This is a genomic window from Mesorhizobium sp. M1342, from assembly GCF_040317955.1.
GTDB lineage: Bacteria > Pseudomonadota > Alphaproteobacteria > Rhizobiales > Rhizobiaceae > Mesorhizobium.
The window spans coordinates 55,900-111,556 of the sequence record NZ_JAMYLI010000021.1; the positions used below are offsets into that span (position 1 = coordinate 55,900).

Annotated in this window: 62 protein-coding genes and 2 tRNA genes (2 of these 64 running past the window's edge); 40 read left to right on the forward strand and 24 right to left on the reverse strand. The window is 60.0% G+C overall.

The annotated features are described in order from the left end of the window. The 6 genes from NKH06_RS21705 to NKH06_RS21730 all read left to right on the forward strand — a co-directional run. A protein-coding gene (locus tag NKH06_RS21705; RefSeq protein WP_352893920.1) for a hypothetical protein crosses the window boundary here: on the forward strand, positions 1-46 show its 3' end. The gene continues 110 nt to the left of window position 1, outside the view; only the last 46 of its 156 coding nucleotides appear in the window; the start codon falls outside the window, past its left edge; it ends in the stop codon at positions 44-46. 20 nt (positions 47-66) lie between these two features. After that, a complete protein-coding gene (locus tag NKH06_RS21710) occupies positions 67-723 on the forward strand; it encodes a hypothetical protein (protein ID WP_352893921.1) in 657 nt (218 codons plus the stop codon). Between the two features lie 45 nt (positions 724-768). Beyond that, positions 769-1,695, forward strand: coding sequence for a DMT family transporter (locus NKH06_RS21715; protein WP_023812618.1), 927 nt, complete (start codon positions 769-771; stop codon positions 1,693-1,695). After that, positions 1,688-1,891: a hypothetical protein gene (locus NKH06_RS21720; protein ID WP_023812617.1), complete on the forward strand. Its 204-nt coding sequence runs from the start codon at positions 1,688-1,690 to the stop codon at positions 1,889-1,891. The genes NKH06_RS21715 and NKH06_RS21720 overlap by 8 nt, the downstream gene beginning before the upstream one ends. A 162-nt stretch (positions 1,892-2,053) precedes the next feature. Then, a complete protein-coding gene (locus NKH06_RS21725; protein WP_023812616.1) occupies positions 2,054-2,503 on the forward strand; it encodes a Ros/MucR family transcriptional regulator in 450 nt (149 codons plus the stop codon). Positions 2,504-2,627: 124 nt separating this feature from the next. After that, positions 2,628-4,505 carry an ABC-F family ATP-binding cassette domain-containing protein gene (locus NKH06_RS21730; RefSeq protein WP_023812615.1) on the forward strand — a complete coding sequence of 626 codons (1,878 nt, stop codon included), beginning with the start codon at positions 2,628-2,630 and terminating at the stop codon, positions 4,503-4,505. Between the two features lie 244 nt (positions 4,506-4,749). Here NKH06_RS21730 and NKH06_RS21735 read toward each other — a convergent pair whose 3' ends face one another. Beyond that, positions 4,750-5,088 carry a winged helix-turn-helix transcriptional regulator gene (locus tag NKH06_RS21735; protein WP_023812614.1) on the reverse strand — a complete coding sequence of 113 codons (339 nt, stop codon included), beginning with the start codon at positions 5,086-5,088 and terminating at the stop codon, positions 4,750-4,752. Between the two features lie 135 nt (positions 5,089-5,223). Between NKH06_RS21735 and NKH06_RS21740 the strand changes: the two genes are divergently transcribed. The 3 genes from NKH06_RS21740 (at position 5,224) to NKH06_RS21750 (ending at position 8,789) form a co-directional block, all read left to right on the forward strand. Beyond that, positions 5,224-6,297: an NAD(P)-dependent oxidoreductase gene (locus NKH06_RS21740; protein WP_352893923.1), complete on the forward strand. Its 1,074-nt coding sequence runs from the start codon at positions 5,224-5,226 to the stop codon at positions 6,295-6,297. Beyond that, a complete protein-coding gene (locus tag NKH06_RS21745; protein WP_502914504.1) occupies positions 6,186-6,545 on the forward strand; it encodes a GFA family protein in 360 nt (119 codons plus the stop codon). The genes NKH06_RS21740 and NKH06_RS21745 overlap by 112 nt, the downstream gene beginning before the upstream one ends. Positions 6,546-6,680: 135 nt before the next feature. Then, on the forward strand, positions 6,681-8,789 hold the full coding sequence (locus NKH06_RS21750) for a molybdopterin-containing oxidoreductase family protein (protein WP_023812610.1): 2,109 nt from the start codon (positions 6,681-6,683) through the stop codon (positions 8,787-8,789). Between the two features lie 137 nt (positions 8,790-8,926). Here NKH06_RS21750 and NKH06_RS21755 read toward each other — a convergent pair whose 3' ends face one another. From NKH06_RS21755 to NKH06_RS21765, 3 genes are all read right to left on the reverse strand, one after another. Further along, positions 8,927-9,430, reverse strand: coding sequence for a hypothetical protein (locus tag NKH06_RS21755; protein ID WP_128305355.1), 504 nt, complete (start codon positions 9,428-9,430; stop codon positions 8,927-8,929). 313 nt (positions 9,431-9,743) lie between these two features. Further along, entirely contained in the window at positions 9,744-10,886 is a 1,143-nt protein-coding gene (locus NKH06_RS21760; RefSeq protein WP_023812609.1) for a flavin-containing monooxygenase, read from the reverse strand. 76 nt (positions 10,887-10,962) lie between these two features. Continuing rightward, complete coding sequence (locus NKH06_RS21765) at positions 10,963-11,472, reverse strand: Lrp/AsnC family transcriptional regulator (protein WP_196815338.1); 510 nt, start codon at positions 11,470-11,472, stop codon at positions 10,963-10,965. A gap of 75 nt (positions 11,473-11,547) precedes the next feature. Here NKH06_RS21765 and NKH06_RS21770 point away from each other — a divergent pair, with 75 nt between their 5' ends. The 10 genes from NKH06_RS21770 (at position 11,548) to NKH06_RS21815 (ending at position 20,579) form a co-directional block, all read left to right on the forward strand. Continuing rightward, a complete protein-coding gene (locus NKH06_RS21770; protein WP_023812607.1) occupies positions 11,548-12,756 on the forward strand; it encodes a diaminopropionate ammonia-lyase in 1,209 nt (402 codons plus the stop codon). Beyond that, the gene (locus NKH06_RS21775; RefSeq protein WP_352773935.1) at positions 12,753-13,979 is read left to right on the forward strand and encodes a Zn-dependent hydrolase; all 1,227 of its coding nucleotides are present in this window, start codon (positions 12,753-12,755) and stop codon (positions 13,977-13,979) included. Before NKH06_RS21770 ends, NKH06_RS21775 begins: the two co-directional genes overlap by 4 nt. Before the next feature lie 11 nt (positions 13,980-13,990). Continuing rightward, on the forward strand, positions 13,991-15,163 hold the full coding sequence (locus tag NKH06_RS21780) for a M20 aminoacylase family protein (protein WP_352893926.1): 1,173 nt from the start codon (positions 13,991-13,993) through the stop codon (positions 15,161-15,163). A gap of 488 nt (positions 15,164-15,651) precedes the next feature. Beyond that, positions 15,652-15,825 carry a hypothetical protein gene (locus NKH06_RS21785; RefSeq protein WP_023812604.1) on the forward strand — a complete coding sequence of 58 codons (174 nt, stop codon included), beginning with the start codon at positions 15,652-15,654 and terminating at the stop codon, positions 15,823-15,825. An 89-nt stretch (positions 15,826-15,914) separates the two neighbouring features. Next, positions 15,915-18,008 carry an ATP-dependent helicase gene (locus NKH06_RS21790; RefSeq protein ID WP_352893928.1) on the forward strand — a complete coding sequence of 698 codons (2,094 nt, stop codon included), beginning with the start codon at positions 15,915-15,917 and terminating at the stop codon, positions 18,006-18,008. A 19-nt stretch (positions 18,009-18,027) separates the two neighbouring features. Further along, positions 18,028-18,807: a 4-hydroxy-tetrahydrodipicolinate reductase gene (gene dapB / locus NKH06_RS21795; protein ID WP_352723352.1), complete on the forward strand. Its 780-nt coding sequence runs from the start codon at positions 18,028-18,030 to the stop codon at positions 18,805-18,807. 397 nt (positions 18,808-19,204) lie between these two features. Continuing rightward, a complete protein-coding gene (locus tag NKH06_RS21800; protein ID WP_128305363.1) occupies positions 19,205-19,408 on the forward strand; it encodes a DUF680 domain-containing protein in 204 nt (67 codons plus the stop codon). 47 nt (positions 19,409-19,455) lie between these two features. Beyond that, entirely contained in the window at positions 19,456-19,659 is a 204-nt protein-coding gene (locus NKH06_RS21805; RefSeq protein WP_128305364.1) for a DUF680 domain-containing protein, read from the forward strand. Between the two features lie 47 nt (positions 19,660-19,706). Continuing rightward, complete coding sequence (locus tag NKH06_RS21810) at positions 19,707-19,934, forward strand: DUF680 domain-containing protein (protein WP_023812599.1); 228 nt, start codon at positions 19,707-19,709, stop codon at positions 19,932-19,934. 411 nt (positions 19,935-20,345) lie between these two features. Then, positions 20,346-20,579: a DUF680 domain-containing protein gene (locus tag NKH06_RS21815; protein ID WP_023812598.1), complete on the forward strand. Its 234-nt coding sequence runs from the start codon at positions 20,346-20,348 to the stop codon at positions 20,577-20,579. 51 nt (positions 20,580-20,630) lie between these two features. On the opposite strand, the gene NKH06_RS21820 is transcribed toward NKH06_RS21815, so the two are convergent. The 3 genes from NKH06_RS21820 to purM all read right to left on the reverse strand — a co-directional run bounded on the left by NKH06_RS21820 (position 20,631) and on the right by purM (position 23,122). Further along, entirely contained in the window at positions 20,631-21,137 is a 507-nt protein-coding gene (locus NKH06_RS21820; RefSeq protein ID WP_023812597.1) for a SixA phosphatase family protein, read from the reverse strand. A 195-nt stretch (positions 21,138-21,332) separates the two neighbouring features. Next, positions 21,333-22,046 (reverse strand): phosphoribosylglycinamide formyltransferase, encoded by a 714-nt coding sequence (purN, locus tag NKH06_RS21825; protein WP_023812596.1) that lies wholly within the window; start codon positions 22,044-22,046, stop codon positions 21,333-21,335. Further along, positions 22,043-23,122: a phosphoribosylformylglycinamidine cyclo-ligase gene (gene purM / locus NKH06_RS21830; protein WP_023812595.1), complete on the reverse strand. Its 1,080-nt coding sequence runs from the start codon at positions 23,120-23,122 to the stop codon at positions 22,043-22,045. The genes purN and purM overlap by 4 nt, the downstream gene beginning before the upstream one ends. Before the next feature lie 239 nt (positions 23,123-23,361). Between purM and NKH06_RS21835 the strand changes: the two genes are divergently transcribed. From NKH06_RS21835 to hdaA, 3 genes are read left to right on the forward strand one after another with little or no spacing between them, the layout of a single operon-like run. Then, on the forward strand, positions 23,362-23,919 hold the full coding sequence (locus NKH06_RS21835; RefSeq protein ID WP_023812594.1) for a CDP-alcohol phosphatidyltransferase family protein: 558 nt from the start codon (positions 23,362-23,364) through the stop codon (positions 23,917-23,919). Next, positions 23,891-25,093 carry an AI-2E family transporter gene (locus NKH06_RS21840; protein ID WP_352723385.1) on the forward strand — a complete coding sequence of 401 codons (1,203 nt, stop codon included), beginning with the start codon at positions 23,891-23,893 and terminating at the stop codon, positions 25,091-25,093. The genes NKH06_RS21835 and NKH06_RS21840 overlap by 29 nt, the downstream gene beginning before the upstream one ends. A gap of 1 nt (position 25,094) precedes the next feature. Beyond that, a complete protein-coding gene (hdaA, locus tag NKH06_RS21845) occupies positions 25,095-25,799 on the forward strand; it encodes a DnaA regulatory inactivator HdaA (protein ID WP_023812592.1) in 705 nt (234 codons plus the stop codon). Positions 25,800-25,814: 15 nt separating this feature from the next. On the opposite strand, the gene NKH06_RS21850 is transcribed toward hdaA, so the two are convergent. Continuing rightward, the gene (locus NKH06_RS21850) at positions 25,815-26,096 is read right to left on the reverse strand and encodes a hypothetical protein (protein WP_023812591.1); all 282 of its coding nucleotides are present in this window, start codon (positions 26,094-26,096) and stop codon (positions 25,815-25,817) included. Positions 26,097-26,197: 101 nt separating this feature from the next. Further along, positions 26,198-26,274: transfer RNA gene (locus NKH06_RS21855), tRNA-Pro, on the reverse strand. Positions 26,275-26,414: 140 nt separating this feature from the next. On the opposite strand from NKH06_RS21855, the gene NKH06_RS21860 reads away from it, so the two are divergent. Both NKH06_RS21860 and NKH06_RS21865 read left to right on the forward strand, forming a co-directional pair. After that, positions 26,415-26,720 (forward strand): ETC complex I subunit, encoded by a 306-nt coding sequence (locus NKH06_RS21860; protein ID WP_023812590.1) that lies wholly within the window; start codon positions 26,415-26,417, stop codon positions 26,718-26,720. 47 nt (positions 26,721-26,767) lie between these two features. Beyond that, positions 26,768-26,844, forward strand: a tRNA-Arg gene (locus NKH06_RS21865). A 76-nt stretch (positions 26,845-26,920) separates the two neighbouring features. Here the strand turns inward: NKH06_RS21865 and NKH06_RS21870 are convergent. The 3 genes from NKH06_RS21870 to NKH06_RS21880 all read right to left on the reverse strand — a co-directional run bounded on the left by NKH06_RS21870 (position 26,921) and on the right by NKH06_RS21880 (position 30,943). Then, positions 26,921-27,964, reverse strand: a complete 1,044-nt coding sequence (locus tag NKH06_RS21870) for a tyrosine-type recombinase/integrase (protein ID WP_352893931.1) — start codon at positions 27,962-27,964, stop codon at positions 26,921-26,923. A 583-nt stretch (positions 27,965-28,547) separates the two neighbouring features. After that, positions 28,548-29,366, reverse strand: coding sequence for a plasmid partitioning protein RepB C-terminal domain-containing protein (locus NKH06_RS21875; protein ID WP_352893932.1), 819 nt, complete (start codon positions 29,364-29,366; stop codon positions 28,548-28,550). Then, positions 29,363-30,943, reverse strand: a complete 1,581-nt coding sequence (locus NKH06_RS21880) for a recombinase family protein (RefSeq protein WP_352893933.1) — start codon at positions 30,941-30,943, stop codon at positions 29,363-29,365. The genes NKH06_RS21875 and NKH06_RS21880 overlap by 4 nt, the downstream gene beginning before the upstream one ends. A 245-nt stretch (positions 30,944-31,188) precedes the next feature. Between NKH06_RS21880 and NKH06_RS21885 the strand changes: the two genes are divergently transcribed. From NKH06_RS21885 to NKH06_RS21895, 3 genes are all read left to right on the forward strand, one after another. Further along, entirely contained in the window at positions 31,189-31,503 is a 315-nt protein-coding gene (locus NKH06_RS21885) for a YMGG-like glycine zipper-containing protein (RefSeq protein WP_352893935.1), read from the forward strand. Between the two features lie 130 nt (positions 31,504-31,633). Beyond that, positions 31,634-32,245 (forward strand): class I SAM-dependent methyltransferase, encoded by a 612-nt coding sequence (locus tag NKH06_RS21890; RefSeq protein WP_352893937.1) that lies wholly within the window; start codon positions 31,634-31,636, stop codon positions 32,243-32,245. Between the two features lie 112 nt (positions 32,246-32,357). Further along, positions 32,358-32,729, forward strand: coding sequence for a nuclear transport factor 2 family protein (locus NKH06_RS21895; protein ID WP_352893939.1), 372 nt, complete (start codon positions 32,358-32,360; stop codon positions 32,727-32,729). 331 nt (positions 32,730-33,060) lie between these two features. Here the strand turns inward: NKH06_RS21895 and NKH06_RS21900 are convergent, their stop codons facing one another. From NKH06_RS21900 to NKH06_RS21915, 4 genes are all read right to left on the reverse strand, one after another. Further along, a complete protein-coding gene (locus NKH06_RS21900; protein ID WP_352893940.1) occupies positions 33,061-33,378 on the reverse strand; it encodes a hypothetical protein in 318 nt (105 codons plus the stop codon). Between the two features lie 15 nt (positions 33,379-33,393). Continuing rightward, a complete protein-coding gene (locus NKH06_RS21905) occupies positions 33,394-33,603 on the reverse strand; it encodes a hypothetical protein (protein ID WP_069090389.1) in 210 nt (69 codons plus the stop codon). Positions 33,604-33,944: 341 nt separating this feature from the next. Next, on the reverse strand, positions 33,945-34,151 hold the full coding sequence (locus NKH06_RS21910; protein WP_352893941.1) for a CBS domain-containing protein: 207 nt from the start codon (positions 34,149-34,151) through the stop codon (positions 33,945-33,947). 584 nt (positions 34,152-34,735) lie between these two features. After that, complete coding sequence (locus NKH06_RS21915; protein WP_352893942.1) at positions 34,736-35,053, reverse strand: hypothetical protein; 318 nt, start codon at positions 35,051-35,053, stop codon at positions 34,736-34,738. A 99-nt stretch (positions 35,054-35,152) separates the two neighbouring features. On the opposite strand from NKH06_RS21915, the gene NKH06_RS21920 reads away from it, so the two are divergent. The 4 genes from NKH06_RS21920 (at position 35,153) to NKH06_RS21935 (ending at position 37,466) form a co-directional block, all read left to right on the forward strand. Then, positions 35,153-35,899: a hypothetical protein gene (locus tag NKH06_RS21920; RefSeq protein WP_352893944.1), complete on the forward strand. Its 747-nt coding sequence runs from the start codon at positions 35,153-35,155 to the stop codon at positions 35,897-35,899. 95 nt (positions 35,900-35,994) lie between these two features. Next, positions 35,995-36,270, forward strand: a complete 276-nt coding sequence (locus NKH06_RS21925) for a hypothetical protein (RefSeq protein WP_352893946.1) — start codon at positions 35,995-35,997, stop codon at positions 36,268-36,270. A gap of 10 nt (positions 36,271-36,280) precedes the next feature. After that, entirely contained in the window at positions 36,281-36,973 is a 693-nt protein-coding gene (locus NKH06_RS21930; protein ID WP_352893948.1) for an SOS response-associated peptidase, read from the forward strand. A 199-nt stretch (positions 36,974-37,172) separates the two neighbouring features. Then, positions 37,173-37,466, forward strand: coding sequence for a hypothetical protein (locus tag NKH06_RS21935; protein ID WP_352893949.1), 294 nt, complete (start codon positions 37,173-37,175; stop codon positions 37,464-37,466). 162 nt (positions 37,467-37,628) lie between these two features. Here NKH06_RS21935 and NKH06_RS21940 read toward each other — a convergent pair whose 3' ends face one another. Continuing rightward, the gene (locus NKH06_RS21940) at positions 37,629-38,258 is read right to left on the reverse strand and encodes a hypothetical protein (protein ID WP_352893951.1); all 630 of its coding nucleotides are present in this window, start codon (positions 38,256-38,258) and stop codon (positions 37,629-37,631) included. Between the two features lie 63 nt (positions 38,259-38,321). Next, positions 38,322-39,182, reverse strand: a complete 861-nt coding sequence (locus NKH06_RS21945; RefSeq protein ID WP_352893952.1) for an ATP-dependent DNA ligase — start codon at positions 39,180-39,182, stop codon at positions 38,322-38,324. A gap of 84 nt (positions 39,183-39,266) precedes the next feature. On the opposite strand from NKH06_RS21945, the gene NKH06_RS21950 reads away from it, so the two are divergent. The 4 genes from NKH06_RS21950 (at position 39,267) to NKH06_RS21965 (ending at position 41,056) form a co-directional block, all read left to right on the forward strand. After that, complete coding sequence (locus NKH06_RS21950; protein ID WP_352893954.1) at positions 39,267-39,452, forward strand: hypothetical protein; 186 nt, start codon at positions 39,267-39,269, stop codon at positions 39,450-39,452. Between the two features lie 144 nt (positions 39,453-39,596). After that, the gene (locus tag NKH06_RS21955; protein WP_352893955.1) at positions 39,597-40,427 is read left to right on the forward strand and encodes an excalibur calcium-binding domain-containing protein; all 831 of its coding nucleotides are present in this window, start codon (positions 39,597-39,599) and stop codon (positions 40,425-40,427) included. 24 nt (positions 40,428-40,451) lie between these two features. Then, positions 40,452-40,712, forward strand: a complete 261-nt coding sequence (locus tag NKH06_RS21960; protein WP_352893957.1) for a hypothetical protein — start codon at positions 40,452-40,454, stop codon at positions 40,710-40,712. Beyond that, positions 40,700-41,056, forward strand: coding sequence for a BRCT domain-containing protein (locus NKH06_RS21965; RefSeq protein ID WP_352893959.1), 357 nt, complete (start codon positions 40,700-40,702; stop codon positions 41,054-41,056). Before NKH06_RS21960 ends, NKH06_RS21965 begins: the two co-directional genes overlap by 13 nt. Before the next feature lie 391 nt (positions 41,057-41,447). On the opposite strand, the gene NKH06_RS21970 is transcribed toward NKH06_RS21965, so the two are convergent. Next, positions 41,448-41,876: a hypothetical protein gene (locus NKH06_RS21970; protein WP_352893961.1), complete on the reverse strand. Its 429-nt coding sequence runs from the start codon at positions 41,874-41,876 to the stop codon at positions 41,448-41,450. After that, positions 41,860-42,210 carry a hypothetical protein gene (locus tag NKH06_RS21975; RefSeq protein WP_352893962.1) on the reverse strand — a complete coding sequence of 117 codons (351 nt, stop codon included), beginning with the start codon at positions 42,208-42,210 and terminating at the stop codon, positions 41,860-41,862. Before NKH06_RS21975 ends, NKH06_RS21970 begins: the two co-directional genes overlap by 17 nt. A 3,172-nt stretch (positions 42,211-45,382) precedes the next feature. Between NKH06_RS21975 and NKH06_RS21980 the strand changes: the two genes are divergently transcribed. Then, complete coding sequence (locus NKH06_RS21980; protein WP_352893964.1) at positions 45,383-47,290, forward strand: GmrSD restriction endonuclease domain-containing protein; 1,908 nt, start codon at positions 45,383-45,385, stop codon at positions 47,288-47,290. A gap of 3 nt (positions 47,291-47,293) precedes the next feature. After that, positions 47,294-48,052, forward strand: a complete 759-nt coding sequence (locus NKH06_RS21985; protein ID WP_352893965.1) for an AlbA family DNA-binding domain-containing protein — start codon at positions 47,294-47,296, stop codon at positions 48,050-48,052. Between the two features lie 58 nt (positions 48,053-48,110). On the opposite strand, the gene NKH06_RS21990 is transcribed toward NKH06_RS21985, so the two are convergent. The 4 genes from NKH06_RS21990 to NKH06_RS22005 are packed head-to-tail and all read right to left on the reverse strand — an operon-like array spanning position 48,111 to position 50,856. Further along, on the reverse strand, positions 48,111-48,611 hold the full coding sequence (locus NKH06_RS21990; protein ID WP_352893967.1) for a very short patch repair endonuclease: 501 nt from the start codon (positions 48,609-48,611) through the stop codon (positions 48,111-48,113). Between the two features lies 1 nt (position 48,612). After that, positions 48,613-49,161, reverse strand: a complete 549-nt coding sequence (locus NKH06_RS21995) for a hypothetical protein (protein ID WP_352893969.1) — start codon at positions 49,159-49,161, stop codon at positions 48,613-48,615. Then, positions 49,158-50,642 carry a DNA cytosine methyltransferase gene (locus NKH06_RS22000; RefSeq protein WP_352893970.1) on the reverse strand — a complete coding sequence of 495 codons (1,485 nt, stop codon included), beginning with the start codon at positions 50,640-50,642 and terminating at the stop codon, positions 49,158-49,160. Before NKH06_RS22000 ends, NKH06_RS21995 begins: the two co-directional genes overlap by 4 nt. Before the next feature lie 16 nt (positions 50,643-50,658). Continuing rightward, entirely contained in the window at positions 50,659-50,856 is a 198-nt protein-coding gene (locus NKH06_RS22005) for a ribbon-helix-helix protein, CopG family (protein WP_206073768.1), read from the reverse strand. A gap of 292 nt (positions 50,857-51,148) precedes the next feature. On the opposite strand from NKH06_RS22005, the gene NKH06_RS22010 reads away from it, so the two are divergent. The 3 genes in view from NKH06_RS22010 to NKH06_RS22020 are tightly spaced (at most 1 nt apart) and all read left to right on the forward strand, a layout consistent with a single transcriptional unit that may run on beyond the window. Continuing rightward, entirely contained in the window at positions 51,149-52,624 is a 1,476-nt protein-coding gene (locus NKH06_RS22010; protein WP_352893972.1) for an ATP-binding protein, read from the forward strand. Then, positions 52,611-55,310 (forward strand): Z1 domain-containing protein, encoded by a 2,700-nt coding sequence (locus tag NKH06_RS22015; protein WP_352893974.1) that lies wholly within the window; start codon positions 52,611-52,613, stop codon positions 55,308-55,310. Before NKH06_RS22010 ends, NKH06_RS22015 begins: the two co-directional genes overlap by 14 nt. A gap of 1 nt (position 55,311) precedes the next feature. Further along, positions 55,312-55,657, forward strand: partial view of a PD-(D/E)XK motif protein gene (locus NKH06_RS22020; protein ID WP_352893975.1) — the beginning only. Its footprint extends 641 nt past the window's final position; only the first 346 of its 987 coding nucleotides appear in the window; its start codon is at positions 55,312-55,314; its stop codon lies off the right edge, out of view.

Consider the following 55,657-nt stretch of genomic DNA (forward strand, 5'->3'; position numbering starts at 1 on the left):
CGGCTATGACCCGGCACTGCTTGCCGGATCGAGGAGGCTGCCCTGAAGCTCAAGGCCAGCCATGCCGTGCACAAGCACCTCGATCTGACCTTCATCACCGGGGCCGACCGTTTCATCCCCGAGATCAAGGAATTGCTGCATGACAAGCTGCGCCTGGAGCGGCTGTCCGACATGATGGGCACCAAGCTGGAGCCCTATCCGCTGTCGATCGTCGGCTCGACGGTCACCTTCATGAATCCCAAGGACGGCGCCGTGGAGTGGCATTGCGATGGCGTTCCGGTCACCGAGCTCATTCCATTGTCGATCAGCAATCCGCTGGTCGGCGGCCACCTCGAAATCTACTGCGACGACTCCGAAACCGGCCGCGCCATTCTCGAAGCCGGCCGCGAGATCCCGCGCAACAGTGTCATGCGCATCGATCACAAGATGAACTACGCGACGCTCGGGCAATTCCTGGGCGTCCTGCATCGCACCGCTCCGATCCGGTTCGGCGAGCGCGTCACGCTGGTGCTCAACCAGCGCTCGGTGGCCAAGCCCTATGTCGACGACAACAGAATGTTCTATCTCGCCGCCGACAATAACCACGACCGTGAGTGGGTCAGCGAACTGGCCGAAGATGTCTGGACCAACCAGTTGCCGGCCTATCGTCGGTTCGAGGCAGAGCATCCCGTGCCCGCGGCCGTCGATGCACCGGTTCCGGGCGGCGCCAGGGAATCATGGTAATGAACCAAGATCCCGAAAAGTCGGAACCGGTTTTCGGACAGGATCATGGTCGAACAGCAAAATAGAATCCCATGCCGATTGTTTCGGCAGGGATCCGGCTCGATATCCGCGTTGGTCTTCGCTGCCGGTGCGGTGGCGTTGTGGTCCACCAATGCGCTGGTCGGCAAATCCCTGCTGGCCAGCCACCCGGCGTCGCAGGTCCAGTTCCTGCAATTTGCAGGCGCTGCACTCGTCTTCGCCGCCATCCGATTGATGAGCCGGGAAAGAGTAGCACCGGTCACGGCCGGGGCGGCGCTCATCTCTGTCGCAGTCGGATTCATCGGTCTGGTCGGCACCATGGTGCTGCAATACATCGCCTTCGCTTCGATGCCGGTCATCGAGGCCAATCTGATGGCCTACACCTGGCCGTTGATGGTCGCGGTGGCAGTCATCGCCTTGGAAAATCCGCGGCATCCGGCCCTGTTGGGTCTCGCCACGGTGGTAGGCTTCATCGGCGTCGCACTGGTGATTTCGGGAGGGCGCAGCCAATCCTGGTTCCAGGGCGATCTGGTCGGCTATCTCGCCGCATTCGGGTCGGCGCTGTGCATGGCCTTCTACTCGATCATGGTGGGACGGGTCGCCACCCCAGCGGATCGCCTGTTGCTGCCATCGTCTTTGATTGGCGTCGCTTTGACGTTTCTATGGTGCGCTCGCGACGGTTTCACCTGGCCCGTCGGCGCGGACCTGGCTCTCGGCCTTTATCTCGGCGCCGGTCCGATGGGCTTGGGCTACTATTTCTGGTCGCGCGCCTTGAAGCTTGAAGGCAGCGGCAGGGTCGCGGTGGTCGCCTATCTCACGCCGATCGCCTCGACCCTGCTTTTGACCTTGTCCGGCGAGCGGCTGACGGTGACGGCCATTGTCGGAGCTATCCTCGTCATCGGCAGTTGTGTCGCGGTCGGTGTGGAACGTTCGGAGGCCGAAAACCATGTTTGACGAGAATGAGCGTCTGGCTATTCAGGAAGCGAATTGGCTGATCGATGAATTCGGCGCCGAGGCACCGCTTTACGCCGCGATGAGGGCCGAAAAGGCGATAGAACAAAAGGATTTCGCGCGTTGCGCCCGCTGGAAGCGTATTCTGGAGATATTGGACGAAAGTCCTGCCTCTAAGTCTGCTGGTTCCAAGTATTAGATTTTCTAATTTGCACAGCGTCGATTTTGCATGAATGCTATTTTTGCTGATTCTTGATTCTTTTATGAGGCTTGGCGGTCCGTTGGGGGACGCGGTTAAAGAGATACATCGACACAAGTCTTCGCTGGGGTGGATGATTTTGTCGCAAATAAGGTGAAAGAATTGTCAAATATCGATGATAAGACCGTTATCGAGCTGACGGCCGATATTGTCTCGGCCTATGTAGGCAACAATCCGCTTCCGGCTGCCGGCCTGCCCGAGCTGATTGCCAGCGTCAGCGCCTCGGTTCGCAAGCTCGCCGGCGCGGCTGTCGCGGAAGTCCCAAACCTGGTTCCGGCCGTCAATCCGAAGAAGTCGGTGTTTCCCGACTACATCATCTGCCTTGAGGACGGAAAGAAGTTCAAGTCGCTCAAGCGGCATCTGCGGACCGACTACGGCCTGAGCCCGGACGACTATCGGGCCAAATGGGGCTTGCCACCGGACTATCCGATGGTTGCACCAAACTACTCGGCGACGCGATCGGCGCTGGCAAAGTCGACGGGACTTGGCCGCAAGCCGGCAGCAGCGCCGGCCGCTGTCGCCAAGGCAACGAAGCGCAAGGCGACTGCCTGAGAGCAGGCAAGCCACTGTTCGGCTGCTTTGACGGCGCCCTAGCGGGCGTCGTTTCGAGGCCTTGTGCGGCCAACTGGCCCGCAAGGCCTTGCGAAGCGTTGATGTCCGGTGCAAAAGCGCGGCCATGCTGATCATCAACGACCTATCGCTCCGCATGGCCGGACGCTTGCTTCTCGACCATGCCTCGCTGACCTTGCCGGCCGGCACCAAGGCCGGCCTTGTCGGCCGCAACGGCACCGGCAAGACGACACTGTTCAAGGCCATCACCGGCGATTTCCCGTCCGAGACAGGATCGATCAGCCTGCCGAAGAGCACCCGCATCGGCCAGGTGGCGCAGGAAGCGCCGGGCACCGAGGATGCGCTGATCGAGATCGTGCTCAAGGCCGATCTCGAACGCACGGCGCTGCTCGAAGAAGAAAAGACGGCGACCGATCCGCACCGCATCGCCGACATCCATATGCGGCTGGCCGATATCGACGCGCACTCAGCCGAATCCCGCGCCGCCACCATTCTCGCCGGCCTCGGCTTCGACGACGCTGCCCAGAGGCGTCCGGCATCGTCCTTCTCCGGCGGCTGGCGCATGCGCGTGGCGCTCGCTGCGGTGCTGTTTGCCGAGCCCGACCTTCTGCTGCTCGACGAGCCGACCAACTATCTCGATCTCGAAGGCACGCTGTGGCTGGAAAACTATGTGTCGAAATACCCGCACACAGTGCTCTTGATCTCGCATGACCGCGACCTGCTCAACCGCGCCGTCAACTCGATCGTCCATCTCGACCAGAAAAAGCTGACCTTCTGGCGCGGCGGCTACGACCAGTTCGAGCGTCAATATACAGAGCAGAAGGAATTGCAGGAGAAGGGCCGGGTCAAGCAGGAGGCCGCCCGCAAGCACATGGAATCCTTCGTCGAGCGGTTCCGCGCCAAGGCCTCCAAGGCGAGACAGGCGCAGTCGCGCATCAAGGCGCTGGAAAAGATGAAGCCGATCGCGGCCCTCGTGAACGATTCGGTGCGGCCGTTCTCCTTCCCCGAGCCGGTGAAGACGGTGGCCTCGCCGATCGTGGCGCTGAACAACGTCAATGTCGGCTACACCGAGGGTCAGCCGATCCTCAAGAAGATGACGCTGCGCATCGACGCCGACGACCGCATCGCGCTGCTCGGCGCCAACGGCAACGGCAAGTCGACCTTCGCCAAATTGCTGTCGGGCCGGCTGAAGCAGGAGAGCGGCACCATGACGGTGGCGCCCGGGTTGAAGGTGGCGATCTTTGCCCAGCATCAGCTCGACGATCTCCGGCCGGACGAAAACGCCTACGAGCATGTCCGCCGGCTGATGCCGGAGGCCCCGGAATCGAAGGTACGCGGCCGCGTCGCCCAGTTCGGCCTCACGACCGAGAAGATGAACACCGCCGCCAAGGATCTGTCGGGCGGCGAGAAGGCGCGGCTGCTGATGGGGCTGTCGGCCTTCGAGGGCCCAAACCTGTTCATCCTCGACGAACCGACAAACCATCTCGACATCGACAGCCGCGAATCGCTGATCCATGCGCTGAACGAATTTCCCGGCGCCGTCATCCTGATCTCGCATGATCGCCATCTGCTGGAGGCAACCGCCGACCGGCTGTGGCTGGTCAAGGACGGCGCGGTCAACCCGTATGACGGCGACTTGGAAGACTACAAGTCGCTGGTCACCGGCGTCTCCGGCGACCGCCGCGGCAAGCGCGAGGCCGACAAGGCGTCAAAAGCCGACCGCCGCCGCGATGCAGCGGCACGCCGCGCCGCCTTCGAGCCGCTCGCCAAGGAGATCCGCGCCACCGAAGCGCTGATGGACCGCATTCGCAAGCGAATCGACGGCATCGAGGACGAACTGTCCAATCCGGCGGTGTACGAAAAGGATCCCTCGACGGCGACCCGGCTGGCCAAGGAGCGCTCGCAACTGGCCCAGACACTGGCCGGCCACGAGGAAAAATGGCTGACCATGTCGGCCGAGTATGAGGAAGGCACGGCGGAGTGAGCAGCCGGCTATGCAAGCGAATTCATCGTGCCAGCCGCACGATGAATTGCCTGTGAACGCCGGGACGGTGTAGAGTAGCGGCGGATCCGGCAGATGGCTGAAAGGCCTGTGGCACAGATGCACTTGCTGCGGCTATTTTGCTCGACCGGACGACGCTGCCCGGCATCTATTGCCGCCTTTGGCGTTTAGAAGCGGACCGCGGATCACAAACTCTTCCGCGACCATGCACGAGTTCCTGCTTTTTTCAGGCGGCTTTCCGCTCGTCTTTCCATGTCTCGTGCCGCTTTCCCCATGCCGACATAGCGGTGACCGCATCGTTCAGACTCATGCCCAGGGTCGTGACCGAGTATTCCACGCGTGGCGGTACCTCGTCATAGGCGCGCCGGCTGACGAGTCCGTCGGCCTCCATCTGTCGCAATTGTTGCGCGAGCATCTTCTCACTGATTCCAGGCAACCGCCGGTGCAGTTCGGCGAAGCGGTGCGGCCGCAGGTGCAATTCCCACAATAGCGAGGTTTTCCACTTTCCGCCGATTGCCTGCATCGCGGCGGCAAAGCCGCAACTGTCTGGCTCCTTGCTCCTCATGTGACAACTCCTGACATGATTCCAATAGCTTACCTCAAGGTGCGTACTTCTCAACACAGCAAGAATATATATCTTTGGATCAGCGCGCCAAACACAAACCAATCCCTCGTCGAGAGGGCTATCGGAGAAGTCACCATGAAATCCAATGTCTGCGTGCTCGGCGCGGGCCGCATGGGCTCGTCCATCGTTCGAACGTTGCTCGACCGAAATTATCCAACATCCGTGTGGAATCGCACTGCAGCCAATTGCCAGCCCCTGGCTGCTCTTGGCGCGAGGTTGGCCTCTTCAGTAGAGGACGGAATCCGGTCGGCCGATGTCTTGATCATAAACGTTCTGCATTATGCCGCCAGCGATGCGCTGCTCAAGCAGCGCAATGTCGCTTCGGCGCTGGCCGGCAAAGCCGTCATACAACTCACCTCCGGCTCAGCGCGTTTGGCGCGGGAGGAGGCGCGCTGGATCGAAGCGCATGGCGCCGGCTATCTGGACGGCGCGATCCTGGCGACTCCGGATTTTATTGGCAAACCGGACACCGCATTGCTGTATTCAGGATCCCACGCCGTCTACGAAGCGAACAAGACCCTGCTTTTTGCCCTTGGTGGCGGCACGAGTTATGTCGGCGAGGTGCCTGGCCAAGCCTCCGCGCTTGACACCGCGCTGCTCACCCAGATGTGGGGCGGGCTGTTCGGCGCGCTCCAGGGCATGGCTGTCGCCGAGGCCGAAGGTCTCGATCTGGATACGTTCAGGAGCCATCTGTCCGCATTCAAGCCGGTTGTCGATGCCGCTTTGTTCGATGTGGTTGACCGGACAAAGGCGCGCCTCTTTGCCGGCGACGACGCAACGCTCGCGTCATTGGGCGCCCACTACAGCGCCTTCCGGCATCTTCTCGAAGCATGCCAGGAGCGAGGTCTTGACGCGGCCATGCCGCGCGCAATGGACGGGATTTTTCAGCAGGCGCTCTCGCGCGGGCGCGCGGATGATGATTTTTGCATCTCTCTCACCCCTGTTTGGAAATGGCTCGCCCCGTCCGGGCAGGGAGCCCGCGAATGCGTGATGGCAAGACAGAGCGAAGGGCGACCTGCTCGTGTCGCGGCGCGGAACTGGTTCTCGCCGGAGAGCCTCGGCGCGTCTATGCCTGCAGTTGCCTGGAATGCCAGAGATGCACCGGGGCAGCGTTCTCATACCGAGCCATCTATGCCGACTCCGCCATAGTCGCCCAGAAAGGCGAGACGAAATCCTGGCGACGAACCGGTTCGTCGGGGCAATGGCTGGAGCAGACATTTTGTACCACATGCGGATCGATCGTCTTCATGCGTGCAGAAGGCCTGACGGAAGCGCTGTCGGTATCTGTCGGCTGTCTGGAGGACCTGGAATTTCCGGCTCCGGCAATTCTCCATTGGCCCAACAGGAAGCACAAATGGCTCTGCCTGGAAGGCGTGCCCCTGGCGGAAGTCTCCTGAAGCAGACTGCCCCAGCATTGAGTGGCCGATCGGCTTCTTCCAAAGAGGAGAAGGCAGGGGGCTTGCTCGCCGAGGCAAAACCGTGCGCCGCATCTGGCCCTACACGCGGCGTTCTGAACCCGTTAGTCTTGCAGAATGAACCAGCACGCGCACCTCCGCATCGGCCATTCGGCCTGTCCGCATGATTGCCCCTCGACCTGTGCGCTCGAGGTCGAGCTGCTCGACGGCAAGCGCATCGGCCGCGTCCATGGCGCCAAGTCCAACAGCTACACGGCCGGCGTCGTCTGCGCCAAGGTCGCGCGTTATGCCGACCGCGTCCACCACCCCGACCGTTTGCTGAAGCCGCTGATCCGCGCCGGCGCCAAGGGCGACGGCGCCTGGAAGGAAGCAAGCTGGGAGGCGGCGCTCGACCTCGTCGCCGAAAAATTCATCGCGGCCGAGGAGAAATACGGCTCGGAGACGGTCTGGCCCTATTATTATGCCGGCACGATGGGACTGGTGCAGCGTGACGGCATCGACCGGCTGCGCCACGCCAAGAAATATTCGGGCTTCTTTGGTTCGATCTGCACCAATCTCGCCTGGACCGGCTGGATGATGGGCGCCGGCGCCTTGCGCGGGCCGGACCCGCGCGAGATGGCGAAATCCGACTGCGTGGTGATCTGGGGCACCAATGCGGTGGTGACGCAGGTCAACGTCATGACCCACGCCATCAAGGCGCGCAAGGAGCGCGGCGCGAAGATCGTCGTCATCGACGTCTATGAGAATGCGACGATGAAGCAGGCCGATCTCGGCCTGGTGCTGAAGCCGGGCACCGATGGCGCGCTGGCCTGCGCGGTCATGCATGTCCTGTTCAGGGAAGGCATGGCCGATCGCGCCTATCTCTCGAAATACACCGACGACCCGAAGGGGCTGGAAGCGCATCTCGAGACGCGCACGCCGGAATGGGCGGCCGGGATCACCGGCTTGACGGTCGCCGAGATCGAGGCCTTCGCCCGCCTCGTCGGCACGACGAAAAAGACCTATTTCCGCCTCGGCTACGGCTTCGCGCGCCAGCGCAATGGCGCCGTCAACATGCATGCAGCGTCCTGCATCGCGGCTGTCACCGGCAGCTGGCAATATGAGGGCGGCGGCGCCTTCCATTCCAATTCCGGCATCTTCAAGCTCAACCAGGATGTGCTGGAAGGCACGAAGATGCGCGATCCTTCGATCCGCCATCTCGACCATTCGCGCATCGGCCCGGTGCTGATGGGAGCCAGCGACGCGCTCTATGGCGGCCCGCCGGTGACGGCGATGCTGATCCAGAACACCAACCCGGTGAATGTTGCACCGGAGCAGCGGCTGGTGACGCAGGGTTTTATGCGCGACGACCTGTTCACTTGCGTGCATGAGCAGTTCATGACCGACACGGCCAAGCTTGCCGATGTCGTGCTGCCGGCGACGATGTTCCTCGAGCACGACGACGTCTACAAGGGCGGCGGCAACCAGCACATCACGCTCGGCCCGAAGCTGATCGAGCCGCCGGACGGGCCGCGCACCAACCATTTCGTCATCGAGCAATTGGCTGATCGCCTCGGCGTCGCCGATCGCCCGGGCTTCGGCCTGACCGAGCAGCAGCATATCGACATTATCCTGGGCAAGCGCGGGCTGGGCAGCTTCGACAGCTTGAAGGAAGAAAAGTGGGTCGACCTGCAGCCGGATTTCGACACCGCGCATTTCATCAGGGGATTTGGCCATGCGGATGGAAAATTCCGCTTCCGTGCCGACTGGACGGGACAGGCAGCGCCCAATCGGCCGCCGAAAAGCATGGGCCTGTTCGGCCCGGTGGCGCGGCTGCCGGAATTTCCTGATCATGTCGATCTGATCGAGGTTGCCGACGAGGCGCACCCGTTCCGGCTGACGACGTCGCCGGCGCGCAACTTCCTCAATTCGACATTCTCGGAAACGCCGGTGTCGAAGGCCAGGGAGGGCCGCCCGGAACTGCTTCTGCATCCCGACGATGCCGCAGCCCTTGGGTTGGCCGACGGCGATCGCGTCGAAGTCGGCAACACGCGCGGCGAAGTCGTGCTGCATGCGAAGCTGTTCGACGGCATCAAGCGCGGCGTGGTGATCGCCGAAGGCATCTGGCCAAACAGCGCCCATGAGCGCGGCGAGGGCATCAACGTGCTGACCGGCGCCGATGCGCCGGCGCCCTATGGCGGTGCTGCCTTCCATGACAACAAGGTCTGGCTGCGCGCGGCGGGGTGAGGGCGGCATAGCCGGTCAGGGATTTCCTGGTCGTGCATCTGGCGATGCGGCAACAATAGCAAGTATTGGCCGCGCGCCGTGCATAGCTGCGACGTTAATATTGTTGAGATTTCAGCGGGGGCTATGTATCGCGGAAGTTAGGAGGGATTCGAAATAATTTCGCTTTGGGATGGATGCACGTGAAGTTCATTTTCAAGAAATATTAGAATATTTTTTATTTGGTTGTTGAATGAAATCGAAATTATTAGGTGGAAAACCGCAAAAAATATGAGGTAGAAAAACATATCGGCCCCATTTTCATTGGTTACTAAGAAATATACCCATCCAAAAAAGGCTAAAATTAAAATAGGGTATGATATCAATGTCCCACTATTAGTAAATGAGCCACGTATAAAATTACCATTTTTGCCTTCAATAAACTGTGCCTTAAATGTTGTTATGTTTCTGTATACTCCAGCTTCAATCCAGAATTTCTTGTTAACTTTGTCTAAAAGCACACTGCTTACCAGGTTGCCGTGTTTTTCATTCGAATCAGAAATTTTAAAGAATAGATCTTTTTCTAATGTCTCATATTTAAAATCCCCAACCATTCTAGGGAGGACTAAAATTCTTAGGAAATTGCTATATCTGGGAGATTTCATGAAGCGCCGCTTGCTCTCTTTTACCAAATAAGAGGTTTCGCATAAACTCCCAATTTAAAGCTACGATTTTGTACCAGAGCTTTGCAACACCCTTTAGCGGGCTTTGCGTCATCTCACCACCATCACCCAATATTCTGGCTCTTCCGGCCGTGGCTGGCGTTTTTCCCATTCGACCGTAAATCCGGCTCCAGCTAGGGCCGCCCCCGCCCCAAACCAGGATCTCTAAAACACGATGGCGCTTGTCGCCGCCAAGCTGACGAAGGAGATTGCCAGCATGATGCTGACGACTGCGCTGGGATAGGCAGACCGCAGATCAAACCGGCAGGATTTCAGCCGCCTTGTTTCGGTCTCGTCGGAGGCTGATGTCGTCGGCGATCTGCTCTGCCTCGATCGAGATTTCGCGCAGCAATCCGGTGACCGGATTGTGAAACCCAATCAGATAAAGACCGAGGTCCGAAGCCCTCGCATTGACGCCGCTACCGCCTGGCTGGACGCCGGGCTCCAGCAATCTGGCATAGCCCGGCCGGAAACCGGTGGCGAAGATGATCGCATCGAACGCGCCATGCTTGCCATCGACAAAACGGGTGCCTTGTTCGGTGATCTCGGCAATATCGGGTGTGACCTTGATCGCGCCTTCGCGGATCTTGCCGACCGTACCGATATCGATCGTCGGGATGCGCGACGAGAGCGCGATCTGCTGCAGCATTCCTTGCCGCGGCCGCTTCAGCCCATATTTCCCCAGCCTGCCCAACGCCAGATCGAGAATGATAGGGAACAAGGCATCGTTTATGCGTTGCGGCATCAGGCGAGCCGCCATGCCGATCATCTGGATGGGCACGCCGAGCAGCTCGCGCGGCACGATATGGACGCCGCCGCGCACCGAAATCGTCGGTCGCGCACCGCCTTCCACCAGATCGAGCGCAATCTCGGCGCCGGTGTTGCCCATGCCGACGATCAGAACCGACTGGCCGGCAAAAGGCATGGCGTTGAGATAGTCGGCGCTATGCAGCCTTTTGCCCCTGAAGGCATCGGCGCCGGCAAATCCGGGCATCAGCGGCTCCGCGTTGTTGCCCGACGCGATCACCACGTTTGAAGCGTGCAGGGGGCCGGTTGTCGTGTCCACGAGCCAGCTTCTGCCTCGCCGGCTGATCGCCCGCACCGTTTCTCCAAATCTGGGCCGCAGATCGAAGCGTTGCGCGTAGGCATCGAGATATGAAGCGAACAGATCGCGCGGCACATAGCGCGGATACTCCCTGGGAAAGGGCACGAAGGGCAGCGACGAATAGCGTTTGGTCGTGTGCAAATGGACGCGCTCATAGTGGCGTCGCCACGCGGGTGCGGCCTGCTCCTCTTTTTCGAGCAGGACGAAATCCTGCCCTGCCTGCCGCAGGCACGCGGCAATGGCCAGGCCCGCCGGCCCGGCACCGATAATCGCAACTGGTGTGGTGTCGTCCAAGCGCGCCTCCCCCGACAAATTCGCTTCCGGAGAATGGCAAAAGCATGGCAGCCGGAGCCTGCCATGCCTGCAACGCTCAGCCGGGCAAGGGCACCGTCAACCCGACCTTGACCCTGTCCATCGCAACAAACGTGCGGAACTTGCGGACATTGTTGCTGTCGAAGAACAGTTTTCGCGTCAGCGCTTCATAAGCGCCCATGTCGGCCACGGTGATGACCAGGATGAAATCGGCCTCGCCGGTGACATAGTAGCATTGCTGGATTTCAGGGGTCGCCGAGAATTGCCGCTTAGCCGCGTCGATCAGTTCGGCGCGTTCGCTCTCGAGTTCCACCTCGACGAAGATGGTGATCGGCTGGCCGACCGCCGCCGGCTCGATCACCGCGACATTGCCGGCGATGACGCCGGTCTGTTCCATGCGCTTGATGCGGCGCTGCACCGCCGGCGCCGACAGGTTCACAGCTTCGCCGATCAGCCGCTGCGGCGTCGTGTTGTCGCGCTGCAGGATGGCAAGGATGGCGAGATCGAAACTGTCGAGCGAGGGCGGGATTGCAGGCAATGAGATATTCCTGACGAAACAAATTTGCATTCGGGAGGCCATATTACAGCGCTCCTTGCGCCGATCCTGCAATATATTCTCGCTGAATGCCAAGGAGGCCTGCCAGTGTTCCTGCTCAACCGCAATGCTTTGCATCGCCTGCCACTCGATCCAACCGATGCCGAAACTCTTGGCGTGGCCGGCGCCGACACGGTCGAGCGTTTTCTCAGCCATCGCGACAATCACCTGATGACGCCGCTGCATGCGCTGCCGGCGCTCGCCGCCGAATTCGGACTTGGCGCCGTCCACATCAAGGATGAGGGCTTTCGCCTCGGCCTCGGCAGCTTCAAGGCGCTTGGCGGCGCCTATGCCGTCTTCCGGCTGGTGCTGGAGGAGGCAGGCAGCCGGCTTGGTCGCCCTGTCGACGTGGCCGATCTCGATCGCTCTGATGTGCGGGCCGTCGCCGCGGCGATGACATTTGCCTGTGCGACCGACGGCAACCATGGCCGCTCCGTCGCGCAAGGCGCGCAACTCCTCGGTGCGCGGGCGGCGATCTTCGTCCACGCCGGCGTCAGCGAGGAGCGCATCGCCGCGATCGCCCGTTATGGCGCCGAGATGATCCGCGTTGACGGCAACTATGATGATTCGGTCAGGCAAGCTGCCCAGGTTTCGGCCGAGAAGGGCTGGACCGTTGTGTCCGACACCTCGTGGCCCGGTTATGAACGGATTCCTGGCCTGGTCATGCAGGGCTATACGGCGATCGTGCGCGAAGCCTTGCGCCAGCTCTCTCGGACGCCAACCCACGTCTTCGTGCAGGCCGGTGTCGGTGGCATTGCCGCCGCGCTGGCCGGCCATCTGGCCATCGTGCTCGGTGACGCCAGGCCGACCTTCATCGTGGTCGAGCCGGCGCGTGCCGGCTGTGTTTTTGCAGCCGCCCAGATTGGGCACCCGGTCAAAGTCGCGCACGGCCAGCCGACGGTGATGGCCATGCTTGAATGCTACGAGGCGTCGCCCGTCGCCTGGCGGGTGTTGGCGCGCGCCGCCGATGCCTTCATGACGGTGGATGAGGCCGACGCCGTCGCGGTGATGCGGCGGCTGGCACGGCCGGCCGCCGGCGATCCGGCGATCGTCGCCGGCGAAAGCGGCGGTGTTGGTCTTGCCGGGCTGATCCGGGCGATGGCCGACAACCCGACCGAGCTTGGACTGGACGGCAAATCGCGGGTGCTGGTGATCAACACCGAAGGTGCCACCGACCCGCATCGCTATGCCGAGCTGGTTGGCATGAGCCCGGCCGATGTGCTGGAAGGCAAGATGAAAGCCGAGGCAACGGCATGACCGCGATCGATGCACAGCGCCTGCTTGGCCGTATCCGCGAACTCGGTGCCGTCGGTCGCGACGGCGAGGGCAGGCTGATCCGGCTGGCCGCCTCCGACACCGACAAGCAGGGCCGCGATCTCTTCGTCGGCTGGCTGCGGCAGGTGGGGCTCGATGTCGCCATCGACCGGGTCGGCAATATTTTCGGCATCTGGCAAAGCCCGGACAACAGGGAGCAGGCGCCGCTGCTCATCGGCTCGCACATCGACACTGTCATCGATGCGGGCATCTATGACGGCTGTTATGGCGTGCTTGCCGGGCTGGAGGTGATCGAGACGCTCAAGGGATCAGGCTTTTCGCCGTCGCGTCCGGTCGCGGTCGCCGCTTTCACCAATGAAGAGGGCGTGCGCTACACTCCCGACATGATGGGCTCGCTGGTCCATGCCGGCGGCATCGATGCCGAAACGGTGCTGGCGGCTGTCGGCACCGACGGCAGCGTGCTGGGCCAGGAGCTCGCCCGCATCGGCTATGCCGGCGACCGGGAACCTGGGTTCCTCAAACCGCATGCTTATCTCGAACTGCATATCGAACAGGGGCCGGTGCTGGAGCGTGAAAGCGTGCCGATCGGCGCGGTGGAGAATCTGCAAGGCATCTCCTGGCAGCGTATCACCATAGACGGCGTCGCCAATCATGCCGGCACCACGCCGATGTCGATGCGCAACGATGCCGGCCATGCCGCCGCCCGGACCATCACCTTCCTGCTCGACCGGACCAAAGCCTCGAACGCGCCGACGGTGGCGACCGTGGGTACGATCCGCTTCGAACCGAATGCCATCAACGTCATTCCCTCGCGCGCCGTCTTCACCATCGATCTGCGCGATCCCGACGAACAGCGCCTGCAGGCGGAGGAGGCGGCGCTTGCCGCCTATCTCGAGCAGCTTGCCACCGATGGGAACGTGACGATCTCGGTCGAGCAGCTGGCCCGCTTCGAGCCGGTGATCTTCGACCTTCGCATCGTCGAGCTGATCGAGGCCGCCGCGAAGAACCGTGGCCTCGGCGTCCGGCGCATGACGTCCGGCGCCGGCCACGATGCACAGATGCTGGCGCGCATCGCACCGGCAGCGATGATCTTCGTGCCGAGCACCGGCGGCATCAGCCACAGTCCGCGCGAGCACACCGATGACGCCGAGCTTGTTGCCGGTGCCAACATCCTGCTTGATGTGGCCGCGCAACTTGTGAAGTAACAGGGCGAAAAATGTCTGAACTCGATCGCGACGCGCTGATGCGCGAGATGATTTTCTGGCGGCGCGATTTGCACGCGCACCCCGAATTCGGCTTCGAGGAGAAGCGCACCGCAGCCTTCGTCGCCGCCAAACTGCGTGAGTTCGGCCTCGACGACGTCAGCGAAGGCGTCGGCGGCACCGGCGTCGTCGGCACGCTGAAGCGCGGCAGCGGCAACCGGGCGATTGCGCTCAGGGCCGACATGGATGCGTTGCGCATATCAGAGCAGTCGGACGCATCCTACCGTTCCTGCAACCCTGGCATCATGCATGCCTGCGGCCATGACGGCCACACAACCATGCTGCTCGGCGCGGCAAAGCTGCTGGCAGGTGAGGGCGGTTTCGACGGCACCGTGCGCTTCGTCTTCCAGCCAGCCGAGGAATGGGGCAGGGGCGCGCTCGCCATGCTCGACGATGGGCTGATGCAGCGCTTTCCCTTCGACGAGATCTTCGGCCTGCACAACATGCCCGGCCTGCCGATCGGGCATTTCGAGACCCGTGCCGGCCCCATAATGTCGGCCGAGGATATCTTCGAGATCGTGCTTAAAGGGCTCGGCGGTCATGCCGCGCGACCGCATGCGGGCAACGAGACGCTGGTCGCCGCCTGCGCGCTGGTCACCAATCTGCAGACCATCGTCTCGCGCCGGCTGAGCCCGGCCGACATATCGGTGGTTTCGGTGACCGAGCTGATCACCGACGGCACCCGCAACGCTCTGCCCGGCCTTGCCCGCATCCTCGGCGATGCGCGCAGCTTCCGGCCCGAGGTCAGCGCCGAGATCGAGCGGCAAATGCGCATCATCGCCGAGGGCATCGCCGTCGCCTACAATGTCACCGCCGAGGTCAAGTACAGCAGGGAGTTCGTGCCGCTGCGCAACGATGCCGAACTGGTCGATGCGGCATTTGCCGCCGCAAGGCACGTCTTCGAACCCGGCAACATCGCCGTCGCCCGCGAGCCGATGACCGCCTCCGAGGATTTCGCCCGCTTCCTCGACCATGTGCCGGGTTGCTTCGTCTTCCTCGGCAATGGCGAGGCTTCCGCGCCGTTGCACAATTCCAGCTACGACTTCAACGATGAGGGGCTGTTGTTCGGCACGAATTTCCATGTCGCCGTGGTCAGGCAAAGGCTGGGTGGCGAGGCAGGAAGATGATCGAGTTTTGATCCCCAGGCCGCGCTCGCCGCTAGCCCAAACACCACCGCTATTGCCAACCAGCTCCGGAGTTTATTGAGATTGCGGGGATGATGGTCAAGACAAGCTTGTGACGGATCGGCGACCGATAGGGGCCGTGCGCATCGGTACGTTTTTAACAAAGATATTCCCCCAATGACGCAGGGGAAAGACTCAGCTAGCCTTACCTGTGCGGCGGACCTCATTATCCGCTTGGCCGGCGCTTCATTCCTCCTCCCAAGCGGCGCCGGCCTTCTTCCCCAAAAGCCTGTCCGGGACGCCACAGCGGCATGCGGCAGGACACGAGCCCCGCAAACGCCAAGTTCCGCCTCCGGTGCCCCGAGAATGCATCGGGAAAGCGCTGGCGAAACCCATAGCCGTCCTCCATCTTCGACTGCGCGCGTGGACGATTGGCAAGGGAACCAAAGGCGGTTTCCCCGGTTGGTTCTGCTCCAAAGGAGTGTTGCACCATGTTCCGTCTGCTCGTCGTCGGCGCCTTCGCCTATGTCACCTATCGTATCGCCAGGAAGATGGTCGAAAACGTGCCCGATACGGTCGACCCGCTGCTGTTGCCGCCGTCGCAATATGATCGCGAGACCTTGCGGCGGCAGTCGGCCGACATGGGTGTCGATCCGCAACGCTAAAGACACGGACGTCACGCTTCGGCCTGTCGAGCACGAGGCCAGCCTCGCATCGACGTTGCGAACAAAGCAGAAACGATGCTTGATGGGCGATGAACCTCGCCACTGCTGATTCGACCTTTCGGGACCCGACCGTCCAGCCTGCCTATCTCGCCCGGCTCAACGATGCCCAGCGCCAGGCAGTCGAGCACGGCGACGGCCAAATAGCCGGTCCGCTGCTGGTCATTGCCGGCGCGGGTTCGGGCAAGACCAACACGCTGGCTCACCGCGTCGCCCATTTGGTCGTCAAGGGGGCCGACCCGCGCCGCATCCTGCTGATGACTTTCTCGCGCCGCGCCGCGTCCGAAATGGCCAGGCGCGTCGAGCGTATCGCCGGCGAAGTGCTCGGCCGCGATGCAGCTGTCCTCACCGATGCGCTGACCTGGGCGGGAACCTTTCACGGCATCGGCGCGCGGCTGCTTCGCGACTATGCGCTGGAGATCGGCCTCGACCCTGCCTTCACCATCCATGATCGCGAGGATTCCGCCGACCTGATGAACCTGGTCCGCCACGAACTCGGCTTCTCGAAGACGGAAGCGCGCTTCCCCACCAAGGGAACCTGCCTTGCCATCTATTCGCGCGCCGTCAACGCACAGGCGCCGCTCAACGAGGTATTGGGTTCTGCCTTTCCCTGGTGCGCCGGCTGGGCGGAGCAACTGAAAGAACTGTTCGCCGGTTATGTCGAGGCCAAGCAGGCACAGAACGTGCTCGATTACGACGATTTGCTGCTCTACTGGGCGCAGATGGCGGCGGAGCCCGAGATAGCAGCGCATCTGGGCGGGCGTTTCGACCATGTGCTGGTCGATGAATACCAGGACACCAACCGCTTGCAGGCTTCGATCCTGATGGCACTGAAACCCGACGGCGCCGGGCTGACGGTGGTGGGCGACGATGCACAGTCGATCTATTCGTTCCGTGCCGCCGAGGTGCGCAACATCCTCGACTTCCCCAACCAGTTCGCGCAAGCCGCCGACGTCGTGATGCTGGAGCGCAATTACCGCTCCACCGAAACCATCCTGGCGGCCGCCAATGCGGTGATCGGCGAAGCCTCGGAGCGCTTCACCAAAAACCTGTGGTCGGAGCGCAAGTCGACCGACAGGCCAAAACTGGTGAGCGTGCGCGACGAGGTCGAGCAGGCCAATTTCGTCTGCGATACCATCCTGGCCGAGCGCGAGGCCGGCACGGCACTGAAATCGCAGGCGGTGCTGTTTCGCGCCTCGCACCACAGCGGCCCGCTGGAGATCGAGCTGACGCGGCGCAACATTCCCTTCGTCAAGTTCGGCGGGCTGAAATTCCTCGATGCAGCCCATGTCAAGGACGTGCTGGCGGTGCTGCGCTTCGCCGAGAACCCGCGCGACCGCGTCGCCGGCTTCCGCGTGCTGCAATTGATGCCGGGCATCGGCCCTTCGGCTGCCGCGCAGATCGTCGAGACCATGACGACGGCGCTGGACGAGGCCATGGGGCTGGCCGGCTGGCGTCCGCCGCAACGCGCGGCGGATGACTGGCCGGGCTTCGTCTCGCTCTATTCCGGCCTGCGCGCCGGCGCCAAATGGCCTGCCGACCTCGAACAGATCAGGCTGTGGTATGAGCCGCATCTGGAGCGCATCCACGAAGATGCGACGACGCGGCGCGCCGATCTCTTGCAACTTGAGCAGATCGGTTCGGGCTATGCTTCGCGCGAACGCTTCCTGACAGAATTGACGCTCGATCCGCCCGACGCCACCAGTGACCAGGCCGGGCCGCCGCATCGCGACGAGGACTATCTGATCCTGTCGACCATCCATTCGGCCAAGGGCCAGGAATGGAAGAACGTCTTCGTGCTCAACACGGTCGACGGCTGTATCCCGGCCGATCTCGGCGTCGGCACCAAGGAAGACATCGAGGAGGAGCGCCGGCTGCTCTACGTGGCGATGACGCGGGCTAAGGACAATCTCAACCTGGTCATGCCGCAACGCTTCTTTCCGCACGGCCAGGCGGCGCGCGGCGACCGCCATCTCTATGCCTCGCGCACCCGCTTCATCCCGGCTTCGATCCTGGCGGCGTTCCAGCAGGTGTCATGGCCGAGCGCACAGGTGGCACAGGGCAGGGCGGCCCGGCCGGAGGTGCGCGTCGACATCGGCGCGCGCATGCGCGGCATGTGGAAATAAATAGCCGCGGGATAGCGCCATGTCGAAACCACCGGTCAGGGTCGCCATCGCGGGTGCGCTGGGCCGCATGGGCCGCGAGATGGCGGCGGCCGTGCAGGGCGACGCGCGGCTGGCGCTCGCCGCCCGCTTCCACCGGCCGGGCAGTATCGGCGAAGGGCTGGTGAGCCGCGACGAGGCGCTTGCCGTGGCCGACGTGGTCATCGACTTCACCACGCCGGCTGCCTCGGCTGATCTGGCCAGCATTTGCGCCGAACGCGGCGGGCCGGCCCTGGTCATCGGCTCAACGGGCTTCGATGCTGATGATTCGGCTGCGATCGCCGACGCCGCGAAAACAATTGCCATCGTGCGCTCCGGCAGCTTTTCGCTCGGGCTCAACATGTTGATCGGACTGGTCGAGCAGGCCGCGCGGGCACTCGATCCCGATGACTGGGACGTGGAGATTGTCGAGGCGCATCATCGCCACAAGGTCGATGCGCCATCGGGAACGGCGTTGATGCTGGGGCATGCCGCAGCCGGCGGACGCGGCATCGATCTGGACACGGTCGCAAGGCGTGTACGCGATGGCGTCATCGGCTCGCGGCCGACCGGCGAGATCGGCTTTGCGGTGCTGCGTGGCGGCAGCATCGTCGGCGAACACAGCGTCAGCTTCTGCGCCGAGGGCGAGACCTTGACCTTGTCGCATGCAGCCGGCGACCGCATCATGTTCGCCCGCGGCGCGATCGCCGCCGCACTCTGGGTGGCTGGACGTCCGCCCGGCGAATATGACATGCGCGACGTGCTGGGTATGACCGGCCTGTAGCGGCCGGTTTGTCGTCCCGGTTGGACGTACGCACCCATATCTCGTCCGCCTCCGCACCGTAAAAAAGAATGCTGGAGGGGTCAGGTCTCTTCAAACCGAACCGTTCGGTTCGATTTCTGTTGACGGACTGTATAGCAGATGGTGAACGCTGGCTTGGTTGTCGGCCTCGTATGGTGGGAGAAGAATCTCACTAACGATTTGATTTCGAACAGTAAAATTATGACCACCGAGGCCCTGTGCCAAATTTCAAGGTCCGAATTCGAGCCGCGGGGGAACATCTTCGTGATTGGAATCCGCGGCAGGGCAAGCCCATCTCGGGGTGGTCCGAGTGACGCGAAATTCCTCCCAAGGGCACGCCCCTAGACGGACAGAACAAAGAAATACTGGAGTAAATAAAATGACCAAGATCGCTCTTACCGCCGCCGCCATCCTCGTTGCCACGAGCACTGCTTTTGCCGGCAGCGACAACTATGGCTCGGCCAACGCCAATCAGCCTGCCGTCACTGTCGACCATTCGGTCACCGCTTCGACCTCGAAGGTGACACAGACCGTCCAGGCCCCCGCTTCGCAGGGCGCTGACCGCAATCTCTTCGGCCGCTAATCGCGACTGCCGATATCAACCCAATCTTGAATTCAGGAGTAAATAAAATGACCAAGATCGCTCTTACCGCCGCCGCCATCCTCGTCGCCACGGGCACTGCTTTTGCCGGCAGCGACAACTATGGCTCGGCCAACGCCAATCAGCCTGCCGTCACTGTCGACCATTCAGTCACCGCTTCGGTCTCGAAGTCGACGCAGACCGTCCAGGCCCCCGCTTCGCAGGGCGCTGACCGCAATCTCTTCGGTCGCTAATCGCGACTGCCGCTATCAACCCAATCTTGAATTCAGGAGTAAATAAAATGACCAAGATCGCACTCACCGCCGCCGCCATCCTCGTTGCCACGGGCACCGCTTTTGCCGGCAGCGACAATTACGGCTCTTACAATGCCAACCAGCCGGTTGCGAACCAGTCCGTGTCCAACATCGACACCACGCACACCGGCTCGATCCCGAAGTCCGTGAAGACGCAGGGTGATGCCAATGCCAACGTGCCGGCTCAGTCGGGCCAGGGCATCTGGGGTCGTTGATTTTCTGAAGTCTGCGACCACAAAGAGCGGTGGGCTTTGCCCGCCGCTCTTGTTTTTTGTGCATGAGCAGGACTTCGGCCGACGGCGCCAGTGTCGGGCGCCGATCGTAATCGAACCAACTGGTTCAATTTATGTTGACGAATCGTGAACGGATGGCGAGCGCTGGCTCGACGAACCGCCGCACCGTGCGTCAGGTATCCCCCTTATAAGCGTTTGAGATCAATTGATAAAACAGGGTGAGCTCAACACCTTGGCCCACGTTCGAGGTCCGGATTTCGCGCGTGAGGGAACGTCTTCGTGATTGGAAGTCGGCGCACGAAAAACCCAGATCGAGGCTGTCCGAGCGACGCGAAATTCCTCCCAAGGGCACGCCACTAGACGGACAGGAACAGGAATACCGGAGTAAATAAAATGACCAGGATCGCTCTTACCGCCGCCGCCATCCTCGTTGCCACTGGCACCGCTTATGCCGGCAGCGACAACTATGGTTCGGACAATGTCAATCAGCCGGCCGTCACCTCGCGCGCGGTCAATGTCGACCACAGTTACACGGCTTCGACCCACAGGCTGGTCAAGCACCGCGACCTCACGCTGAGGCCCGATTCGGTCCAGCCGGAATCCGGCCAGGGCAACTGGGGAAACTGACGGCTCAAGCGGGCGTGCGGTGGGCTTGGCCTGCCGCACCTGCCATGGACGCTAGCCAAGGTCCTTCGGCCGCAGGCAATGTGTCAACCGGGCGGGGGACACGACGGACCAATCGCCTTCGAAGACCACCCGGGCCAGGGCTGCCGTCGGGAATTTCTCCTCAAGTCTCTTGAGCGCCTTGGCGTCTGACCCCGGCCCGGCAAGCTGTCTGGCCAAATGTTCCAGGCCCGGATTGTGGCCAATTACCAGCAAGCTGCCGCTTGAAGCGTCGGTTTGACCAATCTGGCTCAGAATGTCCGCCGCTGAAGCATCGTACAGCGCCTTGAATGCGATCCGGGGTGGCACGGGCAGCTCCGCCGCCACAAGCCGCCAGGTGTCGCGGGTGCGCAGTGCCGGCGACACCAGCGCCAGGTCCGGCAGCCAGCCGCGCGCCGCAAGCTCGCGTCCCATCAAGCACGCCGCCTTAACCCCGCGTTCGGCCAAAGGCCGGTCGAAATCATCGAGATCAGGGTCGTCCCAGCTCGATTTGGCGTGACGGAGGAGGAGTAGTTGTCTCATCGATGTCGGTCAGGACCAGGGAGACTGGTCAGACGAGTGCGGGCCTTTTGTTTGATCGCTTCAATGTCGAAGGGATCTAACGGGCCGCTTTCCAATCCTTCCAGCCAAGCTCTGCGCAGCCGGTCCGTTTCGGCCTGGCACCGAGTCTGATTTGGCGGTTCCAGGCTAAGTGCCGTTGTCATTCCCGATCTAGGTTCAAGGCGTGATGCGCGCCAGATGCTCGAGGTCGGCTTCCTCGCGCAGCGGATCCGGGGCCATCACCACCGAGGTGCCGTTGTCGGCATCGTCGGCAAAGTGGGCAAGCACGGTGCGGCCGGCCTCCATGCGCGCCTTGCCTTCGGCAACCAGTCCCAGCGCCAGCGGATAGAGCCGGTGTTCGGTCTTCAGCACGCGGGCTGCCAATGTATCGGCGGTGTCGCCGACCATCACCGGTACGGCCGCCTGTGCGATGATCGGACCGTCGTCCATCTCGGAGGTGACGAAGTGCACGGTGCAGCCATGGATGCGGATGCCGGCGGCCAGTGCGCGCACATGGGTGTCGAGCCCCTTGAACGCCGGCAGCAGGGCAGGGTGGATGTTGATCATGCGGCCCTGCCATCTCTGGACGAAGCCGGGGGTGAGGATGCGCATATAGCCGGCCAGCGCCACGATCTCGGCGTTGAAGGCCGCGAGCGCCGCGTCTATTGCCGCGTCATGCGCCTGCTTGCTGCCATGGTCGGCACGCGAGACGACCTGCGTGGCGATGCCGCGCGCCCTGGCGATGCCGAGCCCGGCGGCATCCGCCTTGTCGGAAATGACACCGACGATCTCGGCCGGGAACGCCGGGTCGCTGGCCGCGGCAATCAGCGCGGTCATGTTGGAGCCGCGTCCCGAGATCAGGACAACGGTGCGTTTCCTCTGCGCGCTCATAGGCCGATCGAGCCCCGATAGATGACCCCGGCGTCGCGGCGCGGCACGATGCGGCCGATCGGCGTCACCGTCTCGCCGGCCTCCTGCAGCACGGCGGCGACCTGTGCTGCCTGGCCGGATGCGACGGCCAGAATCATGCCGATGCCGCAATTGAAAGTGCGCATCATCTCTTCCGGCGCCACGCCGCCGGTCTTGGCCAGCCACGAAAACACGGCAGGAACGTCGATCGCTTCGAGGTCGAGTTCGGCCGAAAAATCCTTGGGCAGCACGCGCGGGATGTTTTCCGGGAAGCCGCCGCCGGTGATGTGGGCGAGCGCCTTGATACCATGCGTGTTGCGGATCGCCTTGAGAATCGACTTGACGTAGATGCGGGTCGGCTCGAGCAGCGCCTCGGCCAGCGTGGCCTCGTCGTTGAACGGCGCCGGATCGCTCCACGACAGACCGCTGACGGCGACGATGCGGCGCACCAGCGAATATCCGTTCGAGTGCAAGCCAGAGGAAGCCAGGCCCAGCAGCACGTCGCCTTCGACAATATCGTCGGTGGGCAGCAATTGGCCGCGTTCGGCGGCGCCCACCGCAAAGCCGGCCAGGTCGTAATCATTGCCGTGATACATGCCGGGCATCTCGGCCGTCTCGCCGCCGATCAGCGCGCAGCCGGCCTGGCGGCAGCCCTCGGCAATGCCGCCGACGATCGCGGCACCCTGGTCGGGATCGAGCTTGCCGGTGGCGAAATAGTCGAGGAAGAACAGCGGTTCGGCACCTTGCACGACGATGTCGTTGACGCACATGGCGACGAGGTCGATGCCGATTGTGTCGTGCTTGCCGGCATCGATGGCGATCTTGAGCTTGGTGCCGACGCCGTCATTGGCCGCCACCAGCACCGGGTCGGTAAAGCCCGCGGCCTTGAGGTCGAACAGGCCTCCGAAACCGCCGATCTCACCATCGGCGCCCGGCCGGCGCGTCGCGCGCACCAGCGGCTTGATCTTCTCGACCATGAGATTGCCGGCATCGATATCGACACCGGCCGCGGCATAGGTGAGCCCGTTCTTGCGCTTGTTCACGTCGCGCTTGCTCATTTCTGGTGCCCGTTCAACAATTTTCCTTGTCGCGGGCTCTTCGCATGAACGGTTTCTGTCCGCAAGGATAACGGCCATTTCGGCCCATAAAACCGTGGACAGGGCGCGCATATAGGCGCTCGTGATTGGCGAAAGCCAAGCTGAAAGCCGCTCTCCCGTGCGGGAGATCGGCAGCTTCTCTCTTGTTGCCACCTGCTATCTTCATCATCTATCTCCGACCAAGAGGAGGTGCCAAGCATTTGACCATCCCCAACCTGATCACCATCCTGCGCCTTATCCTGGTGCCGGCGGTGGTGCTGGCGATGCTGCAGGCGCGCTGGGACTGGGCTTTTGCCGGGTTCCTCGTCGCCGGCATTTCCGACGGCGTCGACGGGTTCATCGCCCGCCGTTTCAACCAGCAGTCCACGCTCGGCGCGTATCTCGACCCGGTGGCCGACAAGCTGCTGCTGGTTTCGGTGTTCGTTGTCATGAGCTTCATCGGGCAATTGCCGCTGTGGCTTGTCGTCATCATGGTGTCGCGCGACGCGTTGATCGTCTGCGCGGTGGTGTTGTCCGCCGTCATGACCCATCCGGTCGAGATGAAACCGTTGTTCGTGTCGAAGGCCAACACCGCGATCCAGATCGTGCTGGCCGCGCTTGTGCTGGGAGAACTTGCCCTTGCCGTTCACCTCGACCCGCTGAGGTCAGTTCTCATATTGCTGTCCGGGGTCTTGACCGTGGCTTCGGCCGCAGCCTATCTCGTGACTTGGCTGAGGCACATGAGCGGCTATGGCGAAGGCTCCACTCCGGACATCTGAGACAGAAGCGGCAGCGATCGAGGCCGCGGCCGCCGACACCGCCGCGTCCGCGACCTTTCGCCGCCAGATCTTCTTCTGGCTGGCCGGTGCCGCGCTGCTGGCGCTTTTCCTCTATGTTTTCAGCGCCATCCTGCTGCCCTTCGTCGCCGGCATGGTGCTTGCCTATTTCCTCGATCCCGTTGCCGACCGGCTGCAGCGGCTCGGCCTGTCCCGTTTCATGGCGACGGTGGTCATCCTCATCACCTTCCTCATCGTGCTGGTGCTGGCCTTTGTCATCCTCATTCCGGTTCTGGCCACGCAGATGGCCGATTTCGCCGGCAAATTGCCGGAATATCTGACCCGGCTGCAAAGCCTGATCACCTCGTTCGATCCGAAATGGCTGGAACAGAAGTTCGGCGTCAACGCCAATAGCTTGCGCGACGGGCTGAATTCGCTGCTGACCTCGGGCTTCGGCCTGATCACCACCGTCTTCACCTCGCTGTGGAGTTCCGGCATGGCGCTGGTCTCGGTGGTAAGCCTGTTCGTGGTGACGCCGGTGGTCGCCTTCTACATGCTGCTCGACTGGGACCGCATGGTGGCGGTCATCGACGGTTGGGTGCCGCGCGACAACGTCGCGACCGTGCGCGCCATCGCGCGTGACATCAACACCGCAACCGCCGGCTTCGTGCGCGGCCAAGGCACGCTGTGCCTGGTGCTGGGCGCCATGTATGCCACCGGGCTGACGCTGACCGGGCTGAATTTCGGCATCCTCATCGGCCTGTTCGCCGGGCTGATTTCCTTCATCCCTTATGTCGGCTCGCTGACCGGGCTGGTGCTGGCCGTCGGCGTCGCCTTCGTCCAGTTCTGGCCGGACTGGACGATGATCGTCGCCGTCGCGGTCGTGTTCTTCATCGGTCAGTTCATCGAGGGCAACATCCTGCAGCCGCGGCTGGTCGGCAAAAGCGTCGGCCTGCACCCGGTATGGCTGATGTTTTCGCTTTTTGCCTTCGGTGCGCTGTTCGGCTTCGTCGGCTTGTTGATCGCGGTGCCGGCTTCTGCGGCCGTCGCCGTGCTGGTGCGGTTCGCCATTGCCCGCTATCTCGAATCGCCGCTCTACAAGGGCCGCGGCGCGGCACCTGTGCCGCAGCTTCCAGCCGATCGCGGCGGCGGCCACCGCACGCAACCGCGTCGCTGAAGTGACTGCCCAGCCAACCGACCCGCCACGCCAGTTGCCGCTCGATCTCGGCCATGGCACCGGCTATTCGCGCGACGAACTCGTCGTCTCCGGCACCAACAACCAGGCGGTGGCGCTGGTCGACCGCTGGCCGGACTGGCCATCGCCGGTGGTGGTGCTGGCCGGTCCCGCGGGTTCGGGCAAGACGCATCTGGCCTCGATCTGGCGCGCGCGTGCCGATGCGGTTGCGGTCGACGCCAGGCGCATCGGCGACAGCATTGCCAATCTCGGCGCGCGGCCGGCACTGATCGACGATGTCGATACCGGCGCGGTCGATGAACAGGGCCTGTTCCATCTGATCAATGCGGTGCGTGGTGCCGGGTCGACGCTGCTCCTGACGGCGCGCCGCTTCCCGTCCGCCTGGGGCGTCACGCTGCCTGATCTCGCCTCACGGCTGAAAGCGGCGGCGACAGTGGAAATTCATGAGCCCGACGATCTCCTGCTCGCCGGCGTCATCACAAAACTCTTCGCCGACCGTCAGATCGAGGTCGAACCGCATGTCGTGCAGTATCTGGTCCGCCGTATCGAGCGCTCGCTGGCGACAGCGATGCGCGTGGTTGAGCGGCTCGACCGGACCGCGCTCGAACGCAAGACCCCGATCACCAGGGCGCTGGCAGCCGAAACCGTCAACGCCATGGACGAAGGGCAGGGCGAATTCGAGATTTAGCCTGAGAGGCCAGTGTCAGAGCCACATTCTGGCGAAATGACGGACCGCGAGGTAGACGGCAGAGTGAGCGGCGATATAGCCGGCGGCGACCAGCACAAACATTCCGATACTGATACGCCAGGAGCGGGAGACGACAGCGCCTGGGGCCTGCCTCGCCTGTCTGCGGCTTTCACGGTTGTTCCACATCGCCAGCGCGGCGCAGGCAATTGCCCACGTCACCATGAACGGAACGGTGATGCCGGCATAGGCAAAGTAGGCCGGTCCGAAAAGCGACACCCAGGCATCGATTCCAAGCATCTGAACCCCCTGTTGCCGAACCGGCCCGCGGCTGCCGGATGCACGACCGGAGCCGGAGCAAGTGACCATATGGCTGCGCCGGGCATTGGGCTGTGAGGGGATGGTCGGAGTGGAGAGATTCGAACTCCCGACCCTCTGGTCCCAAACCAGATGCGCTACCAGGCTGCGCTACACTCCGAACGGTCTGTTGCCTATTCATTTCGGTGGTGCATGGCAAGTGCAAAAACCCGCGAGAGCAAAAACCTTGCCGCCGTGCGCATTGCGCAGTAATGACGGGCGAAGGGTGGCGATGCTGCCTTGCACAAGAACGAGGTGGCCATGTCCGCGCGCATTTTCAGCCCAGCCAAAACCGCGATGCAGTCCGGCAAGGCCAAGACCGGCCACTGGGTGCTGGAATTCGATCCCGAGACGCGCAAGAAGATCGATCCGCTGATGGGCTATACGACGTCGGCAGACATGAGAAGCCAGATCAGGCTTAGCTTCGACACGCGGGAAGAGGCGGTGGCCTACGCCGAAAAGCAAGGGCTCGCTTTCCGCGTCGAAGAGCCGAAAGAGACCAAGCGCCGCCAGATTTCCTATGCGGAGAATTTCCGCTATGACCGCAGGACGCCCTGGACGCATTGAACGGCGCCCGGCGCCAGAATATCCAGCCGGCCCGCCGGCCGGCCAGCGGTCCCGTAGCTCAGCTGGATAGAGCACCGGCCTTCTAAGCCGATGGTCACAGGTTCGAATCCTGTCGGGATCGCCAATAATTTCAAAAGGTTACGCTTTCTTGCGATAGCTGATTTTAGGTCATTTTACAGATCATTTTACAGTTTTGTTCCTCAGAGGTTCTTTTCCATGCGGTCAATAACCGCGTCTGAGAGGCCCTGATCGGTAGCCAGATAGTGCTTTTCGAGGACTGATTTGATCTCGGCCATCGAGTGCCCTGATATGCGCGCAATGTCCTCGATGCTGGAGTTTTCCCTAGCTCTCTCGCAGATGAACGTGCCGCGCAGATCGTGATAGGTGACGCCTGCGATCTTGATCGCTTCGGAACTCATTGCCTTGCGCCATGACGTCTTGAAACCATCCTTGGTCCACGGACGTCTGCGAGAGTTGAGGCAGACCCTCATCTTGTCCTTGGGTAGTGGATCCAGCAGAGCCTTGAGGCGGGCATTAGCCAGCACCTTAAGCTTCTTCCCTGTCTTCGACTGCTGGAACATCAGATATTTGCCATCCCACTGCTTCGAGGTCATGGCCAGGATATCGCCCTGACGTTGGCCGGTGGCGAGCGCAATCTCGAAGGGCAAGAGCAGATGCAACTCCAATTTCTCGCGCACGATTGCTATCTGTTCGGCTGACCAAAGGAACTCTTTTCTGGATCCCTCGTAGAGCCGGGTGATGCCGGTGCAGGGGTTTTTGTCGATCAACTCGTCGGCGATCGCGTAAGAAAACACCTTTGAGAGGGAAAAAAGAAGTTTGTCCGCCTTACGTGGATTGGCAGAGAAGCTGCGATGCCACTGCCTGATTTCGGCCTTCATACCCTTCCCCTGTGTCAGCTTGACCGGCAGACTGGGCCACTCCTTCTGGATTAGTTTGAAGGCATAGAGGTGGGCCGCTTGGCTAGTTTCGGCAAGCGCTAGGAAATCGGGATTGCGAGCACGCTCTGGCCCGGTGAAATACTCGATCAAGGTCTCGATCGTGTCGACCTTTCTGGTCGCAGCCTTCTCTTCTTCCCTCAATCGTGCGTGCTCGGCGGCGAATGCCTCGGTATGAGGTTTTTGCCTCATTTGCGGGCCGCCACGCCAAGCGTAGTAATAGACCCTGACCGAACCATCTGCCAGGCGCCGCTTGACCTTGTGGATCCCCCTTATCTTGATCAACACGAGTCCTATCCCTCCAATTTGTTGTGCTCATCCGAAGAACCAAGGCTTCGGGAGAACATTTGTAGTCAAACTTTCGCTGGCTCCCGCATGGCAAATGGCGGAGTTCGGAGAACTACGTCTCCGACATTAGCGCCGATGAGATTCTGGGCTTGTCTCTGTGAGATGGCAAGGGAGCGGTTCATTTACGCACGCGCGTTCCTCGCAGCGATGCGACGTCCATGACGTCCTTGCTGACATCCTGGCCGAAGGCGCCGGCGATGCCCGTCACACACAAACTGGTCGAGCTCGCGCTGCAAGAAGCCGCCGGCGCTGGTCCTGTCCTCGATGTCGCGTCCGTCATCGCCGTCGCATGGCGAGGGACCGTTTCTTGCACCCCCATCTGGAAAGTGCTTGTTCGCTGTCAGCCCCAACGCTGCCGGGCGGCAATGCGCCTCATTGCCGACTTTCATCGCAAGACGATGAGCGGCCGATTTGGGGCACGCAAGCGGAATGTCTTTTTTCGGTACGTCAACGAAGACGCCGACGACCTTCAGTCGCTGGTCGGCACATTCGCATCGAACGGAGCAGGGCGATCCTGTTTGATCTACACTCCTGCCGGCCCCTCAAAATCCGGGCTCCACAACCGGTGAAACGTCTCAAACTGGCTCGGATGGTTCCCGGCGAGATAGCGCACCACCTTGAGATTATCCATAAGTCGATGGATGTACCCTCGGGCCGCAACAAGCTCCAGACTCCAGATACCGAGGCACTCGTTGGCATCCAAGAACTCGCGGCTTAAAGCGGCGAACTCGATTTCCATCCCCTCGAACGTATCGGCGTCAATGCCGAAGAACTGTTTCCTGGGAATTGAAGGATCCGCGAGCTTCGACTGGGGCGTGAGCGCGATGATGACTCTGGCGCTGATGAACGTCACCCTGTCCAATGCGACCATGAGTTTCGCCGCTTCGACCTGTCGGCTCGGCGTCCCCTTCTTCAGCAAACCAAAGATTTTCGGGTGAACACCGAAATCCTCCAGAAGCTCGACAGCGTCAGGGCAGATCCCGGCGACCAGCGTTTCGCCTGGCATCACGGTTTGATCCGGCTTTTTCTCGGCGCTGAACCCCTGGCCGCCCGAGATTCTTTCGGCCAGCTCTGCCGGCATGTTTACCAAGCCTTCCGCCTTCAGCACGGCTCTGAACATATCGACCGCCATCAACTGGCGAAGAGCTTCAACAATGACTTCTATGCGCTGACGCGTCGCGTTCGTCTCGCGGATGAAGCGCCGCATGCGCTCGCAATGACGCTTGTAGGTCCTGCGCAGCAAATAGGGGTGAAGAGGCTTCTGCGGCTCCTGCAAGCCCTCGGTCAGATGAATTGCATGGCGGCTGGTCTGTAGGATGCGCTGGACTGCGGTTTGGGTCATGCCGCTAGACTTGGCTCGATCGGCATCCGCCTTGCCATCACCACCACCGGCGACAATGACTGGAAAAGAAAGGGATCGAAGCGCATGCCGCTGTTTGCTCTCATCATGGCCGGCGCCCGTCTTAAGTCGGCTGTCGGCGCGATCAGGAAGTCGCGCACCGTGACATTGTCGGGCTTCATCCTGACCAATATCGTGATGTCGGAGACGGCCTGGCGCCGCCTCCTAACTGGCCAACGAGGATAGCCGTAGCTCGTGGCTCGGTAGCGCGCGGTCCATAGCGCGACAGTGAACTCCCCGTTGACCCGCACAAGCGCGGCCTTAGTGTCGTAATGGGCCTCTCCGCCCATCTTTTCGATTGCCGCTACAAGTTCGCCGATGATCTCCAGCCGGCGCTGATGAAGTCGAGTGTTTTGGTCGAAATACCGGAAGTTCAGCGAGGCGTCAAAACCGATCAGCTTGTAGGCAGCCTGGAGGGTTCCGAAGCGATGGATGTACAGGCTCTTCGTCGAGCGGCCGGGCGCGGAATTGATGATTGAGCCCGATAGCCAGCCTCGTTTTTCAAGAAGCTTGGCAAGATTGATCAGCAACTGCTCGTTGCTGATGCGCACAGCACCGTTTTTTTGCTCGGCCACAATGGCTTGCGCGCGGCGGAACAGCTCGCGGCTGACGAGCGGCTCATTCACATTTTCACCGCGGACCCACGCACTCGGGGGGTTAGGTCTCCGCTTGCTATGAAGCGTGGTACAAGTTTTGTTCCAAACATTGTTGCCGATGTATTTTTCATTGGTGAGGAGGTTGCGCACGGAACTAGTCGTCCAGGTGCGATTCAATTCCGCGGGAACGCCGCGCTCGTTCAGCGCATTCGCGATCTGGAACTCAGTTTTGCCCCTGTTCACGAATTGGTTGAAAATCCAGCGGACAATAGCAATCTCATCTGCCGGTCCAGGCACGAGAATAACCCGGTCCGTTGACAGGCTCTTCCATTCCCTGGGCTTTAGGATGGCCTTGGGCTTGCCCACTTCATCTATCAGCATGCGTCGAAAGCCATATCCTGCGTATCCGCCTCCCCGGAAACCCAGCTTGACTATCCGACTCTGGCCAAGAAAGACCTTCTGCGAGAGCATGCGGCTTGCCTCGGCGGCCATGCTTCGTTTGATAACCTTAAGCACGTCAGAACCTACGCTGCCATCGTTCGCAAATTGCTCTGCGCAGAACTCGATGCGTATGCCTGCCATCTGGCAGCGATATTCATAAGAGGCGCTTTCATCGATGTTTTGAAATCGGCCCCATCGGCTCACGTCGTAGACGACGATCGTTTCGAAATTGGCGAGCCCGTTTTCAACATCGAACAGTAGCTTCTGCAGGCCGGGCCGCCCTTCTATGTTGAGCCCGCTTCGGCCGGGATCTTCGTATGTGGCAACGATGTCGTACTCCATGACATCCGCGTAACTGCGGATTGCATCCTTCTGGTTCTCGAGCGAGTAGGTTTGTTGATCGGTGGACATTCGAAGATATTGAGCCGCACGAACCCTCCGCCTCTCTTGAGGAGAGTTGTGGGCCGTTGCAAACTTGTCCATCGCCTTGCGCCGTCGTATCGAGCTCGCAGGATATGGACCGGCAAACTGCGATTTGGTTAGGGAAACCTGTCCAGTTTGTCTCGAATGCGAGCATCGTTGGGTCCGGGTTAACGTGAATCACAGCGCGCCGGGTCAACGCCCAAGAAACCATGTCTTATATCGTGAGACCTCGTGCCCCCGTTCCGCCGCAATGCGACCGCACGTGGCCAGCTATAGGGATTTCAGGCCTTCAAGGGAGACTTCACATGAACTTTCACAAAGCCATAGCCGCCGTGCTGATGACCGCGGCACTTGCCGGCTGCGCACAGACCGAAGGCCAGCAGCGGGCCGGAACCGGCGCGCTGATCGGCGGCGCCGGCGGCGCCCTCGTCGGCCAGGCCATTGGCGGCAACACCAAGAGCACGGTCATCGGCGCCGCCAGCGGCGCCCTGCTTGGCGCCGTCGTCGGCTCGGCCACCACTCCGCAGCGTCGTGGCGAACAGATGTGCCGCTACCAGGACCGCGACGGCCGCATCTACACCGCGCCCTGCGACGACCGATATTACAACGGCGATTACTAAGCAGGAACCGCTCAAGCCGGCATCTTGAACTCAATCAGCGCCGCTCTGGGGAGCGGCGCAACGATGTCATCTTTTGCCCACTTTGCCTGGGCTAGACTGTTCCTCGCGGCGGGTTTTGGAGGAGGTCGATGTGACGACAAGCCTTGCCGCCCTGAAAAGCCAAAGCAAACGCGCCGTGAAACGGCTCATCGGCTACGATTCCCGCAACTGGTTGCGCATTCGCCAGATCGAGGCGTTCACGCTCTTCCTCGAAGCCGGCAACCGCAAAGCCTCCGACGTCATCGAGATCTCGCCCGGCTGGAACCGCTACTGGCGGGCGATGTGCCCCAATTACCGCTCAGTCGATTTCCCCGCCTTCGACATCTGCAAGGACCGCACCGACGAGCAATATTCCATCGTCATCGCCGACCAGGTGCTGGAGCATGTGCGCCGGCCGCAGGCGGCGGTGGAAAACATCCACGCCATGACCAGGCCTGGCGGCTGGGCGATGGTGGCCACGCCCTTCCTGTTTCGCGTCCACGCCAGGCCGCACGACTACAACAGATGGACGCCCGCCGGCCTCAAGCAGCTGATGGTCGAGGGCGGCTTCTCCGAAGCCAACGTCAAGGTCCACGGCTGGGGCAACAAGGCCTGCGCCAGAGCCCATATCGGCGGCCCCGTCCGCGCCTACGGCCTGTGGCGGGATTTGAGCAATGACGAGGAATACCCGCTGATGGTCTGGGCGTTCGCGAAGAAGGGGTGAGTGGCGGAAGCTGCGCTTTTATCGCGGCCACGGCCAGGGAGTCTTGAAAGCTTGGACACTTGACCAGGTCCGCCGCCAGTGACCTACTTCGGATTCAAGGAGGCGTTGGCGAATGGACATTCGAGCGACACTGACGGAGCTATGCGAAGCCTTCAACGCGCACGATCTCGATCGCATCATGACGTTCTTTGCCGACGACTGCGTCCTGGAGATGCCGAGGGGAGCTGAGCCCTGGGGAACGCGTTGCGAGGGCAAACGCAGCATGCGAGAGGCGCTGGCGACACGCTTTGAAGGCTTGCCCGATGTCCACTACGGCAAGGCTGAGCATTTTGCCGATCCGGCCGCCGACACCGGCATGTCGAAATGGACCCTCACCGGCACCACCCGCGAGGGCGTGAAAAAGGAAGTCCAGGGCTGCGACTTCTACACGTTTCGCGACGGAAAGGTGATCCGAAAGGACTCATACTGGAAGATCGTAGAGTAAGAGCTGGTATTCCTGTCTGAGCTTTTCGTCGTCCCCAAATCCCACCACTAAGTGGGACTACGCGATGCGCGTTGCCGCTCTCGCCGACGGCCAATCAAGCGCGGAAGACATTCGAAGCCGCTGCCAAACTATATTCACCCAACGAGGGGTTAGCATCGCGCGAACACGCAATGACACCAGCATGATTACCTACCAGTCCCCCGCAATCCGAACCGCTTGATCCTCTGTCGGCTGCTCTGCCGGTCCGAGGACAAGTTGGAGATCGTCACTCTCATCGCGGTCGAAGGCGGTGACAACGATCAGCTTGGGTGCTTTCTGTTAGGGCAGCAAATTATCCGACATGGAGGTTATCTTTCCGCTGAACCAACAGCCTGTTGAAGTTGAGCGGCGCAGGGGGAAGGACCTCGGTCATCTCGAACAGAGGCACAGGGCCTTCCGACTCTGGGACTTTCTGCTTGGCCTTCAGGTTCGTGATTTCCTCGTCGCGTCTCGCAATCCGACTTTCCAGATTGGCAATACGTTCCGTCAGGAAATAACGTCCAACTGCAAACCCGCCGCCGCCGAACAATATGGCAAACGTGGCAAAGGCCGTCGGGTTAGCCGACACCAGCTCAGAGTTACTCTGTATGAACTCGACAAATTCTTGCATGGGGCACTGCCCCTCTCAGCCCACCACAGGCGGCGTATCGTCGTACCCAATTGAGACAATCCCGGGATGCCGGTGGGCTATGGCGAGTATCTGGGTCTCAAGCTCGCAGTTGTAGGCCATCAGCGCCTTCACGGTCTCAAGCGGACTGTCGTAGCGGGCGATCAGCTTGACGGCTTCTGAATGCAGCTCCGCTTTGGCTTCGGCGTCAAAATGCATTGTGCCCATTGCTTCCTCCTAGCGTTTCGCTCTGCTTGCTGCGGCAAGCGCATCTGGTTGGTCCTGAAGATGCCCGTTGAGCACGATCATCTCCTTGAGCGCCTTCATCACATCACCCGTGAAATCCTCGGCGTGGGCGTGGAGGGCGGCCTCCTGCTGACTGCTGAGGTGTCACATGAGGTCCACAACAACCGCTCCATTGATACCCGCCCAGATAGAACAAACAGGCAACAAAAATGTCAAGGGCGAATCGACCCCTGAAGGAACCGATTCCTATTTTTTGCCAATGCCGGAACAGAGCAGAAGACCGCGCCGCCTCGTGCAGACCCTATGCCGAGCGCGCATGAGGGTCAGTTGATCCGTATCCGATGCGCCAACTCCTCGTATTCAACATCCTGAAGCAGAGATAGCAGGACGTCCTTGGCGTTGAGCACGCCAAGCGGCTTCGATTCCTGATCAACAACTGGGATGTTCTTCAGGCCTCGCTCCTTGATGGTGGCCCAGACGTCGTTGAGCCGATCTCCCGGTCGGCAAAAGGCGACATCCGTCGTGATCACGTTCGCGGCGGCATCTTCTCGGTGTGCGAGGAGATCGACGGCAAGGTGAAAGCCTTCCTCGAGCTGCCGATTAAGGGCGATTGGCCATACCTGTGGATCGACGCATCTATCTGAAGGTCCGCCGCGGTGTGCGGCGGCCGACCACGGCACGAGTTGGACGCCGAGGCCCTTGTCGGGCATCGCGAAGCGGCCCTTTGATGCTATCGCGGCGAAACGGGGCAGGGGTGGTGGGGTCAAGCGAACTGCATCGGCCATTGCGGGCTTAGGCTTAGGCTTAGGTTGCCCCGCGCGGCCTAAGCTATAGGCATATTAGGAGTCGCCCATCTAAGACTGAAGTCGCCAGCTTGGCCCGCACTGGACCCGTCCCAAACCATTGAATGAACGGCGCGCCCTTGCCGGTGATATCTTTAAACGTCTTCAATAAGGCTGCATGCGTTCTCTGCAGCGCTGGTATTGGTCGCTTGTGGGCGATAGAAGTAGTTTGGACGATCCCGTTATGGAGCGCCTCCGCTGCTGCGAGAAAGTACTCGATCTCAGCCTCTGAAAGCTACTTGGACGGTTTCGTTCTGGCCATCGCTATTGTCCTACGCCGGATCTTCGCGCCATACCGGCACGCGGTTGATCTTGATTGCCACGAGGCGGCGGATGCGCAAGCCGACCGCCTCCCGCCCGGTCGGCACAAAGGCCTCGACATCGAGCCTGCCATGGTCCTTGCCGTTCTCACACTTGATCCGGAAAGCGAGGGAGTCGACATCGACGTCGCCGAAGATCTGGATGAGATCGGAAGGCGCGTAATTGTGCAGCCGCTTGCAGTAGCAGCAGCGCACACGCACCAGGCGCATGGTGTCGTTCAGCTTGGATAGCGGAAAGTCGCGGTTCTTCGGCGCGTAGGGCTCAGGCATACCCTGAAATGAGGAACATATTCCTCTTCGTCAATAGCGTCTTGACTCTCGCGTTCTCTTTTTGTTCACTGTGCGCCTTGACAACAACAGGAGGCAGAGATGCCACTTCGCTTAGTCATTAAGAACGCAACGCCTGAGGAACTTTCTCGCGGGATCGCCGCTGCGGAGTCCGTTTTTGAAGGCTCTGGAATTTCCTACGAGGATTCCATGAACGGCATGCTCGCAATAGAGCTGTGGGATATGAAGGGATTTCCAGAGGGCGAGGCGCCGAGTGAGGAAAAACAAGCGGCGGCAAGCGTTTGGTTCCTGGCCGAGCGCGCCGCTTGCGAAGCTTGCTGCGCAGGATGGCCCGAGGAAAAGGTCGTTCGACATCGCGCCTTGGCTGTCGGGCCGGGTGAGCCGAAGGTTAAAACACTCAACCCGACAACATGGCCGGAACGACAGAAGCTTTATCCCGCCGTCATAGAGCGCCTTGAAACTGCCGCCGGCCCCGATCGTCAGCTCGACATCGACATCTGCTATGTGATGGGCTGGGTCAATGAACCGGGCACTCCAGAGGAGGCGGCCAAATTGGGCTTGCCCTACCTGACCAGCAATCTGGCCGAGGTAGCTCAAATTACCCAGAAGTCCCTTCAGGGCTGGACAATCGAGATCGAGCAAGATCCCTGCGATGCTCGCATCATCGATCCGGAGCGCGATGAAGACGATGATAATAGGAGCGTGGCCGCGTGGCGTTCGCTCGATGGACGGCTTTACATGGATCGGCCTCCAGCCAACACGGCAATTGCTCTGACACTGGCAGCTATGCGCCTTCAGGCTGACAGTTTTTCCGAGCAGGCGTGGTAACGCGCAGTGGCGGCCCTACGCCGGCAAGGATCGACCGCGAATGGCCGTTTCAGGTCGCCTTGCCGGACGATCTGTGTGTCCACCGGAACTTCGCTTTGATCAAGAAGTTCTGCGCTGAACAGGGGCTGCCCCATATGACGCGCCAAGTGCAGGCGATCTGGCCGGGCGGCGAGTATGAAAACTGGAGGCTCCACTGCTTCGCAGACACCACGACCGCCCAGGCATTCCTTGACCACTTCGGCGGGGTGATGTTCGATCCGAAGCGCGACCGGGAAAGCGGCAAGGCACGGGGCGTGTGGCGCCGCACCGGCAGCTACGAGCGGATTCTTAATCTCGGCCCTCTCAGCGTTCCCGAAATCCTGCGCAACTAGGGGCAAAACCATGTGCGGACGCTACACCCGATATCTATCCTGGTCGGAAATCCACCGGCTCTACCGGCTGACGGCGCCGGCCGAGGTTGGCCGGAACGATGCCCCTCGCTACAACATCGCGCCTACAGATGAAGTGCCCTTCATCACGGCTGCCGACGATGGCAACCACAGACTTCGAACCGGACGATGGTGGCTGGTTCCCTTCTGGGCCAAGGAAATGCCAAAGGGCACCATGTTCAACGCTCGCATCGAAGGGGTAGACACAACGCCGGCATTCCGGGATGCCTTCAAATCGAAACGCTGCCTCATTCCGGCTGATGGCTATTACGAATGGACGATTTCGCCGGCTGACGGCAAGAAAGATCCTTGGCATGTCTTCCAGCCTGGTCACGCACCATTCTCATTCGCAGGCCTATGGGCCTATAATTCGAACTTGGACGTGACCAGTTGCACGATCATAACCGAGCCATCTGCGGCACCCATCAATCAGATCCACGACCGCCAGCCGATCATGCTGGATCCAGCCTTTTACGACGCCTGGCTCGACCCCAAGACGCCGGCTGGCGACCTGAAGGACATACTCAGCCACGACATCGATGGCAGCCTGCAATTCTATCGTGTCGGCCGGGAGGTCAACGCGACGGTCGTCAACAAGCAGCCCAACGACAATGCAGGAATGATCGAGCCGATTGCACTCCTATGAGCGACGAACCCACCAGACTTGCCGAAGGCATGGTAGCAGCCTCGCGCGAACGCCAGCGGATCGAGAACCATGTTTGCGAGTTTGCCGGATGTGGAATGCGCGCGCCGTTCGGTTTCGCGCGACCGAAGGGGCCATCACATTGGTTCTGCCACGGCCATCGTGCCGAGGGCGATCAGCATCTTTTGGGAGGAAGGCACCAATGACCCGCTCGACCTTCGCCGATGAATTGCAGCAGGTGTCCGACAGCATCGCGGACGTTCCGCGCGCCGATCTTCAAATCATGCTTCGACGCGCCGCGTTGATAATCCGAAATGTCGATCACGTTGAGCTTGATCCTCGCACTGAGGATTCCTTGTCGGACGTTGCCGTCGAAATGGGGATGCCGAAGCCTGATCTGCTCAGGAAGATCATTGGCGACTGGCTCATCGCTAATGCGTATCTTCCGGTGCCGCGTTTGTTTGACGAGGAAAGCGAGACCGAAGGCTCAGCCTAAGCGCACAATCCTAGTAGTCGAATAAAGCGCGACGAACGCCCCTCGTCAATCGCGTACAGCGGCCCTCAGTCGTTTTCAGGTGTTGCGTGACATGCGGGCACCCGCGAGCGAACATCGGCGATCTCCTTATTTCCGATTCGCCACTTAACACGACAGGTTAGTTCATTGCCCTAGAAGTGACTTGGCGAACTCCTCGATGATTGGGCAAATCTCTGTCATGTTGTCGGACACGCCGTAGGAATTGCCGGCGTCCACGTAGGCCATAGTCGTTTCAAATCCATAGAGGGATTGCAGTTCGATCAGCCGGTCGTAACCGATGCTATGGATTTCCTTGTCAACCAACCGTGTTTTGGATGCCTGAACCATCGCAGGGTATTTCGGCGGATCGAAGTCGGTCTTAGTCGCATCGTCCCAATTGCAATTATTGTTATCTATCGCGGCAAGCAATTTGATTTGTTTCGCAACAGCTTCTGAAGGCTGTCCCGGGCGAAGCATGCTCCAGTTGCCGGCATCGATGTAAAGCTGCTCACAAGCACTCTCAGGCATGTCTAACCCGGTTTCCTGCCCATGCTCAAATGCACCTAGTTTCTTGCCGACCTGATCGAACGCGAGGGATTGAAGCCGCCGAGCTTCGTCCAGATAGAAACGGTCATTGTCGCAAACTCGGTTGCTGAGGATGCGCCCGGCGATTATGTATTTCGCCATCTTGCCTGTCATGGGTTGATCGGCATACGCGCCTGTTGCAATGGTCGTGAGCGCTAGGGCGCAGACTACGGCGCGGGTGTGGATCATGGTCTGTGCCCCTGATTTCTCGGCATATAGCACCGCGCCGGCCAGAGAATGCAACACCGCTGGCTATGATTCCTCGCGGAAATCCTGCAAAGACGCGTGCCGCAAATCCTCCTCGCCGCGCAAGTGCTTCACACGCCCTATGATGCCCGGCTTGACCCATTGTGTCGCCGGCCGCTTCATGCCCTTCGGCGCCGGCCCGGCGTCCTCCTGGACCCTCTTCCAAAGCCGGTCGCGGATGGCGCCCCGCGAGTTGATGAAAGCCGACCCGACATACCTCCCCGTCGTTCGATCCGCCATCAGAGCGAAGGCAGGCTTGCCCGCCTCGCGCTCCACGCCAAGCAGATCGTATTCGTCAATCGTGTAGCATTTCACCTTCAGCCAGTTCGTCGACGGACCGCTGCGGTATTTGCTGTCGCGCCGTTTCGACACCATGCCCTCAAGTCCGGCCTGATCGAGCAGATGAAAGATGGCCTTTGCTTTGCCCGGCAGAGGCTCGCTGAACTGGATACGTCCGCCGGGCTCGATCATGCTGGCCAGGATCTCGCGGCGCTCCACCAGCGCCATGTCACGCAGCTCATGACCATTGAGGTGGAGAAGGTCGAAGGCGACGAAATAGAGGTCGTGCTGCCGGCGGGTGATCGCCTTGCGCAGTTCGCCGAAGTTGGACAGGCCGGCCTCGTTTAGGACGATGATCTCACCATCCACGATGGCACTTTCGGCGCCAAGGCTATCGGCCTCTTTCACCAAGTCGCGATATTTTTTGGTCCAATCGTGGCCGTTGCGGGTGTAAATTCGGGTTCCGTCTTCATCGATGATGAGCTGCGAGCGATATCCGTCGAATTTCACCTCGTGAATCCAGCCGTCACCTTCCGGCGGTTGTTCGACAAGGGTCGGCATCAAAGGCGGGACGAACTTCAAACGCATGCACCGGACTCACAAGGCGCGATTCAATCAGCTTGCGCTAAAATAGTTCCGGAACATTTTAGACAAATTGAAAGTTTGATAGCCATGACGAGGCTAAACGACCTTGGGCCGCCAATTCCCGGCAAGCCGCACGGCGGCGAGCCGGCCGACGAGCTGGACAATTTTTATACCTGCCCGACTTGCGGGCAACTGGTCGATATGCGCGACCTGCGCCAAGTCATTTGGCACGAACGGCCAAAGCACAAGCCGCTCCTCGTTCTGGTCGATTAGGCGCGGCCGCGCCGGATCATCAGTGGCGCTCTTTCAAAATCGTGCCTCGCGCAAGTTGTGGCAGGTCGCAATACCATTCCATCAGGTCCGCCTTTCTGGACTCTTTGCCGAAATGGTAGCATCTTATCTGCGGGGAAGAGGGGCGTGGACAAGCATCGATACGACAACCGGTCTAATCAATGGCGCAAGCGGCGTGGCGCGCAACGTGCGCGTGCGCGCTTGCTGGGTGCCATTCCGAAGCGTCTCGTACTGGTGACAATTGTCGCCATGGCCGCCTTCGCGACGCAGTTCATCATGCAGCACAGTGACGGCTCCCCTGACCTCCACGTTTCTAACTGGATTGGACACACTCCGGCGCCTATTGCCGGTGTCGCTTCGGTAATCGACGGCGACACGATCGAGATCCACGGGCAACGCATTCGCTTCAACGGCATCGACGCACCCGAGTCAGCGCAGCAATGCGACGATGCCAAGGGTTTTCGCTACCGGTGCGGCGCGAAGGCTGCGGCAGCGCTAGAAGGGTTCTTGGCGGCATCGAGGCCGGTCACATGCATCTTCGTCGCGTGGGATCGCTACAACCGTTTCGTGAGCGACTGCCGACGCGCGGATGGCGTCAGTGTCGCCGCTTGGATGGTCGAACACGGCCAGGCGCTAGACTGGCCCAAATACAGCCAAGGCGCCTATGCAGCGCAGCAGGCGAAGGCCGAGGCGGCGAAGGTCGGGCTGTGGGTCGGAAAGTTCCAAGCCCCGTGGGAATGGCGCGCTGGACCTATAGACAATGTCCGATCGGCGGTCAGCGAACCCCTAGGCATCATCAGCCGTCAACAGGTAGCGCAAAGCTATTCCTGTCAGCCGCGACGGAAGTGCTCTCAAATCAGTTCGTGCGACGAGGCTCAATGGTATCTCGGCAATTGTCCGTGGGGCGGCAAGCTGGATCGCGATGGGGATGGCGTGGCGTGCGAGACGCTTTGTTAGAAGGATGGTTGAGGGGAGAGGGGAATGAACGACAAGTTTCATAATCGCGTCGGCGGCGACCGTATCTCGTCGCGCCAGATCGACGAACTCATCGGGCTGGCGCGCGGCTTGGCCGCGGACGGAACCATAAACAAAGCCGAGATCGAGTTTCTTCAAAAATGGTTGGCGCAAATGCGGAGATCAGCAGCCAGCCACTCATCCGAACCTTGTATCAGCGGGTCAATGATATTCTCGCCGACGGTATGCTCGACGCTGATGAACACGCCGAACTCTTGGACACGCTGAATAGCTTCTCGAATCGTGACTTCGAACTTGGTGAAGTGCTTAAGCCGACTACGTTGCCCCTGTGCGATCCAGCACCGATGTTGTCCTTCGCCGGCCGGCTGTATTGCTTCACGGGCATATTCAATTTTGGTCAACGAAAGCACTGCGAGCAGGCCATTGCAGATCGCGGGGGCGCCTCCGGTGGTCTGAGCCAGAAAACGGAGGTTTTGGTGATCGGTGCCTACGCCACCGAATCTTGGAAACATTCCTCGTTCGGCGACAAAATCGTCAAAGCGACCGGCTGGCGCGACCAGGGTTTGCCGATCTCAATCGTCGCCGAAAGCCATTGGGCCAGCTTCCTCTGAGAGAGGCGACATATGCCTTTTGCACGTCCGACACGTTATTTTAGCCGCATTCCTTGGGCAGACGCTCCGTGCGGGAGCCGGTCAATTCTTCTGCGCGGCCGATCCCTCCACAGGGTTCAAGCTACACGCCACCGGTTAGTCATCGACGAATTTCACGGTCATACTACTTTGCGGCGGATGCTATCATTGCCCAACCCGGTAATTAGAACGGTGTTGGACCGTTTCCGCTGACATTCCAGGAAGCTAGCAGCAAAGCGCTTTGATTAATCGACCCTCACTATCCATACAGTAGCCTTGCCAACAAGGCGGCGGCCGAAAGCTGCGAGCGTGGCAAACCGCACTTCACGAATCGGGGCCTGCCGATGTTGGAATGTTTTTGGGAGGTCGGCAACTAGGCATTCATTCCTGCATTTCCGGTCGTCGAGCGGACGGCCGCTTTGGCACCACCTCGGCCTTCAGCGCGGTCGCCTGTGACGCCAACTTTCAGAAAATGGCAAAGTTGAATTATACGGCCGACATGAGGCGCATTGCAGCCGTTCGCAATCTTGCTTTGGTGATGAGGAGGCATCTGAAGTCGAGCATGACGACGCCGGTGATCTTTTTCCGCTGGCGACGATAGCCGCGGCTTCATCGTATGCGGCGTTCGCACGGCACATTCAGAACTACGAAGCAGACCGAAAACCAGGACGAGAGCGTGAAGCGGCTGATCGTTGGATTTTAGGTTCCCTATCGCCGATGTTTGAGAAAAAGTCAGAATAGCATTTAGAAAGTTGGAACCAAGGTTGGAAACGAGTTCAACTTTTTCAACTTTCGCGATCAACGATCTCGAAGATATTTTTAGGATTCCTATCGTGTGGGCACTGAAAGGGAGCAAGGTTTATTCCTTGCCCCCTTCCTTGGATCCACTCAACCTTCCGAGGGTAGTCGCGTGCAGGATGCAGTGCGGTCAGTCCTTCGGATGCGGACGAGGGACTGACGAACGTACCGGTGAGCAGCGTGACGAGATCTATGCTGTATTCGTTGATACCCTGCCGGACGTTGGCGTCCTCGTTGACGCAGCGAAGGTCGATACGACACCAAGTAGATACACCCCATGGCACGGCTAAAGTTTCGGATCGAAGCTTTACAAAATCGAACAGGTCGTTGCGGGTCACGTCTAAATCGACGTGCTGGCCACAACCTTTCTAGGCGATCGGTGATTGGCGAAGCGATCGGTAGAATGGCGGGTTCGTTGGCCTCAAGGCTGATATTAAGCCAGATCCCGGCCCTCGGTCGACCTGCCGGTTGGTTGCCGAAGGTCAAGTACAAAAGGAACCGGGGCTGGCATGCAGCGGATCCGGCGTCTGAGAATTGGTAACGTCCAAGGATTCTCACGGTTGTTTATTACTCCCATTGCTTCATAGGTGATGGTCGGCGGTTACTCTCGGCGTTTGACCGATCCGCGAGCCAAAGAAAGCGATGGGGGTTAGTTGCCAATCAGATCACCGCCCTCACAGTCGGACCATCATGCCTTTTTCTAGACCCGTTGAAGAACGGGCGATTCCAACCAGAACCGCAGCATGCCACTGGGCTGTGCTGCCATGGGAATAGTTCAAACGGCGCTGTCGTCCTGCCCAAGATCGCAAGAGGACGACAGGGCAGATCCAATTAGGCTTTAGGAGTAGTTTCGGTGGATGGATATTCCGGTTGGGTCAGTTCGGCTGAGAATTGAAGTTAACTTCCACCGACTGTGCATCTCGTTGAAGGTGCCGAACTGATGGCACAACTCGCCGCTGTGATGCCTCATCGTTGATGACCAACACAGAGGCAGGCCGGATACGCTATGCCTACCTGAACCAAGAGGGTGAGCGCCTAGGACTATGCCTCGGTAGCAGCAACCTCCCTGTCGGTCCAACTTGGCACCTGTGCAACGCCCACAGACGAAGGTCCGGACCGGGCCGGACGTGTCCGATTTCACCGCGCGCATAGAATCCTCGGCGGATCTCTCGACGCTGGACTATCTACGGAAAATAGAGTCCGAGAAGGGAGCTATCACCCTCTACTGTGTCCTAAAAATCGGCGGCAATGCCTTGCTGATGTGTTTCGTTTGTTTTGGTGGCTCACGGTCTCGCCGAAAGGATGGCTCGACGCGAATAACGAACACCAGAACTGTAGCGGTGTTCGTGCCTCCATTGGTTTGTGGTCATCTTGATCAAAGTCGCCCGAAGGCGCGAAGCGCCAGAACCAAGGAGAAGATAACACCTGGAACCAGGAAGAAGCCGGGGGGAGGGTGTGATGGTGTGGGCGGAGACACCGGGGGGGGTAGTTTGAACCAGGGGGATGGCCCCAGTGTGAATACTGCTATGAGACGTCACTATCAAAAATCCCCTACTGCAAAAAATTATATAATATTTTCCCCATAACCCGAGGCCATAATCCGGATAGTGATTATCTAGATAATGCTGCTGGATAATGCCTTATAATGGAACCAGAAGGGGGATATGCGAACCAGGTGAGCCGGAGCATCCCGAGCGAGCGCAGCGAGCGAAGGGTAATGCGGGAGGCGAACCCTGGTGAGCATTATATAGATAATATAATTAAGATAATATATTCTGGATTATGAACAAGATAATATAGATAATGGTTTCTAATAAAATAGCGCAGAAAATCCACATAATGATTTTCTAATCACTGTGGTAATTATTATCTTTAATAATGATTGAGTGGGCTTCAGCCCAAGAGCTGGGTAAATCTCTTGGATTTACCAATAGCTTCGCCCGTCCGTCGTTTCCCTATCCTTATTCTTCTTCTAAGGGGAACGGCAGCTGTGGGTAGACTCAGGTGATGAGTACAAGGTAGGAAAAGAATCCTAGTTTGTCAAATCGCCTTGGTTTTCAAGGGCTCCAGAAGAGACGTGTCTATCAATAATGGAAGGTAGGGCGAAGCCAGAAGCCCACGGCGACGTCGATCTCATGCCAGTCGAGCTCGTGTGAGCCGGTAAGAAGAGTCGTGGCATTAGATCTCCATCTTGGTCGGCTTGCCGTTCTTATCCATCGGGGGACGGGGAGGGTGAAGACCTCTCCGGCGTCGGTTCGGAACTCGTCCGCATTGCATCGACGAATAGCAGGCGAGGTTGCGATGCTCTGAGGGCTCAATGCCGAAGGAAACCATCTCAGTCTCAGGAGGACCTGGCTCAGTTGCTGCCGTGGCTCGCCGTCTGCGCACTGAATGGCCATTCACCACTAGGCCGGCGCTGTATTATCTCGAAAATCAGAGAGGAATAATCAGATAACATTATCCCAATAATACCATGGAAAAAGCACGTTTGATTTAGAGGGCATCCCGGTGCATCGTTGGTGAAGATGGTCGCCGCGGAATTGAGAAGCCAGGGTACGTCCGAACTGTTGGCACATGGTTGGGTCCCCTGCATCCAGGGTGCAATCCAGCAGATCGATGGTTCCTTGCTCTGATCTATCTGATCGACATCCGTCTCGAATGCAACATTGGCGCCATTGGCTTCGCCGCTCCTGAGCGCCCAGCCTCCGCAGACTAGGTCGGAGCCGATGTGCTGCATTGTGGTGAGGACGCGCTGTGGGCGTCTCTCCGGATCCACGAATGTTAGATCCTAGGCATGCAGATAGCGGCGACACCGTTCTTGGCATCCTTCACGGCGCCGGTCTGACAGTGTATGCGCTCATTGGGTCCTCAAACAAAAAAAGCCCCGAAGCGATGAAGAGGATTAACCGGATTAACTTTATTGATAATGACCTAAGCGACTAACGCTGTTTGAGCGAATATTACGAAGGAAATGGAATTGAGATTATCCAGACGATTAATAGGAAAAATCCCTGGTAATCAGCTCTTCGGTGGCCCGAGCCTCGTTCTTGACGACGTCTTCAGCTGTGCCCAAGATGTTGGTCTTCTCGTTCCAGGTAGCGTCAGCGTCGACGGCTATGGTGGTTTGCTCGCCCTTGGTTCGCGGGCGGGCTCAGTAGGCCGGAAGATTGTCCTTCTATTTCAGGCAGAGTTTCAACTTTTTGAATCCTGTAACGTGTTTCAGGAATCCTGAAAGTTGAAACTGCCCGGTCGTTAAGAATGCAGATCGGTGTGACATCCACACTTTCTTCGCAAGGGTTTCATTATAGCCGAAATCACACTCGCGGAAAACCCGTGCAGCATCGCTCGTTCGGCCTAACTATCGGTCGTGTTTTCGTTGGGGGCTGGTTCACCGCTCAAAATGATTGCTGCGAGACGTTCGATCACTAAGTCGCAGGCGCGCAGCTTGACTGGAGCTTAAGTATTTCTGATGTCTATCATCGGATAGGGCAATGGAAGGTGGGGGATCGCGTGTCGCAACTTCAGGTCATGGATATCAACATTCCGGGAGTCCTAAAAAAACTGAGGACAAAGGAATGGCTCATCCCGCAATTTCAGCGTGAATTCGTGTGGAACAACGCGCAGGTGATCGCCCTGGCCAATTCGGTAATAGACGCGCGCCCGGTTGGCATGGTCACACTGTGGGAGCAAAGTGCCGACGCACCTCTTCCCCTAGAGCCAATCTCGATTGCGGATTGGGATCCGAAGGAGAACGCGACCGGACAGAAAACCTACGCGGACGATTGTCCGGTGCCAGGAAGATATTATGCGATCCTTGATGGTCGACAACGTTCGACCGCTCTCGCCTTAACCTTTGGGGGATTGCGGGCATCGTCTGCGATTTATCGTCATGCCGGCGGCTATTTCCTTGATGTCACTGCGACGGAAGACAGCGAACGCGTGAAATTCGTGCCCCAGAAAGAGATGGTAAAACGCAACCTGCACACTCACGCTGGGGCGATTGGGAACGGGTACTTTCCCCTTGGGACTGACGACCCCAATGCCATGATGGGCCAATGGATGGTTTACCTCCAGGACATAAACAAGGCAGAGTACTATCCCGGCGGCGTACTACCCCAAGAAGAAGAGTTGAAGCGCCGGAATGCAGCGCTCAGCAAGGCATTCTCTGGCATCTTCAACACCAAGATGGCAGTCTACATCGTGCCACCGACCTACGACCTTGCGCAGATCTGCGAGATTTTCGATACACTGAACACGACTGGCACTAAGGTGTCGACGATAGATCTAATTCATAGCGGCCTTTTCAATGACACGGTTGGGGACGCTGGCGGCGCTTTGCTGCTCCGCGACGAAATCGACGCCATGGGTGAACTCGACGGAGCGGTCGGTTGGTCGTCCTCGACTGGCCGCCCAGAGCTGATTGCCCAATTCGTCGCCGCCATCCATGTGGCGCTCGACGCGAAGCCTGAACCCAAGCGTATCGGCGGCGCCAAGGACACGCGGATCACCAGTGTAAAGTCGAGCGACCTCTTGGCTATCCCCAGCGCATTCTGGCGCAAGGTCATTGAGAACAATTTGACGTTCGCGTCCTTTATCGGAGGTTTTCAGAATACGGTTGCCGGAGGGCGCTTCACCATGGCCCAATGTCCCTACCCGGCGAGTGCTGCTATCTACGTCGCCCTACGCTGGCACCTCGAGTTCGAGGGTGGCGCTGCGACGCATTGGACGGTTGCCGACCTCGACCGACTGTATGGAGCGTTCTTTTGGCGCAACGTGTTTCATTCACGTTACGATCAGGGGTTCCTGACGCAAATCGGTGCCGACTTGCGGGAGATGAAAGCGTTCCTCAGCAAGAAGCAACTCGGCGTAGATGAAATGGATTGGCGCAAGCAGGCGAACGAGTGGCTAGACTTCAATGTCGGCACTCGCCCCGGTCCGATTGATATCTTCGAAGTGGTCTCAGATGGCGGCGAAAAGGGAGCCTTGAGACGCGCCGCGTTGTTGCTTCTACATGCTCGGGCTGGCCGTGATGTGATCTCGGCTGAATTAAGTATCGCGCTTGAGGGCGGTATGATGGACCTGCATCACATATATCCGAAGGATTGGTGCAAGAACAACGCTGGCGGCGTCGCCAAGGATGTGCTCGATCGCGAAAGGGCCGGTCGCGACTGGGTCAATTCCGCGGCCAACCTAATGCCGATGCATCGCCAGACAAATAATGAGTGGCGCAAGCAATCTCCCGCAACCTTCCTGCACGGAAAAGCCGACTTCGACAGTCATCCTAATCTTTGGACGCGCTACTACATCAACCGTGATGCCTATGATCTCCTCCTGCTTGGTGAGGACGGCGTCGCCGAATTCTGGAAAAAGCGAGCGGGCGCAATGGCCGAGGATATCTATAGCCGCACCACGGCCTGAACCATGCCCCTTCTTTGCCCGATCGCGGCACGAGCTCTCATCGCTCCAACCGAGACCACGCTCCTCGCGCTATTGGAAGAGTATGGACTAGACACCGGAACGGGACTGCTTGTGAGCCTAACAAAGCTTCAAGTCGACCTTGGCGCCTTCGCAATCGCCTGTGAGCCGCAGATCGGCGTCGGTAATCTCGAAGATATACGGGTACTCTCGGTGGTATCCGTGGAGTCGGTTGAATCAGTACTGAAGGTAATTGCGGGCGGCGAACGTTCGGACATCGAGTTTAAGTCCTCTATGCTGCTCGATGTACGGAGGTACCGGAACGAACCCGGCGAGCCCCTCGAAGCCTACAAGCTTGAGGCCGTCACTCGAACAATGATGAAATCTATCGCTGCCTTTTGCAATACTGGCGGAGGGACATTATTCCTGGGCATTGAGGATGACACCAGTGTCTGTGGCTTGGTCGAGGATTTCCTTCTCGCAAACCCCAACCGGGGGGATTTCGACGGTTGGGATCAATACCTGAGAGGACAGCTCGAATCCCGTTTCTATGATGGCAAGGCCGTGGCCAATTATGTTCGGGTAGTGCCGCTGGAGACTGGAGGGAAAACATTCGTCCGTATTCAGGTTGCGGACCGCGCGAACCTCACCTTCCTGAAGAAGGCCGGCGGTGGCGCCGAACTGTTTGTCCGCTCTGGTACCCGCTCAATCCCGATCGAATTCCAGGAACTTGAGAAACTTTACTCGATAAAACGACAGTTCTGAAACGTCCACTTCCAATGCTGCGGAAGGATCTCCGACAACATTATTGGGTATCGCGAAGTCATCCTGTTGAGCCGGACCGCGAGCAACGCCCTGTGACTTCCTGACTTGAAGCGCTCCCATTCAGGAATGCCTCGCAAATATCCAAGATTTCATGTTCGGGCCAACGTTCGCGACCCCGTATCGCGCATTCCCATAATGTGAGCGTCCGCCATCCGACTTCGGCCAAAGCCACACTCGCCCGGGCGTCGCGGGCCTTGTTTGCGGCAATCTTCGATGCCCAGAAGTCACTGCGCGTTGCTGGAAGGCGGAAGAGATGACAATTATGTCCGTGCCAGAAACAACCGTGAATCAAAAGCACTGCGCACCGCTTTGGAAAAACCAGATCCGGGCGGCCAGGTAGCTCCCGCACTTGTAGTCGGAAGCGAAATCCGCGAGCATGCAAGCCACGTCGGATCAGCAGCTCCGGTTTCGTGTCGCGACCACGGATGCGGCTCATGTTATAGCTGCGCACCTCTGGAGTGTGCACATCGTTAGCTGGCGGCTGGGAGGCGGATTTCATCCTAGAGGAACGCCGGCTGCTGAACCGCTGGTCGAATGGCAACCCGGGGCGGGATCCCAGGGAACAGGTCCGCAAGTGACGCAAACCCGTTATGGTCTTCTTCGAAAATGGCTACGTTGTGCTGGAGCACGCCCTCCGCCAACGTCGCCGCGAGGCCTGCCTGAATGAGCCTGTGCGAGCGACGCCCAACGAACGTAATCAGGATCGGACTGGAACCGTCATTAAAGGGAACGGATCGGATAAGTGCAAAGTCTTTGCTGTCGAGATCCTGAAACACCTGGTGTTGCAGCTGGCTGCCTCCGAGACGCCAGTTTTTGCCGCCCTTGTTAATGCGCCTGATCTCCCGGTTCATCGCGGCTCCGAACAGGCAGATGCAATCGAAGTCTCCACCCTTGTCGCGGACGATGTCCGGGTGAAGCAGCCGCTCTGCCGCAGGCTCAGTCAGGGCAATCGCCCGCTGGCGACTCGCCGTCGCCTTCCGGTGTGCTGCGAACAACCCCATATCCGAGTCCGTGAGTGAACGGACAATGATCAGTTCCCGCCCGCTCACTGACGAACTCCGGCACGAAGGCCCGCAGCCGCGCTTCCCGATTTGGTCAGCTGCGCCTTAAGGGACAGAGCGATACGCCAGGCCAGGAGTGGAGGAACTGCGTTTCCGACCTGTCGGAAGGCAGGGTTCATCGTGCCGCTGAATGCAAAGCCGTCCGGAAAAGACTGCAAGCGTGCAGCTTCGCGCACGGAGATGGGCCGGGCCTGATCGCTGTCATAATGTATGTGGCTGTATCCGTCTTTGCCGAGATGCGCGAGCAGAGTTCGTGCGGGAAAGTCGGCCTCCATCTTCCGCCACTTGTTTGGGAACTTGCTCGCGTCATAGGGCGGCACGATGCTTGCCAGCAGAGCCTTCCACGCGGTCGAACCTTCCGGCAGTTCATCGCCCAGCGCCCGACGCTCAGCCAGACGCTGTTCAAATAAAGAGAGCGCGTAGCGGCGAGCTTCCGGGTATTGATCGCCAGGCTGCAGGCCAGCGAAGATCTGATAGTCCCGGGGCAGATACCGTATCACGTGATCGTAGAGGGCGGACTTACCCTCGAAGCCAGGCCAGTTTCGCATGCTGCGAGTGTACTCAGTCTGTGAATCACAGTTGTGGTAAGGAACAGCGATGTCAAAACCGCGCCTTCCCCTCCGCAGCGTCCCTGCGGCGAGTTTCCGGCGGGCATCTATGGTCGGCAGATCCCCAATGGCGCCCTGAGCCGTGACTGCTGGCACCATATCGGAAGTCGCCGCCGGTGGGTCGCAGTAGTGATGTACGTCGCCGGCGCCACCCAGAGCACCGAGGAGCTTCAGAGCGACAGCGCGTGTCCCCCCGTATCCCGCAGGCAGATCAATCCAGTGCGTCGGTTCGGGCAGACTGATACTGTCAGCTACCTCGCGGTGCACCGCGACGAGTATCATTCGTTCCCGCATCTGCGGAACGCCGTAGAAAGCCGCGTTCAGCAGTGAGTACCGACAGACATATCCTTTGGCAGCAAGTACCTCCGCGATCTCCTCTGCGAGATTGTGTCCCCCGTGATTGAGCATGTCGGGAACGTTTTCCATGACCACAGCCAGTGGAGCGCACGCTTCGACATATCGCAGATATTCGATATAGAGCCTGGCCCTAGCATCATGACGGAAGGCTTCAGGATGCTCTGCCACCTCGCGCAGCTTCGAGCGACCCACCCGGGCAAACGCCTGACATGGCGGGCCACCGACGAGCACATCCACGGCGAGCGAGACGTCCCCCAGGCCCAGCGCTTCAGCAAGTTTCGCAGGAGGCGTTTCAGTGATGTCGCGGGCGACTGAATGGCGTGCGTCGTCCGGATGGAAGTTCAGGCCGTGGGATTTCGCGGCGTGAGAATCAAACTCAACGGCGCCCGCGATGTCATATCCAGCGCGTTTGAAACCAAGCGACAGGCCTCCGCAACCTGAGAAAAGATCCAGCACGCGCGGCGGCTTCGAACCGCCACGAACCCTCTGAAGCTTCTGGCTCATGAGCCGCGCTTCCATCTCAATGCTCCTCTGTACGCAGCGGGAGTTGCAGCTGCGCAGTCTGTTCGTTCAGGAACTTGAGAAGCGCATGGCGGATAACCCACGCTGACGAGACCTGATTTGCATCTGCCAGAGCCTGAATCTGCGCGTAGCAGTCCGCCGGGAGCATCACGGAGGTTCGGACCGATCTCATCTTCTTCGTCGCGGATTTTGCCATAGACACCCCGAATCTGGAGAATACGACATAGTGGTGAAATGTGCACCAATAATATGTAAAGTCCACAACGACAGCTGCCTGTTCCAGATGGATCTCCCGATGGGCACGTTCATATGGCTCGGTGGATCGACATCCAGATTCTGCAGTGAAATTCAGGGAGCTTTTGGTTCCCAATAGTTACTTGCAGTTGAAAGTGGAAGCCTGGGCGGCTAGCGTACTTTTGGGGGGAAGCAGACTTGGACTACTTCTTAGGAGACGGCACTACTGACCTGAGCACGGGACGTTCCTCGGGATGAAGTTCGAGAAGAACCCCCCGGATGCAGCCTCGCTCATGATGTCCGCGCGCAGTTTTGGCAACTACGATCTGCCGGGCGCCCTGGCCGATCTAATCGACAACAGCATTAAAGCCGGTGCCGGAGAGGTTTCGCTGACCTGCGATTTCGCCGGCGGCGCGCCCGCCATCCGGATCCGGGACGACGGGCACGGCATGTCCGGTGCAGAACTCTGGCAAGCCATGCGCCCAGCCAGCGCAAATCCGCTGGCAGAGCGATCGCCCGATGACCTTGGCCGCTTCGGCTGGGGCATGAAATCAGCCTCATTCTCACAGTGTACCCGGCTGTCGGTACTGACCCGCAAGGGCAAAGAGATGAGCGGCTGCGTCTGGGATCTGGAAGACGTCGACGGCTGGCGGATGGGTATCCTCGAGCCAGACGAAATCGCAGGAATGGTATCTCCCGAGCTGCTGGCGAAGAACGGCGTCGAGATCCTGTGGTCGAACTGTGACAGACTATCCGAGAACGGCACCCTGACGGTCAGCGAATTCAACGCGCTGGTCGTTCATGCCCGCAATCGCCTCGCCCTGATCTTCCATCGTTACATAGCGGGCGAGGTCCGCGGCCGCCGCCTTGTCATCCGGCTGAACGGCCAGAAGGTCGATCCCTGGGATCCTTTCTACCGCGATCATGAAGCGACGCAGGAGCTGGAGCCCGAACCGCTGGAGATCGCGGGAAGAACCATCGACATCCAGCCTTTCATCCTGCCGCACTACTCAAAGCTGATGGCTAACCAGTACGACCGGCTCGGCGGCGAGGAGGGCTTTCTCCGAAACCAGGGCTTCTATGTTTATCGGAACCATCGTTTGATCATCAGCGGCACCTGGTTCCGGCTCGTGCGCCACGGCGAGCTTTCGCAGCTGGTCCGCGTGCGCGTGGACATTCCGAATGCGCTTGATCACGTCTGGAAAATCACAATCGATAAGTCAGACGCCCAGCTGCCGGCCGCTCTGCGCTCGCGTTTGCATCAGATCGTCGAGGGTCTTCGCCGGCGCTCGGCGCGTGTCTATCGCGCCCGAGGCGGGAGACTGGACCGCCCTGGGACGACTTCCGTATGGAGCCGACACGCCCGGGGCGGTGAAATCCATTACTCAATCAATCGTGACCACCCGATTATCGATGCCTTGCTCGGGGCTGGAGACGATGAGCAGAAGCGCGCGGCATCTGCCGCCATAAAAGTGATTGAGCAGGCCTTCCCGGTCGTGGCTTTTGGCCGTGACGCTGTTGCGAAGATCGATTCTATTCATCAGACCCTGTCCGATCCCGAGGCGTTCCGCGCCGACCTGATCAGCGCGCTTCCACTGCTGTTGGATCAGGTGGATGGTGACGTCGAAGCCTTGGTTGCACTTCTTCGCGTTACTGAGCCCTGGTGCGAAGCCTGGAAGACAACCGAAATGGTACTTCGAGAAAAAGGATGGCTGCGTGCAGAATCTTGACAGTGAGCTCGCATATTACGTCCGCAAGCTGGGCCAGAAGTATTCGACTGAAGTCTCTCAGGGAACCTCGCTGCCCGACGGCGCCATCGCCGCATTCGTCACCGCGGGGCCATTCGACCTTTCCGACGAAGAGTTGGAATGGTTGATCCGCGAGCTGGAGCAGAGCTTCACTACCAGCCAGAAGCGCGGCGCGTCCGTGACCAGCGACTTCAGGCCATGGCTGCGTGAGCGACGGGAACGCGGCGATATTGACTTCTACTACTGGAACCGGCTGCGGCGGTACTACCTGGAGGGCAATGTCATCCCGCCCCAGGTTGTCGCCACGCTGGACACCGTGACCGACGAGATTCTCGACTTTTCCGGTGATCCCCTCGATCCCGGCATTGGCCTGCGCCGCGGTATGGTCATGGGTCACGTCCAGTCGGGCAAGACGACCAATTACTCCGCCCTGATCTGCAAGGCCGCAGATGCGGGCTACAAAACGATCATCCTTCTTGCGGGTATCACGAACAGCCTCAGGTCGCAGACGCAGGAGCGTCTGGACGAAACCTTCATTGGCAAGAAGTCAGTGTTTCATGCCCTCGCGCAGGAACCGCTGCCGATTCAGACCTACTCGACCGTCAAGAGGTTTCCCGCCTACGGCACGTCACGCGACCGGGACTTCACACGCGATGCCGCAGGCGTATTCTTCAGCCTCGATGCGCACAGCGAGCCCATCATCTTCATCAGCAAGAAGAACAAAGCACCGCTGATCCGGCTGCGGGATTGGCTCATCGAACAGGGTCATGGCGCGTCGATCGCATCACCTCTCCTGCTGATCGACGACGAAGCGGACAACGCCTCCATCAATACCGCCAAGGATCCGGTGGCGACCACCGCGATCAATGGGGTGATCCGGGAGATTCTTACACTCTTCGAACGCCGGTCCTATGTCGGCTACACCGCCACGCCTTTCGCGAACATCTTCATCGACCCTGACAACGAAGACACGATGCTCCGTGACGACCTTTTTCCTAAGCACTTCATCAAAGCACTCGACCCGCCCTCAAACTATGTCGGCGCGTCACGCGTGTTCGCCGCAGATGGTGATCTGCGGCCGACAATGACCATCGTCATCAACGACTACGGCCAGCTGCTGCCTCTGCGGCACAAAAGCGACCAACCGGTCACCGCGCTTCCCGATTCGTTGCTGACCGCGATCCGCGTTTTCGTCCTTACCCGTGCGATGCGTGTGCTTCGCGGTCAGGGCGACAGCCATTGCTCCATGATGGTCAATGTGAGTCGGTTCAACGCTATCCAGGAGAAAGTCTACGGTCTGGTTTACGCCTACCTGGACGCGCTCAAGAACGCTGCAGCCGTCAGCGCCGGGCTGGGGGCCCACGCGCTTGCTGATCCGCTTATCGGCCTCCTGCAGACGGACTTCGACAGGGAGTTTGCGTCGGTAGGCGTCTCATTCAAAGACGTGCTGGGCATACTGAATGAAGCGACTGGCAGCATCATCCCTGTAACTGTGAACATGAAGGGCGGCGCACTGGAGTACAGTCGCAACAAGGCCAAGGGCCTGCATGTCATCGCGATTGGAGGTCTGGCCCTGTCGCGAGGCCTCACGCTCGAAGGCCTGACCATGTCCTATATCCTGCGCAACACGGCGGCATCCGACACCCTCATGCAGATGGCACGCTGGTTTGGCTATCGCCCCGATTACGAGGATCTGTGCCGAGTTTATCTGCCCCAAGCATCACTCGACCACTATGAGGAAATCGATGAGGCGATCGAGGAGCTGCGCAATGAAGTCGGCCGGATGCAGGCGCTCGGACTGACACCCGAGCACTTCGGCCTGAAAGTGCGCCAGAGCCCCACCGCCATTCGAATCACCGCAGCGAACAAGATGCGGTCGGCAACCCAGATGACGGTCGCGCAGGACTATTCGACCCGCCACCTCGAAGGTTACATCCTGCCGAACGATCAAAGAATCAACGCCGCCAATCTTGAGGAGGTGAAGGGCTTTCTCGGCGGGGTGGGCGAACCATCGGCCGCGTTCACGGACGACAAGACCGTCATCTGGCGCGGAGTCTCGGGAGCGCGGGTTCTGGCGCTCCTGAAGGGGTTCACCTTCTCGTCCGCCCACGGAGACCTTGGACTGATCAGTGGTGGCAGCAGCCTGTTCATCGACTACTTTGCGGACCGGCTGCAGGACGAGCTTGCGGAGTGGGATGTCGCCATTCCGCATCCCAAGTCCGGAAATCCCCCCGCCGATGTGATCGTGACTGGCCAGAGTTTTTCGTTGCGGCAGCGACTCTCCGGAACTGTCGTCGACGGCGGCTTCCGCGTGACCGGCGGCAAGAACAGGGTCGCCGATCCCGACGATGCGCAGATCGCTCTTACCGAAGATCAGCTGGTCGATGGACGAGCTGAAAAGAAGCGGGAGGGAGGCCTGCGAGGAGATAAGGCCTTCTGCGTCCAGAGAACCCGGCCTCTGCTCCTGATCCATATCTTCACAACGGGTGACAAGACCGCATATCTGAAGTTGAGCGGCCCAGTGGTGTCCCTGAGCTTCTGCCTACCTGCCACCCGTCGCGAAGCTGTGGCGCGGACCTATCAGGTCAATGCCGTCTATCGCCGACAGGTTCAGATGGAGGCAGACAGCGAGGCCGAGGACGACGAAGGCATGCTGGAGGAAGGCTGACGTGACGGTCGACGAATGGAAGGATATCGCCGCCGCAATCGGCCCAGCGTCGGACAACGTGCGCCGTGCCGACGCCGGACATCCCCTTGAGTTCTTCCGGGGCCGGGATTTCGCAGGCCGCTACCTGCTGTCGCTTGCGGCGGAGACTGCAGCAGAAGGTTTGCCCGATCTGCCGCGCCTCAACGGCATTGAGGTGCGGCTTGAGAAGCTTCCATCGGACAGGGTGCGGCTTGTTCTGACTCTTCTGGACCGGAATCAGTTCGACCTGTTCCGGGATCTTGCAGATCACCTGCTCAAGGCGACGGCCGGTGTGGCGAGGGGCGACAACTTCGCAGGCCTGAAGCTCG

Bases quoted from the DNA above. Each gene is read 5' to 3' on its own strand.
- NKH06_RS21895 (WP_352893939.1), top strand. From the start codon at position 32,358: ATGGACATTCGAGCGACACTGACGGAGCTATGCGAAGCCTTCAACGCG.
- NKH06_RS21920 (WP_352893944.1), top strand. From the start codon at position 35,153: ATGCCACTTCGCTTAGTCATTAAGAACGCAACGCCTGAGGAACTTTCT.
- NKH06_RS22000 (WP_352893970.1), bottom strand. From the start codon at position 50,642: ATGAGCCAGAAGCTTCAGAGGGTTCGTGGCGGTTCGAAGCCGCCGCGC.
- NKH06_RS21780 (WP_352893926.1), top strand. From the start codon at position 13,991: ATGTCTGAACTCGATCGCGACGCGCTGATGCGCGAGATGATTTTCTGG.
- NKH06_RS21785 (WP_023812604.1), top strand. From the start codon at position 15,652: ATGTTCCGTCTGCTCGTCGTCGGCGCCTTCGCCTATGTCACCTATCGT.
- NKH06_RS21950 (WP_352893954.1), top strand. From the start codon at position 39,267: ATGACGAGGCTAAACGACCTTGGGCCGCCAATTCCCGGCAAGCCGCAC.
- NKH06_RS21930 (WP_352893948.1), top strand. From the start codon at position 36,281: ATGTGCGGACGCTACACCCGATATCTATCCTGGTCGGAAATCCACCGG.
- NKH06_RS21720 (WP_023812617.1), top strand. From the start codon at position 1,688: ATGTTTGACGAGAATGAGCGTCTGGCTATTCAGGAAGCGAATTGGCTG.
- NKH06_RS21765 (WP_196815338.1), bottom strand. From the start codon at position 11,472: ATGCAAATTTGTTTCGTCAGGAATATCTCATTGCCTGCAATCCCGCCC.
- NKH06_RS21900 (WP_352893940.1), bottom strand. From the start codon at position 33,378: ATGCAAGAATTTGTCGAGTTCATACAGAGTAACTCTGAGCTGGTGTCG.
- NKH06_RS21945 (WP_352893952.1), bottom strand. From the start codon at position 39,182: ATGCGTTTGAAGTTCGTCCCGCCTTTGATGCCGACCCTTGTCGAACAA.
- dapB (WP_352723352.1), top strand. From the start codon at position 18,028: ATGTCGAAACCACCGGTCAGGGTCGCCATCGCGGGTGCGCTGGGCCGC.
- NKH06_RS21885 (WP_352893935.1), top strand. From the start codon at position 31,189: ATGAACTTTCACAAAGCCATAGCCGCCGTGCTGATGACCGCGGCACTT.
- NKH06_RS22005 (WP_206073768.1), bottom strand. From the start codon at position 50,856: ATGGCAAAATCCGCGACGAAGAAGATGAGATCGGTCCGAACCTCCGTG.
- NKH06_RS21985 (WP_352893965.1), top strand. From the start codon at position 47,294: ATGCCCCTTCTTTGCCCGATCGCGGCACGAGCTCTCATCGCTCCAACC.
- NKH06_RS21935 (WP_352893949.1), top strand. From the start codon at position 37,173: ATGACCCGCTCGACCTTCGCCGATGAATTGCAGCAGGTGTCCGACAGC.
- NKH06_RS21820 (WP_023812597.1), bottom strand. From the start codon at position 21,137: ATGAGACAACTACTCCTCCTCCGTCACGCCAAATCGAGCTGGGACGAC.
- NKH06_RS21740 (WP_352893923.1), top strand. From the start codon at position 5,224: ATGAAATCCAATGTCTGCGTGCTCGGCGCGGGCCGCATGGGCTCGTCC.
- NKH06_RS21905 (WP_069090389.1), bottom strand. From the start codon at position 33,603: ATGGGCACAATGCATTTTGACGCCGAAGCCAAAGCGGAGCTGCATTCA.
- NKH06_RS21755 (WP_128305355.1), bottom strand. From the start codon at position 9,430: ATGAAATCTCCCAGATATAGCAATTTCCTAAGAATTTTAGTCCTCCCT.
- NKH06_RS21990 (WP_352893967.1), bottom strand. From the start codon at position 48,611: ATGAAATCCGCCTCCCAGCCGCCAGCTAACGATGTGCACACTCCAGAG.
- NKH06_RS21875 (WP_352893932.1), bottom strand. From the start codon at position 29,366: ATGACCCAAACCGCAGTCCAGCGCATCCTACAGACCAGCCGCCATGCA.
- purN (WP_023812596.1), bottom strand. From the start codon at position 22,046: ATGAGCGCGCAGAGGAAACGCACCGTTGTCCTGATCTCGGGACGCGGC.
- NKH06_RS21730 (WP_023812615.1), top strand. From the start codon at position 2,628: ATGCTGATCATCAACGACCTATCGCTCCGCATGGCCGGACGCTTGCTT.
- NKH06_RS21815 (WP_023812598.1), top strand. From the start codon at position 20,346: ATGACCAGGATCGCTCTTACCGCCGCCGCCATCCTCGTTGCCACTGGC.
- NKH06_RS22010 (WP_352893972.1), top strand. From the start codon at position 51,149: ATGAAGTTCGAGAAGAACCCCCCGGATGCAGCCTCGCTCATGATGTCC.
- NKH06_RS21800 (WP_128305363.1), top strand. From the start codon at position 19,205: ATGACCAAGATCGCTCTTACCGCCGCCGCCATCCTCGTTGCCACGAGC.
- NKH06_RS21790 (WP_352893928.1), top strand. From the start codon at position 15,915: ATGAACCTCGCCACTGCTGATTCGACCTTTCGGGACCCGACCGTCCAG.
- NKH06_RS21850 (WP_023812591.1), bottom strand. From the start codon at position 26,096: ATGCTTGGAATCGATGCCTGGGTGTCGCTTTTCGGACCGGCCTACTTT.
- NKH06_RS21880 (WP_352893933.1), bottom strand. From the start codon at position 30,943: ATGGACAAGTTTGCAACGGCCCACAACTCTCCTCAAGAGAGGCGGAGG.
- NKH06_RS21715 (WP_023812618.1), top strand. From the start codon at position 769: ATGGTCGAACAGCAAAATAGAATCCCATGCCGATTGTTTCGGCAGGGA.
- NKH06_RS21750 (WP_023812610.1), top strand. From the start codon at position 6,681: ATGAACCAGCACGCGCACCTCCGCATCGGCCATTCGGCCTGTCCGCAT.
- NKH06_RS21735 (WP_023812614.1), bottom strand. From the start codon at position 5,088: ATGAGGAGCAAGGAGCCAGACAGTTGCGGCTTTGCCGCCGCGATGCAG.
- NKH06_RS21860 (WP_023812590.1), top strand. From the start codon at position 26,415: ATGTCCGCGCGCATTTTCAGCCCAGCCAAAACCGCGATGCAGTCCGGC.
- NKH06_RS21810 (WP_023812599.1), top strand. From the start codon at position 19,707: ATGACCAAGATCGCACTCACCGCCGCCGCCATCCTCGTTGCCACGGGC.
- NKH06_RS21805 (WP_128305364.1), top strand. From the start codon at position 19,456: ATGACCAAGATCGCTCTTACCGCCGCCGCCATCCTCGTCGCCACGGGC.
- NKH06_RS21915 (WP_352893942.1), bottom strand. From the start codon at position 35,053: ATGCCTGAGCCCTACGCGCCGAAGAACCGCGACTTTCCGCTATCCAAG.
- NKH06_RS21940 (WP_352893951.1), bottom strand. From the start codon at position 38,258: ATGATCCACACCCGCGCCGTAGTCTGCGCCCTAGCGCTCACGACCATT.
- NKH06_RS21960 (WP_352893957.1), top strand. From the start codon at position 40,452: ATGAACGACAAGTTTCATAATCGCGTCGGCGGCGACCGTATCTCGTCG.
- NKH06_RS21840 (WP_352723385.1), top strand. From the start codon at position 23,891: ATGGCGAAGGCTCCACTCCGGACATCTGAGACAGAAGCGGCAGCGATC.
- purM (WP_023812595.1), bottom strand. From the start codon at position 23,122: ATGAGCAAGCGCGACGTGAACAAGCGCAAGAACGGGCTCACCTATGCC.
- NKH06_RS21775 (WP_352773935.1), top strand. From the start codon at position 12,753: ATGACCGCGATCGATGCACAGCGCCTGCTTGGCCGTATCCGCGAACTC.